Source organism: Streptomyces lichenis (genome assembly GCF_023218175.1).
GTDB lineage: Bacteria > Actinomycetota > Actinomycetes > Streptomycetales > Streptomycetaceae > Streptomyces > Streptomyces lichenis.
The window spans coordinates 110,947-168,399 of sequence record NZ_JALPTH010000017.1; the positions used below are offsets into that span (position 1 = coordinate 110,947).

Consider the following 57,453-nt stretch of genomic DNA (forward strand, 5'->3'; position numbering starts at 1 on the left):
GCGGGAGAGCTGCTGGTCGCGGACCGAGAAGGCGGCCTCGTCCAGGATCTGGGCGGTGTCCTTCTCGGTGACCGCGACCTCGCCCGGGTCGCCCTCGTACTCCTCGTCGGTGGTGCCGAGCAGCAGCATGTCCTCCCAGGGGAGGGCGAAGGTGATCCGGTACTTGTCGATCGGGGTGGCGAGCGCGGCCTTCCACGGGGAGGTCCGCTTCAGCACCAGGTGGGCGCCCTTGGAGAGCCGGATGGAGGGGGCCGCGTTGGGGTCCTCCATCTTGCGCAGGTGGTCCACCCAGGGGCCGGTGGCGTTGAGGACGAGGCGGGCGTCGACGCCGAACTCCGCGCCGTCCATCCGGTCCCGCAGCTCCGCGCCGGTGACCCGTCCGTTGGTGAACCGCAGCCCGGTCACCTCGGCGTGGTTGAGCACCACGGCCCCGGAGGCGACGGCGGCGCGGACCGTCATCAGCGCCATCCGGGCGTCGTTCATCTGGTCGTCGCCGTAGACCGCGACGGCCTTGAGGTTCTCGGTGCGCAGCTCGGGCACGTCCTGCGCGGCCTTGGCGGGGCTGAGCAGATGGCCGACGCCGTCGCCGAAGGCGGAGAGCGCCGAGTAGGCGAAGACGCCCGCGCCGAGCTTGGCGGCGCCGTGCGGGCCGCCCTTGTACACCGGGAGGTAGAAGGTGAGCGGGTTGGCCAGGTGCGGGGCGACCTGGCGGGAGACCGCCCGGCGCTCGAAGTGGTTCTCCGCCACCAGCTTCACCGCGCCGGTCTGCAGGTAGCGCAGACCGCCGTGGAGGAGCTTGGAGGAGGCGGAGGAGGTGGCGCCGGCGAAGTCGCCGGCGTCCACCAGGGCCACCCGCAGCCCGGACTGCGCGGCGTGCCAGGCGGTGGAGATGCCCAGGATGCCGCCGCCGATCACCAGGAGGTCGTACGTCGCCTTGTCGAGCTGCTCCCGGGTCTCGGCGCGACCGGGCAGCGAACCGGCGGCCGGGTGCGTCCCGTGCGAGGGGACGCTCTGCAGGGTGGTCATATCGCTAACTCCCGTTCCTACTTCTCTTCGTCGTCGAGCCAGCCCATGGAGCGCTCCACGGCCTTGAGCCAGCTCTTGTACTCGCGGTCCCGCTTGTCGGCGTCCATGCGGGGGGTCCACTCGGCGGCCCGGCGCCAGTTGGCGCGCAGGGCGTCGGTGTCCGGCCAGAAGCCGACGGCCAGGCCGGCGGCGTAGGCGGCGCCGAGGCAGGTGGTCTCGGCGACCATCGGGCGCACCACGGGTGCGTCCAGGACGTCCGAGAGGGTCTGCATCAGCAGGTTGTTGGAGGTCATGCCGCCGTCCACCTTCAGGGCGGACAGCTCGACGCCGGAGTCCTTGGTCATGGCGTCGGTGATCTCGCGGGTCTGCCAGGCGGTGGCCTCCAGCACGGCGCGCGCGATGTGCGCCTTGGTGACGTACCGGGTGAGTCCGGCGATCACCCCGCGGGCGTCGGAGCGCCAGTAGGGGGCGAACAGGCCGGAGAAGGCCGGGACGAAGTAGGCGCCGCCGTTGTCCTCGACGGAGGAGGCCAGGGTCTCGATCTCGGCGGCCGACTTGATCAGGCCCATCTGGTCGCGCATCCACTGCACCAGGGAGCCGGTGACCGCGATCGAGCCCTCCAGCGCGTACACCGGGTCCTGGTCGCCGATCTGGTAGCCGACCGTGGTCACCAGCCCGCTGTAGGAGTTGATGATCTTGTCGCCGGTGTTCAGCAGCATGAAGGTGCCGGTGCCGTACGTGGACTTGGCCTCGCCCTCGGCGAAACAGGTCTGGCCGAACAGGGCCGCCTGCTGGTCGCCGAGCGCGGAGGCGACCGGGACGCCGTCCAGCACGCCGCCCTTGACGGCCCCGTACACCTCGGCGGAGGAGCGGATCTCCGGCAGCATGGCGAGCGGGACGCCGATGGAGGAGGCGATCTTGTCGTCCCACTCCATGGTGTGCAGGTTCATCAGCATGGTGCGGGAGGCGTTGGTGACGTCGGTGATGTGCACGCCGCCGTCGGTGCCGCCGGTGAGGTTCCAGACGACCCAGGAGTCCATGGTGCCGAAGAGGATGTCGCCGCGTTCGGCGCGCTCGCGCAGCCCCTCGACGTTGTCGAGCAGCCAGCGGGCCTTGGGCCCGGCGAAGTAGGAGGCCAGCGGCAGGCCGGTCTCGCGGCGGAAGCGGTCCTGCCCGACGTTGCGGCCGAGCTCCTTGCAGAGCGCGTCGGTGCGGGTGTCCTGCCAGACGATGGCGTTGTGGACGGGCTCACCGGTGTTCTTGTCCCACAGCAGCGTGGTCTCGCGCTGGTTGGTGATGCCGATGGCCTTGACGTCGGCGGCGGTGATCCCCGCCTTGTCGATGGCGCCGGCCACGACCTCCTGGACGTTGGTCCAGATCTCGGCGGCGTCGTGCTCCACCCAGCCCGGCTTGGGGAAGATCTGCTCGTGCTCCTTCTGGTCGACGGCGACGATGCGCCCGTCGCGGTCGAAGACGATGCAGCGGGAGGAGGTGGTGCCCTGGTCGATGGCGGCGATGAAGGGGCCGGTGGTGTGTGTGTCGGTCACGATGGCTCCGGTGGTGAGGAGGAAGGACGGCTCGAAGTGCTCGGCGTTGCCCGGTGCGTACGCGTGGGTGTACGGGACGGGCCGCGGTCGTCGTTACGCGAACGCGAGGGAGTAGATACCCGCCGCGAGGGCGCCGCCCGCCAGGGGGCCGACGACCGGGATCCAGGCGTAGCCCCAGTCGGAGCCGCCCTTGTTCGGCAGCGGCAGCAGGGCGTGCACGATGCGCGGACCGAGGTCGCGGGCCGGGTTGATGGCGTAACCGGTGGGGCCGCCGAGCGAGAGGCCGATGGCGACCACGACCAGGGCGGTGATCAGCGCGCCCAGGGTGCCCAGGCCCTTGCCGCTGTCGTTGAGGCCCTGGGTGAGCACGGCCAGCACCAGCACCACGGTGCCGATGATCTCGGTGGCGAGGTTCTGCCAGGCGACCCGGACCTCCGGCCCGGTGGAGAAGATGCCGAGGACCGGGCCGGCGGGCTGCTTGGCGGTGCCGTCGTGCGGCCCCTCGACGGGCTCGTCCGCCAGGTCCCCGATGATCTCCCGGTCGGTGAGGTGCGCCCGGAACTGCCCGTAGTAGGCCACCCAGACCAGCGCGGCGCCGATCATCGCGCCCAGCAGCTGCCCGGCGAAGTACACCGGGACGTTCCCCCACTCGCCGTCCTTGGCGGCGATGCCGACGGTGACCGCCGGGTTGAGGTGGGCGCCGGAGAGCGGAGCCGAGGTGTAGACGGCGGTGAGCACCGCGAAGCCCCACCCGAAGGTGATCGCCAGCCAGCCCGCGCCGCGGGCCTTGGAGCTCTTGAGCGTGACGGCGGCGCAGACTCCGCCGCCGAGCAGGATGAGTATGGCGGTCCCTATGGTCTCGCCGATGAAGATGTCGGAGCTGGACACCCGCGACTCCTTTGTCCTTCGTCCAGGGGAAGGCGAACCCCGGGTCCCTCCGGTGGTCCGCGCCCTCGGCTGAGGGCGGTAACCGGCCTCCTGGCGTTGTCCCACTCTAACGCGTATTGCCGGTAGGTGTTCGACAATGCCGACCGATGAACGGCAGTTTTGCTCCCTCGTAAACGTGACGTCAAGGCTTCGACCAGCCGAAACCCGTTCGTTACCGATGATGCGCCGCCCGCGCCGGACCCGCCCGGTGCGGGGGCCTGGGGCACCGAGGTCCGCACCGCCGATGAGTTCCGTGACCGGAGGCGGTCCACCCTCCCGAAGGGCCCGCGCACCCGGCGGGCGGACGAGCGCGAGGAGCAAGGAGCACCCCATGACCAGCGCGACCCCGTTCACGATGGAGAAGATCCGCCCCTGCCTCTGGTACGACGGCGAGGCCGAGGCGGCGGTCGACTTCTACGTCTCGCTCTTCCCGGACTCGGAGGTCCAGAAGGTCACCCGCTACACCGAGGCGGGCCCCGGTGAGCCCGGCTCCGTCCTCACCATCGAGTTCGCCCTGGCCGGCCGGCAGTACACGGCCCTCAACGGCGGCCCGGAGTTCCGGTTCAACGAGGCGGTCTCGCTCTCGGTCGACTGCGGTACCCAGGAGGAGGTGGACGAGCTGTGGAACCGGTTCCTCGCGGGCGGCGGCGAGGAGAGCGTCTGCGGCTGGCTGAAGGACCGCTGGGGCCTGTCCTGGCAGATCGTCCCGACCCGCCTCGTCGAGCTCCTGGACGACCCCGACCCGGACCGCGTCGCCCGGGTCTTCCACGCCATGCTCAAGATGCGCAAGCTCGACGTGGCAACCCTGGAAGCGGCGTAACGGCGCGGGGCGCCGGGGAAGCGGGGGCGCGCGTCTGTGGGGGCGGGGCCGCGCCATATACGCCGGGGCCGTACCCGTACGCCTGTGCCCGTACCAGTGCGTCCGAGGCGCGGGCCCCATGCCCGTACGGGCGGGGGTGCGGGCGCGGGGTGCGCCTACGGGGTGCCGGGCCGCCTCGCGTACGCCTGTGCTTGCACGCCTTCGAGGGTGCGGGCCCCGGGTCCCGTACGGCGTCGAGGGCTCGGCCCCGTCGTGTACGGACGGCTGGCGGCGCGGCCGGGCCTCGGGCGGTACGCGCTGAGGTGCGGGCCCCGTGCCCGTACGCCGTGGGGCGCGGGCTCCGTGCCTGTACGCCTTCGGGGGTGCGGCCCCGGGTCCCGTACGGCGTCGGGGGTGCGGCCCCGGGTCCCGTACGGCGTCGGGGGCCCGGCCCGTCGCGTACGGCTGGCGGCGCGGCCGGGCCTCGGGCCGTACGCGCTGGGGTGCGGGCCCGGTGCCCGTACGCCGTGGGGCGCGCGCCCCGTTCCCGTACGGCTCCCAGGCTGCCGGCCTCGTGCCCGTACGGCGTCGGGGGCGCGGAACCCGGCCCCGTGCTCCCGCCGCCGCGAAGGCGGCCCCGGCGCTAGAACCGCCCCGCGCCCAGGTCCCGGGAGACCGCGCGGGCGCAGTCGCGCACCGCGGCGACCAGGCCGGAGCGGAGCTCGCCGCCCTCGCAGACCCGCTCCACCGCGCCGGTGATGGCGACCGCGCCCACCGGCATCCGGCGCCGGTCGTGGATGGGCGCGGCCACCGAGGCCACCCCGTCCCAGGTCTCCTCCACGTCGGCCGCCCAGCCGCGCGCCCGGATCAGGTCGAGCAGCTGCTCGAAGTCGGCCAGCGCGGTCACCGTGCGTGGGGTGAACGCCTCCCGCTCGACCTCCACCACCTCGCTGTGCGCCACCGGGTCGTACGCCGACAGCACCTTGCCCAGCGCGGTGGAGTGCAGCGGCTGCATGGCGCCCACCTCCAGCACCTGGCGGCTGTCGTCCGGCCGGAAGACGTGGTGCACCACCAGCACGCCCTGCTGGTGCAGCACCCCCAGGTGCACGCTCTCCCCGCTGGAGCGGGCCAGGTCGTCGGTCCACACCAGGGCCCGGGCGCGCAGCTCGTGCACGTCCAGATAGCTGTTGCCGAGCCGCAGCAGCTCGGCGCCGAGCTGGTAGCGCCCGGACGCGGGGTCCTGCTCCACGAACCCCTCCGCCTGGAGGGTGCGCAGGATGCCGTGGGCCGTGCCCTTGGCCAGCTCCAGCGAGGAGGCGATGTCGGACAGGCCGAGCCTGCGCTCCCCGCCCGCGAGCAGACGCAGCATCGCCGCCGCCCGTTCAAGCGACTGGATGTTCTTCGGCATCGCCCGGCCCTTCTTCTGCGGTTCGACAATGCTGAACAGTATCGGCCGTTGCCGACCACCGGCCACCTGCGAAGAGTCCCCTCCACGCCCGGTGCCCACACCCCGGCCGCCGACATGGGCGTCCAGTAGGTGAACTCGATGTCCATGGGGGCAGACGCATGGTTAGGCTGGCCCGGTGCGTCCACGGGCCCGCCGGAGACGCAAAGCCGACAGCCGTCGCACCCCAGGGAGTACCTTCCATGGCCTCGTTGCCGACCCCTTCCGCCGACAGCACTCAGGATTCCGACGCCAGGTCCCGCGCCGCCGCCCTCCGCGAGGCACTCGCCACCCGTGTCGTGGTGGCCGATGGTGCCATGGGCACCATGCTCCAGGCACAGGACCCCTCGATGGAGGACTTCCAGCAGCTGGAAGGCTGCAACGAGGTGCTGAACGTGACCCGGCCGGACATCGTGCGCTCGGTGCACGAGGAGTATTTCGCGGTCGGCGTGGACTGCGTGGAGACCAACACCTTCGGCGCCAACCACGCCGCCCTGGGGGAGTACGACATCCCCGAGCGGGTCTTCGAGCTCTCCGAGGCGGGCGCCCGTATCGCCCGGGAGACCGCCGACTCCTTCACCGCCAAGGACGGCCGCGGCCGCTGGGTGCTCGGCTCCATCGGCCCCGGCACCAAGCTGCCCACCCTGGGCCACGCCCCGTACACCGTGCTGCGCGACGCCTACCAGCAGAACGCCGAGGGCCTGGTCGCCGGCGGCGCGGACGCGCTGCTGGTGGAGACCACCCAGGACCTGCTGCAGACCAAGGCCGCCGTGCTCGGCGCCCGCCGAGGCCTGGAAGCCGCCGGGATCGACGTACCGCTGATCGTCTCCGTCACCGTGGAGACCACCGGCACCATGCTGCTCGGCTCCGAGATCGGCGCCGCGCTCACCGCGCTGGAGCCGCTGGGCATCGACATGATCGGCCTGAACTGCGCCACCGGCCCGGCCGAGATGAGCGAGCACCTGCGCTATCTGGCCCGCCACTCCCGTATCCCGATCTCCTGCATGCCCAACGCCGGCCTGCCGGTGCTCGGCAAGAACGGGGCGCACTACCCGCTGACCGCCCCCGAGCTGGCCGACGCCCAGGAGTCCTTCGTCCGCGAGTACGGCCTCTCGCTGGTCGGCGGCTGCTGCGGCACCACCCCCGAGCACCTGCGCCAGGTCGTGGAGCGGGTCCGCGACCTCACCCCGGCCGAGCGCACCCCGCGCCCCGAGCCCGGCGCCGCCTCCCTCTACCAGACCGTCCCCTTCCGCCAGGACACCTCCTACCTGGCCATCGGCGAGCGGACCAACGCCAACGGCTCCAAGAAGTTCCGCGAGGCCATGCTGGAGGCCCGCTGGGACGACTGCGTGGAGATGGCCCGCGACCAGATCCGCGAGGGCGCCCACATGCTCGACCTCTGCGTGGACTACGTCGGCCGGGACGGCGTCGCCGACATGGCCGAGCTGGCCGGCCGGTTCGCCACCGCCTCCACCCTGCCGATCGTGCTGGACTCCACCGAGGTCGACGTCATCCAGGCCGGCCTGGAGAAGCTCGGCGGCCGCGCGGTGATCAACTCGGTGAACTACGAGGACGGCGACGCGCCCGACTCCCGGTTCGCCAAGGTCACCCGGCTCGCCCAGGAGCACGGCGCCGCGCTGATCGCGCTCACCATCGACGAGAACGGCCAGGCCCGGACCGTCGAGGACAAGGTCGGCATCGCCGAGCGGCTGATCGAGGACCTCACCGGCAACTGGGGCATCCACGAGTCCGACATCCTGGTCGACTGCCTGACCTTCACCATCTGCACCGGCCAGGAGGAGTCCCGCAAGGACGGCATCGCCACCATCGAGGCGATCCGCGAGCTCAAGCGCCGCCACCCCGACGTGCAGACCACCCTCGGGCTGTCCAACATCTCCTTCGGCCTCAACCCGGCCGCCCGGATCCTGCTCAACTCCGTCTTCCTGGACGAGTGCGTCAAGGCCGGGCTGGACTCCGCCATCGTCCACGCCTCCAAGATCCTGCCCATCGCCCGCTTCGACGACGAGCAGGTCACCACCGCCCTCGACCTGATCCACGACAGGCGCGCCGAGGGCTACGACCCCCTCCAGAAACTGCTGGAGCTGTTCGAGGGCGTCGACACCAAGTCGATGAAGGCCGGAAAGGCCGAGGAACTGCTCGCCCTGCCGCTGGACGAGCGGCTGAAGCGGCGGATCATCGACGGCGAGCGCAACGGCCTGGAGGCCGACCTGGACGAGGCCCTCGCCGAGCGCCCGGCCCTCGACATCGTCAACGAGACCCTGCTCGACGGCATGAAGGTGGTCGGCGAGCTGTTCGGCTCGGGTCAGATGCAGTTGCCGTTCGTGCTCCAGTCCGCCGAGGTGATGAAGACCGCGGTCGCCTACCTCGAACCGCACATGGAGAAGTCCGACGACGAGGGCAAGGGCACCATCGTGCTGGCCACCGTCCGCGGCGACGTCCACGACATCGGCAAGAACCTCGTCGACATCATCCTCTCCAACAACGGCTACAACGTGGTCAACCTCGGCATCAAGCAGCCGGTCTCGGCCATCCTGGACGCCGCCGAGGAGCACCGCGCCGACGTCATCGGCATGTCCGGGCTGCTGGTGAAGTCCACGGTGATCATGAAGGAGAACCTGGAGGAGCTGAACCAGCGCGAGCTGGCCGCCCGCTACCCGGTGATCCTCGGCGGCGCCGCCCTCACCCGCGCCTATGTCGAGCAGGACCTGCACGAGATCTACCAGGGCGAGGTCCGCTATGCCCGGGACGCCTTCGAGGGCCTGCGGTTGATGGACGCCCTGATCGCCGTCAAGCGCGGAGTGCCCGGGGCGAGCCTGCCCGAGCTCAAGCAGCGCCGGGTCAAGGCCTCCGCCGCGGGCGGTGTGCTGGTGGAGGAGCGCGAGCCGGAGACCGGGGTGCGCTCCGACACCGCCACCGACAACCCGATCCCCGAGCCGCCGTTCTGGGGCACCCGGGTCGCCAAGGGCATCCCGCTGAAGGACTACGCCTCCTGGCTGGACGAGGGCGCGCTCTTCAAGGGCCAGTGGGGCCTGAAGCAGAACCGCGCCGGGGACGGCCCCTCCTACGAGGAACTGGTGGAGTCCGAGGGCCGGCCCCGGCTGCGCGGCTGGCTGGAGCGGCTGCACACCGAGAACCTGCTGGAGGCGGCCGTGATCCACGGCTACTTCCCCTGCGTCTCCAAGGGCGAGGATCTGATCCTGCTGGACGAGGCGGGCAACGAGCGCACCCGCTTCACCTTCCCCCGCCAGCGGCGCGGCCGCCGCCTCTGCCTGGCCGACTTCTTCCGCCCCGAGGAGTCCGGCGAGACCGACGTGGTCGGCCTCCAGGTCGTCACGGTCGGCTCGAAGATCGGCGAGGCCACGGCCGAGCTGTTCGCCGCCGACTCCTACCGGGACTACCTGGAGCTGCACGGCCTCTCCGTCCAGCTCGCCGAGGCGCTGGCCGAGTACTGGCACGCCCGGGTCCGCGCCGAGCTCGGCTTCGCCGGCGAGGACCCGGCGGACGTGGAGGACATGTTCGCCCTGAAGTACCGGGGCGCGCGCTTCTCGCTCGGCTACGGGGCCTGCCCCGACCTGGAGGACCGGGCCAAGATCGCCGACCTGCTCCAGCCGGAGCGGATCGGGGTCCACCTCTCCGAGGAGTTCCAGCTGCACCCCGAGCAGTCCACCGACGCCATCGTCATCCACCACCCCGAGGCCACGTACTTCAACGCCCGCTGAGCCTCGCGAGGGATGACGAGGGGCGTACGAACCGGACAGGACGTACACTGGTCGGTCCAGTACAGGCCGGTCGCTCTTCCCCGGGAGCCGTACCGGGGGGCCGCCCCGCGCGGCCCCCTCCGGGACAGGCGGCCGGCCTTCTCGTCCCCCGACCGACCCCCGATGGAGGTGTGCCGGATGACCAGCACGGTCCCCGTGTCCCTGACCCGTACGGCGGAGGGCTCCGCCCTCCAGGCGGTCTTCCTCGACATGGACGGCACGCTCGTCGACACCGAGGGCTTCTGGTGGGACGCGGAGGTCGAGGTCTTCGCCGAGCTCGGCCACGAGCTCGACGAGGCCTGGCGGGACGTGGTGGTCGGCGGCCCGATGAGCCGCAGTGCCGGATACCTCATCGAGGCCACCGGCGCCCGCATCACCCTGCCCGAGCTGTCCGTGCTGCTCAACGACCGCTTCGAGCGGCGCATCGCCCGCGGGGTGCCGATGATGCCGGGCGCCGAGCGCCTGCTGGCCGAGCTGGCCGCGCACCAGGTGCCCACTGCGCTGGTCTCCGCCTCGCACCGCCGGGTCATCGACACCGTGCTGCGCTCGGTCGGCCCCGACCGCTTCACCCTCACCGTGGCCGGCGACGAGGTGGCGCGCACCAAGCCCCACCCGGACCCCTATCTGCTGGCCGCCCGGGGCGTCGGCGCCGACCCGCTGCGCTGCGCCGTCATCGAGGACACCGCGACCGGGGTCGCCTCCGCCGAGGCGGCCGGCTGCCGGGTCGTCGCCGTCCCCTCCGTCGCCCCGATCGCCCCCGCCACCGGACGGGTCGTGGTGGGCTCGCTGGAGGAGGTCGACCTCGGCTTCCTCCGCTCCCTCATCACCAGCCTCAACTGACACCCCCCGCGGCACCCCCGGCCCCGTACACCTCCCTCGTACGGCCCGCAGCCGTACCCCCCGCACCCCCGCCCACCGGCACCGACCAGACGTCCCCCCGTGACCGCCCGTACCCGGCCCCTCCCCGCCCCCTTCCTCCCCCGCGTGAGTTTCGTCACCCAGCGTGTCGCGACCGGAAGGTGAAGAACGCCCCTCCTGCCCGTAAACGGCGCACGCGGCCCTCACCCATCTGTCCCGTTTGATCGTCTGATGCGCGAATCATTCCCCTGCATAGCAATCGAAGCCACCGCATCCCTCATCACTGTCCGGCGCCACCGCTCCCCGCCGGCGTCGAAGACCCGTGGCGTATCCCACTACTCTCTGCTCCAGGACTTCGCCGCAGACCTCCCCTCCCCGCACGGCCCACCAGGCCCGCGGGGGCACCGGAACGATCGCCTGTGCCCGGCCCCCGGCCGATCGCCCCGCCCCACCGGGCGGCGCGGCGAGGTGAGAACACCGCCGTACCGCGTGCCGGATGAGGAGAACGTCCCCCATGAACCGCAAGACCCTGGTGCTGCCGGCCGTACTCGGCCTGCTCGCCCCCGTGCTCGTCGCCTGCGGCAGCACCGGCAGCGCCTCGGGGGACGGCACCATCGTCGTCGGCACCACGGACCGCTTCACCGCGACGCGGGACGCCTCCGCCCCCTTCGACCCGGCGTTCGCCTACGACACCGGCGTGTGGAACGTGCTCCGCCAGACCGTCCAGACCCTGATGCATGTGCCGCGAGGCGGCGGCGTCCCGGTGCCCGAGGCCGCCTCCCAGTGCACCTTCACCGACCGGACCAGCGAGAGCTACCGCTGCACCCTCCGCTCCGACCTGGCCTTCTCGGACGGTACGCCGATCACCGCCGAGGACGTGAAGTTCTCCATCGAGCGGGCGCTGGCCATCGACTCCGACAACGGCGCGGCCGGGCTGCTCTCGGGCATCGACACCATCGAGACCAAGGGCGGGGACGAGGTCGTCTTCCAGCTCAAGGGCCCCGACGCCACCTTCCCGTACAAGCTCTCCACCCCCGTCGCCGGCATCCTCAGTAAGGACACCTACGACGGGAACAAGCTCCGCGACGGCTTCCAGGTCGACGGCTCCGGCCCGTACACCATGCGGCCCACGGTCAGCGGCGACCACGTCACCAAGGTCGTCTTCAGCAGGAACGACCACTACAAGGGCGACATCAAGCTCCGCAACGAGCGCGTCGAACTGCGCTCCTTCGACAGCGCCGAGGCCATGGGCGAGGCGCTGAAGGCCGGCGAGATCGACATGATGACCCGGACCATGTCCCCGGAGCAGATCAAGGACCTCACCGACAAGCCCGCCCAGGGCATCGAGATCACCGAGGTCCCCGGCCTGGAGATCCGCTACCTCGGCTTCAACACCAAGGCCGGCTCGGCGAAGGACAAGGCGGTGCGCCAGGCCATGGCCGCCGTGGTCGACCGCGGGCAGATCGCCGGCGGGGTGTACGGGTCCACCGCCACGCCGCTTTACTCGCTGATCCCGTCCTCCATCGCCACCCACACCAACTCCTTCCTCAACAAGTACGGCGAGCCCAGCCGCACCAAGGCGGGGGAGATCCTCAAGGACGCCGGGGTCACCGCACCGGTCAGCCTCACCCTGCACTACACCACCGACCACTACGGCTCCGGCACCAAGGCGGAGTTCGAGGCGCTGCGCGACCAGCTGAACGCCACCGGGCTGTTCCAGGCGCGCATCGAGGGCGCCAAGTGGTCGGAGTTCCGCCCCGCCCAGAAGCGCGGCGACTACCCGGTCTACGGGCTCGGCTGGTTCCCCGACTTCCCGGACCCGGACAACTACGTCGCCCCCTTCCTCGACGCCGACAACTTCCTCGGCACCTCCTACGTCAGCGACACGGCACGCGGCCGGCTCATCCCCGAGTCCCGGCGCGCCGCCGACCGCACCGCCGCCACCCCCGCCTTCGAGCAGATCCAGGACATCGTCGCCGACGACGTCCCCGTGCTGCCGCTGTGGCAGGGCAAGCAGTACGTCGCCGCCCGCGACGGGCTGACCGGCGTCGAGTGGGCGCTGAACACCTCCTCGGACCTCCAGCTCTGGGAGCTGGGCCGGGGCAACGCCTGACCCTGCTGTACCCGGCCGGGCACACGGGCCCGGCCGGATTCAAGATCAACAAGGCAAGGTTCCTGTGAAGGCACACAACAAGTGGCTGACCGCCCCGCTCGCCGCCGGCCTGGCCGCCGCCCTGCTGAGCGGCTGCGGCACCGAGGACGGCGGCGGCGCCGGCGGTGAAGGCTCCGTGGTCGTCGGCATGTCCGACAAGGTGCTGGCCACCGACCCGGCCGCCGGCTACGACCCCGGCTCCTGGCTGCTGTTCAACAACGTCTTCCAGTCCCTGCTGAGCTTCCCCAAGGGCACCTCCGTCCCGCAGCCCGAGGCCGCCGAGAAGTGCGGCTTCGAGGGCGGCAGCAAGGTGTACCGCTGCACCCTGCGCGACGGGCTCACCTTCAGCAACGGCAACAGCCTCACCGCGAAGGACGTCAAGTTCTCCTTCGAGCGCGCCCTGAAGATCGACGACACCAACGGCCCGGCCCCGCTGCTCTCGGCCATCGACACCATCGAGACCCCCGACGACAAGACCGTCGTCTTCCGCCTCAAGGTGCCGGACGCCACCTTCCCCAGCAAGATCGCCTCCGGCGCCGGCTCCATAGTCGACCACCGCTCCTACGCGGAGGGGAAGCTGCGCGGCGACAAGCAGGCCGTCGGCTCCGGCCCGTACAAGCTGGACTCCATCGACGACGCCCAGGCCGTCTTCTCGCCCAACCCGAACTACAAGGGCACCGCCGAGGTCAAGAACGCCGGCGTCACCCTGAAGTTCTACAACGGCGACCGCAAGGCCCTCGGCAAGGCGCTGGAGAAGAGCGAGGTGGACATCGCCTACCGTGGCCTCGCCGCCTCCGAGATCGCCGCCATGCAGGCCTCCACAGCCACCCCGGAGAAGGGCATCGAGGTCGTCGAGGGCTCCAGCGCCGAGGTCCAGCACCTGGTCTTCAACATGGGCGACCCCGTCGTCGGCAAGGCCGAGGTGCGCAAGGCCATCGCCTACCTGGTCGACCGCGACGCCCTCGTCCAGCACATCTACCGCTCCACCGCCACCCCGCTCTACTCGATCATCCCCGCGGGCATCGCCGGCCACAACACCGCCTTCGTCGACGCCTACGGCGCCCAGCCGCAGCCCGACAAGGCCAAGGCCGTCCTGGACTCCGCCGGCTACGGCCCCGCCAACAAGGTCAAGCTGACCCTCTGGTCCACCCCCAGCCGCTACGGCCCCTCCACCGACGAGGAGTTCCGGGCCATCGCCGACCAGCTCAACGAGAGCGGGCTGTTCGAGGCCGACGTGAAGTCGGTGGAGTTCGACCAGTACGAGAAGGACATCAAGGCCGGCAAGTACGGCGTCTACGTCAAGGGCTGGGTCCCCGACTACCCGGACCCGGACAACTTCACCCAGCCGTTCTTCGGCGAGGGCAACGTCCTCGACAACCGCTACCACAACAAGAAGATCAGCGAGACCCTGGTCCCGCGCACCTCCGCCACCGCCGAACGCACCGCCACCGAGGAGGACTTCGGCAAACTCCAGGACCTGGTCGCCGAAGAGGTCCCCATCCTCCCCCTCTGGCAGGGCAAGCAGTACGCCGTCGCCCGCGACGGCGTCACCGGCCTGGAATGGACCCTGGACGCCTCCACCGTCTTCCGCTTCTGGGAGATCAAGAAGGCCTGATCTTTGGTTAGGCGTTCTGACTTGCGGTTTCGCGGGTCATGTCGTCTACCTGTCCGCACCCGGTCCGCAGGCCGCCGAGCACGGCGTCCATGACGGCCCGGGTGCGGGTCTTCTTCCCCGGCACGGGGCGTGCGCCGTGCCCGGCGGCCATCGAGCATGATGCGGGGATGACCGACCAGGCTTTCCTCGCCGTTTCTCCGCACTCGGTACGGGCGTTCGATGAGGAGTACGTGCCCCTGCTCGTCGGCGGCCCGACGACAGCGGAACGCCACACGGTGGGACGCGCCGGAGTGGTCATGGGCCCGGGTGGCACGGTGATCGTCCTCGATGCGCATGCCGCCGGAGACAGGAGCGGCGTAGGGAATGCCGAGAGGGTCCGTCTGGTCGGGCCTGCCCCCGCGACGGTCACCGAGCGGCTGATGGGTACGGCCTGGGATGGGGGCCGGCATGTATCGCCGATCCATATCGCGGTCCGTACCGGAGACGAGGTCCTGTATCTGGGTACCGCGCACGTGAGCCGGGCCGGCGCTTCGGGCGGTGTGCTCAGCGACTGCGAACTGCTTCTCGACACGCCGTTGAGCAGGGACCTCCTCGACCGGGTGCGGCCGCGGTCGGCGTCGGCCGTCCTACCGGACCTGACCTGGCTTAGGGCCGTGAACGGCGACCGTGCGGCGGCGCTCGAACAGTTCCTCGACGGCTGGTATCCGGCCACGAGCGGCACCGAACGGCCTTCCTCCTCGGCACCACGCCTGCCGGAAAGCTTGCGGCAGCTGTACCGGATCGCGGTGCGGCGACCGGATGTGCTGGGCACGCAGAACAGGATCCTGCCCGAATCGGACCTGTTCACCGACCCGCCCGGAGAGACTCTGGTCTTCGGCGTAGAGAACCAGGGAGGGTTCTTCTGGTCGCTGCTGTGGACGACGGAGGACGCCGAGAGCGATCCGACCGTCTGGTTCCGTGAGTACGACGAGGAACCGGTCGCCGAACAGGAACCGCTCAGCGGCTTCCTGCTGCAGTTCTCCCTCTTCGAGGCCTCCCTGGGCGCCGACTATCTGGCCCTGCCCCGCAGGCTCGGCGCGGCACAGGTGGAGCTATTCACTCAAGCACTGCACCCGGTACCTCTGCGCCCCTTCTGGCCAGGGGCGCCCACCCACTTCTACGTGGCCCCCGGCCTCGTGGTCCATGTCAGCAGCGAGGACGGCGAAGAGTTCGACGTCTGGGCCGGCGCCACCCAACGCAGCGCTCTGGACCGGTGGGCGGACCTTCCTGTCGACTGGACGCGCTTCGACGGGTGACGGCCGCAAGATCAGCCTCACGACACACACCGTGCACACCCCGCACACTGTTCACATCAGATACGCCGTCCCCACCACGGACCCCGGAGACGAAGGGACGTGCCCCCATGTGCCGACCCGAGGGGCAGAGCGGCGCCCGTGTCGAGGCGCAGCGGCTGGACGACCTGGCGCGGCTGCGCCGGATCCGGGACCGGATCGACCGGGAGTACGCGCAGCCGCTGAACGTGGAGGCGCTGGCCCGGGGGGAGAACATCTCCGCCGGGCACCTCAGCCGGCAGTTCCGGGCCGCGTACGGGGAGTCGCCGTACGCGTACCTGATGACCCGGCGCATCGAGCGGGCGGCCGCGTTGCTGCGGCGGGGCGATCTGAGCGTCACCGAGGTGTGCTACGCCGTGGGCTGCGCGTCGCTGGGCACGTTCACCACCCGCTTCACCGAGCTGGTCGGCATGCCACCCGGGGCCTTCCGGCGCCGGGCGGCGGACGCGGGGGCCGAGAGCGTTGAGGCCGAAGGGCCGGTGATCACGCTGGAGGGGATGCCGGCCTGTGTGGCGAAGCAGGTGACCAGACCGGTCAGGAATCGAGAAGCCGGGGCGGGGGAGCAGCGCCTAGCGTGAGGAGCATGACCTCGTGCTTCGCCGGTACGAGCTGACGAAAGGAACCGCCATGCCGCGCACCAAGCCCTCCGCCGACAATCCCGACACGTCCGCCGAGGAGTACGGCGGGTTCACCGCCGAGGAGCGGGCCGCGATGAAGGAGCACGCCCAGGAGCAGAAGCAGGCGGCCAGGCGGCGCGGCACGAAGGCCGAGAAGGAGGCCGCGGCGGAACGGGACATGCTGGCCAAGATCGCCGAGCTGCAGGAGGAGGACCGGGTCCTCGCCGAGCGGATCCACGCCCTCGTCAAGGCCGCCGCCCCCACCCTGGCCGGCAAGCTCTGGTACGGGATGCCCGCCTACACCAAGAACGGCAAGGTCCTCTGCCACTTCCAGGCCGCGCAGAAGTTCGGCACCAGATACGCGACGCTCGGCTTCAGCGACGAGGCGGCGCTCGACGACGGCGCCCTGTGGCCGACCGCCTTCGCCCTGAGGGAGCTGACCCCGGAGGTGGAGGAGCGGATCACCGCCCTGGTGAAGAAGGCCGTCGGCTGAGGGCGGGCGGGAAGACCGCCGGGCGCGCCGGGCGGGCCGCGGGAGGACGGCTACTGGGCGCCGGGGCGCACCAGGCCGCTCTCGTAGGCGTAGACCGCGGCCTGGACGCGGTCGCGCAGGCTCAGCTTGGTCAGCACATGGCCGACATGGGTCTTCACCGTGGTCTCGCTGACGAACAGGTCCGCGGCGATCTCCGCGTTGGACAGGCCGCGGGCGACGAGCTTGAGGACCTCCACCTCGCGGTCGGTGAGGGTGTTCAGCGTGTCCGGGACCGGCTGCTCACCGGTGGGCAGGTGGTCGGCGTACTTGTCCAGCAGCCGGCGGGTGATGCTCGGGGCGAGCATCGCCTCACCGGCGGCCACCACCCGGATCGCCTGCACCAGCTCGCCGGCCGGGGCGTCCTTCAGCAGGAAGCCGCTGGCCCCGGCGCGCAGCGCCTCCACCACGTACTCGTCCAGGTCGAAGGTGGTCAGCACCAGCACCTTCGCCGGACCGTCCCGGCCGGGGCCGGTGATCTGGCGGGTGGCCTCCACACCGTCCATCCGCGGCATCCGGATGTCCATCAGCACCACGTCGGGCTGGAGCGCCCGGACCTGGTCGAGCGCCTGGAGACCGTCCCCGGCCTCGCCCACGACCGCGATGTCCTGCTCCGCCTCCAGGATCATCCGGAAGCCGGTGCGCAGCAGGGGCTGGTCGTCGACCAGCAGGACGCGGATGGTCACAGGTACTCCTTCACTCGGCTGACCTCGCCCATTCTGCCCTGGGGGCTGCGGGCCGCCGCATCGGCCCGAGGGAGGAGCCCCGAGCGGAGGAGCCCCGAGCAGAGGAGTCCCGAGGGGAGGAGCCCCGGGGAAGGAGACAGGATCAGCCGGAGCGCTGGGAGGGCAGCACCGGCAGCGGATAGACCGGGGGAGTGCCGCCGAACTCCGGGCAGTGCTCCTGGTGGTCGCACCAGCCGCACAGCTTCGTCGGCCGGGGCCGCCAGTCGCCGGTCGCGGTGGCGTGCGCGATGGCGTCCCACAGCGCCAGCAGCCTCCGCTCCACCCGCCGCAGGTCCGCCTCCACCGGGTCGTAGGTCAGCACCTCGCCGCTGCCCAGGTACACCAGCTGCAACCGGCGGGGGATCACCCCCTTCAGCCGCCAGACCACCAGCGCGTAGAAGGTCATCTGGAACAGCGCCCCGTCCCGGTACTCCGGGCGCGGGGCCTTGCCCGTCTTGTAGTCGACGATCCGCACCTCGCCGGTCGGCGCCACGTCCACCCGGTCGATCACCCCGCGCAGCCTCAGCCCCGAGTCGAGCTCCGCCTCCACGAACAGCTCCCGCTCGGCGGGCTCCAGCCGGGTCGGGTCCTCCAGCGTGAACCACCGCTCCACCAGCGCCTCGGCCTCGCCCAGCCAACGGGCCAGCCGCGCGCCCTCCGGGTCGCCGGCGAACAGCTCCGCCAGCTCCGGCCGCGCCTGGAGCAGCTTCGCCCACTGCCCGGGCAGCAGCTCCTTGGCCCGCGGAACGGTCCGCTCCGCGGCCGGGGCGTCGAACAGCCGCTCCAGCACCGCGTGCACCAGCGTGCCGCGGGTCGCCGCCTCGCTCGGCTTCTCCGGCAGCCGGTCGATCACCCGGAAGCGGTACAGCAGCGGGCACTGCATGAAGTCGTTCGCCCGGGAGGGAGAGAGGGACACCGGCGCCCGCGCCCCGGCAGGGACCGCCCCGCCGATGACCGGACCGCCGGTGACCACCCCGGCGGTGACCGGGGAGCCCGCGTCCGACCCACCGGTGGCCGGGGCGCCCGCGTCCGGCCCGCCGGTGACGCCCGCGTCCGGTCCGCTCGCATCCGGTCCGCCGGCCTCCGGACCGCCGCCGGCCGGACCGGCGGATGGCTCGGGCGCGGCCGGGGTGACCACCGCGACCGCCGAAACCCGGACCGGGTCCGGGGCCGAGACCGGGCCCGGGTCCGGCTCCAGGTCGTCCGGGGCCGCGGGGTGCGCCGGAGCGGCGGCGGTGCCGCCACCCTCCGGACCGTGCTCCGCCTCGGGCTCGCCCGGCTGCGGACGGGGACTCGTGCTCATGGTGAAGAACCCTACGGCCCGCCACTGACAGCCAGCGGCATACCATCGACGCCAGAACCCCCCACACTGCATGATCGTGGTGTGACGTCTCACACCGAAGGGACCTCGTGAACAAGGACGACGAGAGCGGCGGGCACCCCCGCCCGCGGTCCGACTCCACGGCGGAACACAACCCCGGTGACCAGCCCCAGGGCGGCGGGAAGCCGCGGCGGGCCGGGGAGGGCGGCGGCCTGCTGATGGGCCGCCCCTTCGGCGTGCCGGTCTACGTCGCCCCCAGCTGGTTCCTCGTCGCCGCCCTCATCACCTGGGTCTTCGGCGACCAGATCGAGCGCGTCCTGCCCGAACTGGGCAACCTCCGCTACCTCGTCTCCCTCTTCTTCGCGGTCGCCTTCTACGCCTCCGTGCTGGTCCACGAACTGGCCCACACCATCGCCGCGCTCCGCTTCAAGCTCCCGGTGCGCCGCATCCAGCTCCAGTTCTTCGGCGGCGTCTCCGAGATCGAGAAGGAGACCGAGACCCCCGGCCGCGAGTTCGTCCTCGCCTTCGTCGGCCCGCTGCTCTCCCTGGTCCTCGCCGGGGTCTTCTACGCCGCCCTCCACGCGGTCGAGCCCGGCACCGTCCCCGGGGTGCTGGTCGCCGGGCTGATGGTCTCCAACCTGATCGTCGCCGTGTTCAACCTGCTGCCCGGGCTGCCGCTGGACGGCGGCCGGATGCTGCGCGCCGTCGTCTGGAAGATCACCGGCAAGCCCATGAGCGGCACCATCGCCGCCGCCTGGATCGGCCGCGCCCTCGCCGTCGCCGTCCTGATCGGGCTGCCCCTCATCACCCACACCGGGATCCTCGGCAACGACAGCGGCGACATCGGCGGCATGGAGACCGTCACCGACGCCCTGCTCGCCGCCATCCTCGCCGCGATCATCTGGACCGGCGCCGGCAACAGCCTGCGGATGGCCCGGCTCCGCGAGCACCTGCCCGAGCTGCGCGCCCGCGCGCTGACCCGCCGCGCCGTCCCGGTCGCCGCCGACACCCCGCTCTCCGAAGGGCTGCGCCGCGCCAACGAGGCCGGCGCCCGCGCCCTCGTGGTGGTCGACGGCCAGGGCGAGCCCACCGCCATCGTCCGGGAGGCCGCCATCGTCGGCGTCCCCCAGCACCGCCGCCCCTGGGTCGCCGTCGGCGGCCTCGCCCAGGACCTCGCCGAGGGCATGCGCATCCCCGCCGAGCTCGCCGGCGAACCCCTCCTCGACCGGCTCCGCTCCCACCCCGCCACCGAGTACCTGGTGACCGAGGAGACCGGCGCGGTCTACGGGGTGCTGTCCACCGCCGACGTCGAGCGCGCCTTCGTCCAGGCGATGGCCCGCAAGTCCGACTGAGCGGTCGGCCGGAAACCGCCGGAGCACCGGCGCGGCAGTGGCCGGGCGCGGGCCGCGCGGCAGGGGGCCGGAGGCGGCCGGGAGGGGCCGTCCGCCCTTGATAAGCTGCCCGTATGTCCGAACCGACCGGTGCCGCCCGCCGTCGCGGGCCCTTCAAGGTCGGGGACCAGGTCCAGCTCACCGACCCCAAGGGACGCCACTACACGTTCACGCTCGAAGCCGGGAAGAACTTCCACACCCACAAGGGGTCCTTCCCGCATGACGAGCTGATCGGCGCCCCCGAGGGCAGTGTTGTCCGAACCACGGGAAACGTCGCCTACCTCGCGCTGCGCCCCCTGCTCCCCGACTACGTCCTGTCCATGCCCCGCGGCGCCGCCGTGGTCTACCCCAAGGACGCGGGGCAGATCCTGGCCTTCGCCGACATCTTCCCCGGCGCCCGCGTCGTGGAGGCCGGGGTGGGCTCGGGCTCGCTCAGCAGCTTCCTGCTGCGCGCCATCGGCGACCAGGGCATGCTCCACTCCTACGAGCGCCGCGAGGACTTCGCCGAGATCGCCAAGGGGAACGTCGAGCGCTACTTCGGCGGCCCCCACCCGGCCTGGCAGCTGACCGTCGGCGACCTCCAGGACAACCTCGTCGACACCGATGTGGACCGGGTCATCCTGGACATGCTCGCCCCCTGGGAGTGCCTGGAGGCCGTCTCCAAGGCCCTCGTCCCCGGCGGCATCGTCTGCTGCTACGTGGCCACCACCACCCAGCTCGCCCGGACCGTGGAGTCCATCCGCGAGATCGGCTGCTACGCCGAGCCGCAGCCCTGGGAGTCCATGATCCGCAACTGGCACGTGGAGGGCCTGGCGGTACGCCCGGACCACCGCATGATCGGCCACACCGGCTTCCTGGTCACCGCCCGCCGCCTCGCGGACGGCGTCGAGCCGCCGATGCGCCGCCGACGCCCGGCCAAGGGCGCCTACGGCGAGGACTACGAGGGCCCCAACAGCCAGCCCCGAGGCTGACCCGCCCTCCACAAGGCACCAAGCCACCCAGGCACCCAGCCGGCAACACCGCGACGCCGCCGCCGAGTTCCCCGACCACCGGGAGAACCCGGCGGCGGCGCCCTCATGTCCGGGCCGTCGCCGCCCGCGCCCTGCCGTCCCCGCCATGTCCGGCCGGCGGGCCCGTATGGCACGATGCTGGCCACCTCCCGACCTCCGCCACCCCCTCCGCCTCGCCCGGACCCCAGGAGCAGCCCGCGTGCCCAGCCCCGCCGCGCCCGCCCACACCCGTACCCGACCGTGGCAGTGGCTCGCCACCCTCGCGGCGACGGCCTCGGTGGTCGCCGGCGCCGCGCTGCTGGACACCGGGGCGGGCACCGCCACCGCCACCCCGCCGGCCCGTACCCCCGCACCGGCGGCCGCGCCGGCCCCGGGAGCGGCCTCGGTCCCGTACCCCCTGGACTGCGCCGGCGCCCCCACCACGGTGGTCCGCCGGGCCTCCGGCGACCTCGACGGCGACCGGCGGCCCGAGACGGTCGTCGAAGTCCGCTGCGCCGCGGGCTCCGGCACCCCGCCGAGCGGGCTGTACGTGCTGGCGGGCGACGGGAAGGGCGGCGCCCGGGTGGTGGCCACCCTGGTGGACCCGGCCGAGCGCCTCAGCCTGGGCGCCCTGGGCGCGGACGGCGGCGCGGTCACCGCCGTGCTGCTCGGCTACTCCTCCGCGGACGTGCCCCGGTGCTGCCCGGACACCCGGGAGACGGTCACCTGGCGCTGGCGGAACGGCGCCTTCCTCCGTACCGGGAAGGACACCGGGACTGCGAGCGGAGCCGGGACACCGGGGGCCATCCGAGGAGGGCCCACCCCTCCACGTACCCACCGGGCGTGACACCGGGTACGACGACGGCCCGCACCCGTGCACCACGGATACGGGCCGCAGGCCGTGGCGGAACCCGCCTCAGCGGGGCGCCGGGGCGGTCACTCCGCGTCAGGACCGTAGACCTCGACCCTGTCCGAAACGCGCCGTACATGGATGCAGTCGCCGGGACACTCCTTGGCGGAGTCCACCACGTCCTGGAGCAGCGGCAGCGGCACCGGAGTGGTCGCGCCGGCGTCCTGGAGCAGCTCGTCCCCGGCGCTCTTCACATACGCCAGACCGTCGATGTCCAGCTCGAAGACCTCAGGGGCGTACTGCGCGCAGATCCCGTCCCCGGTGCACAGGTCCTGGTCGATCCAGACCTCCAGCGCCTGGTCGGCGCCCTCGGTCCGAGCGTCCTGCTGCACGGTCATATCTCCCAGCTCCGTCGGTTAAGTCCGGCCACCCCCGCAGGGTGTTGGCCCACCCGACGATACAACCGACCGCTTTCGAACGCCGATGGGTGGGTATCCCCCTGGCAGTGAGGGGCAGCGCAAGGGTGAAGATCGGACACTCCCCCGGGTCTTTGTGATCTAGGGGTTTCAATCATCACCCACCCAGGTAGGGTCAGGAAGCGTCCAGCTCCCCTTGGAGGAGGTGAGGACCGTGGCAGCCCACGACGACGACATCAACCGCGGCATCCGGCCGGGGCGGGGGTCTGAAGACCCCGCCGGTCAGGTTGCCTACCTAGAGCAGGAGATCGCCGTCCTGCGACGCAAGCTCGCCGACTCTCCGCGCCACACGAGGATTCTCGAGGAGCGGATCGTCGAGCTGCAGACCAACCTGGCCGGCGTGTCCGCGCAGAACGAACGCCTGGCGAACACGCTCCGTGAGGCCCGCGACCAGATCGTGGCCCTCAAGGAGGAGGTCGACCGGCTGGCGCAGCCGCCCGCCGGCTTCGGCGTCTTCCTGACCGCGAACGAGGACGGCACCTGCGACATCTTCACCGGGGGGCGCAAGCTCCGGGTGAACGTGAGCCCCAGCGTCGACCTGGAGGGCCTGCGGCGCGGCCAGGAGGTCATGCTCAACGAGGCGCTCAACGTGGTCGAGGCCATGGAGTTCGAGCGGGCCGGGGACATCGTCACCCTCAAGGAGATCCTGGAGGACGGCGAGCGGGCCCTGGTGCTCGGGCACACCGACGAGGAGCGGGTGGTACGGCTCGCCGAGCCGCTGCTGGACACCACCATCCGCCCCGGAGACGCCCTGCTGCTGGAACCCCGCTCCGGCTACGTCTACGAGGTCATCCCCAAGAGCGAGGTCGAGGAGCTCGTCCTCGAAGAGGTCCCGGACGTCGACTACGACAAGATCGGCGGCCTGGGCAACCAGATCGAGCTGATCCGCGACGCGGTCGAGCTGCCCTACCTCTACCCCGACCTCTTCAAGGAGCACGAGCTGCGGCCGCCCAAGGGCATCCTGCTCTACGGCCCGCCCGGCTGCGGCAAGACACTGATCGCCAAGGCGGTCGCCAATTCGCTCGCCAAGAAGGTCGCCGAGGTCACCGGCCAGCCCGCGGGGAAGTCGTACTTCCTCAACATCAAGGGCCCCGAGCTGCTGAACAAGTACGTCGGCGAGACCGAGCGGCACATCCGCCTGGTCTTCCAGCGGGCCCGTGAGAAGGCCTCCGAGGGCACCCCCGTCATCGTCTTCTTCGACGAGATGGAGTCCCTCTTCCGCACCCGCGGCTCCGGTGTCAGCTCGGACGTGGAGAACACCATCGTCCCGCAGCTGCTCGCCGAGATCGACGGTGTCGAGGGCCTGGAGAACGTCATCGTCATCGGCGCCTCCAACCGCGAGGACATGATCGACCCTGCGATCCTGCGCCCCGGCCGCCTCGATGTGAAGATCAAGATCGAGCGTCCGGACGCCGAGGCCGCCAAGGACATCTTCGCCAAGTACCTGACCTCCTCCCTCCCGCTGCACGCGGACGACGTCTCGGAGCACAGCGACTCCAAGCCGGCCGCCGTCCACGCCATGATCCAGTCGGTCGTGGAGCAGATGTACGCCGAGTCCGAGGAGAACCGGTTCCTGGAGGTCACCTACGCCAACGGTGACAAGGAGGTCCTGTACTTCAAGGACTTCAACTCCGGCGCCATGATCCAGAACATCGTGGACCGGGCGAAGAAGATGGCCATCAAGGCCTTCCTCGACCACAACCAGAAGGGCCTTCGGGTCTCCCACCTCCTCCAGGCCTGCGTGGACGAGTTCAAGGAGAACGAGGACCTGCCCAACACCACCAACCCGGACGACTGGGCCCGCATCTCCGGAAAGAAGGGCGAGCGGATCGTCTACATCCGCACCCTCGTCACCGGAAAGCAGGGCGCCGACACCGGTCGCTCCATCGACACGGTCGCCAACACCGGCCAGTACCTGTAGCCAGTCGCCTTCCGGCTGCGGGTGCCCCCGACCAGCCCCGCCCCACCGGGCGGGGGGAGGGCATCCGCAGCCGGTTGGCGTCTACGGGCCCGGTCGGCCCCGGCAGCCGCCGGGACCGGCTCGGCAACCGTCGTGATCAAGCCGCGGCGACCCCGCCGCACCACCGCACAATGACGCAATCGATCTCCCCACCAGCGCAGAGGCGTTCTAGGCTCGTCCGTACCGCCGGGTCGCGCAGTGCGGGGACGGACACCGCACATCGCATCGGAGCACCCAGCGGTACTTGAGCGCCGTTCCCGGCAGGGGAGCGCCGCCGGGCAAGGAGGGCCGCATGACCGTACGGCGAGTAATGGGCATCGAGACGGAGTACGGGATCTCCGTCCCCGGCCACCCGAACGCCAATGCCATGCTCACCTCGTCCCAGATCGTCAACGCCTACGCGGCGGCGATGCACCGGGCGCGCCGCGCCCGCTGGGACTTCGAGGAGGAGAACCCGCTGCGGGACGCCCGCGGCTTCGACCTCGCCCGGGAGGCCGCCGACTCCAGCCAGCTCACCGACGAGGACATCGGCCTGGCCAACGTCATCCTCACCAACGGCGCCCGGCTCTACGTGGACCACGCCCACCCCGAGTACAGCTCGCCGGAGATCACCAACCCGCGCGACGCCGTGCTCTGGGACAAGGCCGGCGAGCGGATCATGGCCGAGGCCGCCGAACGGGCCGCCGCCCTGCCCGGCGCCCAGCCGATCCACCTGTACAAGAACAACACCGACAACAAGGGCGCGTCCTACGGCACGCACGAGAACTACCTGATGAAGCGGGAGACCCCGTTCTCGGACATCGTGCGCCACCTCACCCCGTTCTTCGTCTCCCGGCAGGTCGTCACCGGCGCCGGGCGGGTCGGCATCGGCCAGGACGGCCGCGAGCACGGCTTCCAGATCAGCCAGCGCGCCGACTACTTCGAGGTCGAGGTCGGCCTGGAGACCACCCTCAAGCGGCCCATCATCAACACCCGCGACGAACCGCACGCCGACGCCGAGAAGTACCGCCGCCTCCATGTGATCATCGGCGACGCCAACCTCTCGGAGATCTCCACCTACCTCAAGCTGGGCACCACCGCCCTGGTGCTGTCCATGATCGAGGACGGCTTCGTCACCGTCGACCTCGCCGTCGACCAGCCGGTACGCACCCTCCACCAGGTCTCCCACGACCCGTCCCTCCAGTACCTGATCACCCTGCGCAACGGCCGCACCCTCACCGCGGTGCAGCTCCAGATGGAGTACTGCGAGCTGGCCCGCAAGTACGTGGAGAACCGGTTCGGCGCCGACGCCGACGCGCAGACCCTGGACGTACTGGACCGCTGGGAGGACACCCTGCGGCGGCTGGAGACCGACCCGATGAGCCTCAGCAGCGAGCTGGACTGGGTCGCCAAGCGCGAGCTCATGGAGGGCTACCGGCGCCGGGACGACCTGGACTGGGACGCGGCCCGGCTGCACCTGGTCGACCTCCAGTACGCCGACGTACGCCCCGACAAGGGCCTGTACAACCGGCTGGCGGCCCGCGGGCGGATCAAACGGCTGCTCACCGAGGACGAGGTCGAGCGGGCCCGCACCCACCCTCCGGAGGACACCCGCGCCTACTTCCGCGGCCGCTGCCTGGAGCAGTACGCCGACGATGTCGCCGCTGCCTCCTGGGACTCGGTGATCTTCGACCTGCCGGGCCGGGACTCGCTCCAGCGGGTGCCCACCCTGGAACCGCTGCGCGGGACGAAGGAGCACGTCAAGGACCTGCTGGACCGGTGCCGCAGCGCCGAGGAGCTGGTCCGCGTACTCTCCGGCAACTGAGCCGGAGGCGTTTCCCGGCCGGCACCGGCCGGAGGGTGCAAACGGCCCCCCGGCCGGGAATCATGACCATGGCCCCCGGGCGCCGGGATCCTCGCCGAGGAAACCGGTCAAGGAAACCGGGGGCCGTTGTCGGACCCTCCTTGTAGGGTCTGATCTTGAAGGACCGAACCAAGCGGGCATACCGAGCGGGGTGAGGGATATGGCGACCAAGGACACCGGCGGCGGTCAGCAGAAGGCCACACGTTCCACCGAGGAGACCGAGGAGCAGACGCAGGACGCGCAGGCCTCCGAGGACCTCAAGGAGCGCCAGGAGAAGCTCTCCGACGACGTCGATTCCGTCCTGGACGAGATCGACGACGTCCTGGAGGAGAACGCCGAGGACTTCGTGCGCTCCTTCGTGCAGAAGGGCGGGCAGTAGCCCGCGGCGCAGGCCCGCCGCAAGCCCGTCCGCGCGGCCGGGCGCAGGCCCGTCCGCACGGGCGGGCGGCACCCGTCCCCGGTCCGCAGAGGCTGGTAGGCGCCCGTCCGCAGGGACTGGGCAGGCGCCTGTCCGCGGAAGCGGGTGGGCACATGCCCGCGGAAGCGGGTGGACGCCTGTCCGCAGGGGCCGGTGGGCGCCTGTCCGCAGGATTGGGTAGGCGCTTGTCCGCAGGAGCGGGTGGACGCCTGTCCTCATCTGCGCAGGCGGTATCCCGTCCGCGGAGGGGAGGGGCGCCCGTCCCGGAGGGCCGGAGTCGATCCGCCCCTCGGACGGGCGGCGGCCGCGCCCCCGCCGCCCTGCTGCCGGCGGTCAAAGCCGCCGGCACCAGGACGGATGAGCGGCAGCAGCACGGGTAAGGTCCCGTGCACAGCACGCATGATCGGCCCGACCGCCGCGGTGCGGCGGGCCGCCGCCTCTTTTTGGAAGGAAACGCGTGGAAGCCAACCCTCGTAGCACCGGGCGTCTGCCGGCGGCCTTCCTGACGCCCGGCTCCTCGTCCTTCATGGACTTCCTGTCCGACCACTCGCCGGAGCTGCTGCCCGGCAAGCGCACCCTGCCGCCGGTGCAGGGCGCCATCGAGGCCCCGCACGGCACGACGATCGTGGCCGCCTCCTTCCCCGGCGGCGTGGTGCTCGCCGGCGACCGGCGCGCCACCATGGGCAACATGATCGCCCAGCGCGACATCGAGAAGGTCTTCCCCGCCGACGAGTACTCCGCGGTCGGCATCGCCGGCACCGCCGGCCTCGCGGTGGAGATGGTCAAGCTCTTCCAGCTGGAGCTGGAGCACTTCGAGAAGGTCGAGGGCGTCCAGCTCTCCCTGGAGGGCAAGGCCAACCGCCTCTCCACCATGATCCGCGGCAACCTCGGCATGGCCATGCAGGGCCTGGCCGTCGTCCCGCTCTTCGCCGGCTACGACGTGGACCGCGACAAGGGCCGCATCTTCAGCTACGACGTCACCGGCGGCCGCTCCGAGGAGCAGCAGGGGTACGCGGCCACCGGATCCGGCTCCATCTTCGCCCGCGGCTCCCTGAAGAAGCTCTACCGCGAGGACCTCACCGAGGAGCAGGTGATCACCGCCGTCGTCCAGGCGCTCTACGACGCCGCCGACGACGACTCGGCCACCGGCGGCCCCGACGTGGCCCGCCGGATCTACCCCATCGTCACCGTGATCACCGAGGACGGCTTCCGCCGCCTCACCGACGCCGAGTCCTCCGAGATCGCCCGCTCCATCCTGGAGCGCCGCCTCGCCGAGCCGGACGGCCCGCGCGCCGCACTGCTGTGACGTTCCCGCAACCGCCACTGCGCGGTGCGCCCGCTCCCACGCCCCTGAAGAAAGGAACGGACAGCCGGTGACGACGCCGTTCTATGTCTCGCCCGCCCAGGCCATGCAGGACCGGGCGGAGTACGCCCGCAAGGGCATCGCCCGCGGCCGCAGCCTCTGCGTGCTGCAGTACGCCGACGGCATCGTCTTCGTCGGCGAGAACCCCTCCCGCGCCCTGCACAAGTTCAGCGAGATCTACGACCGGATCGGCTTCGCCGCGGCCGGCAAGTACAACGAGTACGAGAACCTCCGGATCGGCGGCGTCCGCTACGCCGACCTGCGCGGCTACACCTACGACCGGGACGACGTCACGGCGCGCGGCCTGGCCAACGTCTACGCCCAGACCCTGGGCACCATCTTCTCCAGCGCCGGCGAGAAGCCCTACGAGGTGGAGCTCGTCGTCGCCGAGGTCGGCACCTCCCCCGAGGGCGACCAGATCTACCGCCTCCCGCACGACGGCTCCATCGTCGACGAGCACGGTTCGGTCGCGGTCGGCGGCAACGCCGAACAGATCAGCAGCTTCCTCGACCAGCGCCACCGGGACGGCATGTCCCTCGCCGAGGCCCTGAAGCTGGCCGTGCAGGCGCTCTCCCGGGACACCAACGGGGGCGAGCGGGAGATCCCCGCCGAGCGCCTGGAGGTGGCCGTACTGGACCGCACCCGCCCCCAGCAGCGCAAGTTCAGGCGCATCGTCGGCCGCCAGCTCTCCCGCCTCCTGGACACCGACTCCGCCGCCACCGCCCCCACCGACGCCCCCTCCGACGAGGAGCCCGAGGACTAGCCCCCGGTCGGCAAGCGGCCGGAGGACCCACCTCCGGCCGACAAGGGGTCGGTGCGGCTTCCGCCCTCCATTCCGATCCACTCACTCGGCGCCCCCGGCCCGCGGCACCCCGCAGGCCGGGGGCGCGGAGAGTTACGGGGCTAGGGCGCGGGGCGTCACGGGGCCCGGACGCGGTGGTCCCAGGGGCCCCGCCAGGGGGCCGGGTCCCGGGTGGCGCGGACATGCGCGCCGACAGCGAGGTAGGGCGGAAGTGGCGACCTCTCGCCACTTCCGCCGAACCGGCACTTCCACCCACCTTCCACTCGTTGCCTGAGTAGGAAGGAGGCACCGAGGGCGAGACAAGGGCAAGGGGGCACGGACGCCGGCCGCAAAGAGCCCGTGAAAGAGCCCTCCGGAAAGAGCCCGAAAGGCCGCAAAGAGCCCTTGATGAGCCCTGCTGGAAAGAGCCCTTGAAGCCGGAAAGAGCCCTTGGGTCAGCCGCCGCCCGGGGCGGGGCCGGTGGAGCCGCGGGGGACCAGGGTGATGGGGAGGTCGGCGGCGGCGGGCTGGTCCCCGGCCAGTACGGCGAGCAGGGCCTCCATGCCGCGCGCGCCCACCTGCTCGGCGGGCAGGGCGACCGTGGTCAGCTCGGGCTCGACGGCCGAGGCCAGCGCCAGGTCGTCGAAGCCGGCGACGGAGACGTCCTCGGGGACGCGCAGCCCGAGCCGCCGCACCGCCTTGCAGGCGCCCGCGGCCATGATGTCGTCGTCGCAGACCACGGCCGTGGGGCGCGGGCCCGGGGCGGAGAGGGCGCGCTCGGCGGCCTCCAGCGCGGCCGTGACGTTCAGCGGGGCGGAGGCGGTGCGCAGCGAGACGCCGGGGGCGCCGTCCAGCCGGGCGGCCAGCGCCCGGGCGCGCTCCACGAAGGTCCAGGAGGGGACCGCCGAGGAGAGGTGCAGGAAGCGGCGGTGGCCCAGGTCCAGCAGGTGGTCGGCGATCTGGCGCACCCCGTCGGCGATGGCCAGGTTCACGCAGGCCGCCGCGTCCGGGTCGGCCGGGTCGCTGTCCAGCATCACCAGCGGCAGATCGGTGCCCCGGATCATCCGCAGCGCCGCGGCCGCCATCGAGGAGGCGATCACCCCGTCCAGCGAGGCCCGGGCCGAGTCGAACGGGTCGCGGGCCGGGCCGATGCCCTCGGGGGAGGGGTAGAGGACGACGCCGAAGTCATGGCGTTCGGCGACCGCGGCCGCACCGGTGTAGACCCGGGCGAAGAACTCGTTGGTCAGCGCCGGGACCACCAGCAGGGCGGTGCGGGTGCGCCCGAGGCGCAGGCTGCGGGCGGCCTGGTTGGGCCGGTAGCCGAGCTCGGCGGCGGCCGCCCGTACCAGCTCGGCGGTGCGCTCGGAGACCCGTCCGCGCCACTTCTCCCCCAGCACCAGCGAGACCGTGGCCTGGGACACCCCGGCGGCCCGGGCGACGTCCCGGCTGGTCGGCTGCGAGGAGGAGCGGGAGGCCGGGGGGCGGGAGGAAGCCGGGGGGCGGGAGGAGGAGCGAGGCTTGGGGGCGGCTCCGGGTTCGGTCGGGGGACGGTCCGCGGGGGAGGGGGACTGCGCCGGTGGCGGGGACAGAGGGGCCGAGGCCGGGGGCGGTTGCGTCGCCGGAGGAGGCTCCTCGGCTGGGGTGGGCCGCTCGGTTGAGGGGGGCTGCTCGGCCGGTGTCGCCTGAGCCGCCGACGGTGAGCCTGGGGGCTGGTGCGGCGGTGAGGCCTGTGCCGCTGATGGTGAGGCCGAAGGTGGCTGTGCCGCCGATGGTGAGGCCGAAGGGGGCTGTGACGCTGACGGCGAGGCCGGGGGCTGCTGCGCCGTGGGGGAGTTCGCGGGGGGTGGCTGGTCCGCCGGGGGGTGGTGCACGCACGCCTCCGCGCTGTGGGTCGGTGGATCGGTCGCGGGGCCCGGCCGGGGCCGTTCGGGCGAGGCCGGAACAGGCCCCGGAATGGACCGCGGGGATGCCGACATGGTACGTATGGTGGAGGAGTTATACGTAAAACCCCGCCGAACGGCTGGGGGAGAGGGGTGGCGAATGGGCGGCGCGGCGGGCGGGTACGCCGAACTTCTGAGGGCACCGCACGCGCTGCGCCTGCTGGTGGGCACCCTGGTCGGCCGGCTGCCCAACGGCACCGGGCCGATCGCGATCATGGTGTTCACCCGGGCCGAGGGCGGCAGCTACACCCTGGCCGCCGGGCTGTCCGCGGTCTACGGGCTGGGGAACGCGATCGGGCAGCCGCTGCTGGGGCGCGCCGTCGACCTGTACGGCCAGCCGCGGGTGCAGTTCCCCGCCGCGCTGCTGTCCGCGCTGGGGATGACGCTGCTGGTGGCGGTGGGCACCGATCCGCTGCCGCCGGCCTATGCGGCGGTCGCCGTGGCCGGACTGTTCACCCCGCCGCTGGAGGGCGGGCTGCGGGCGCTGTGGCCGAGCGTGCTGGGCAAGCCGGACCAGGTCCACCGGGCGTACGCGCTGGACGCGGTCGCCCAGGAGGTCATGTTCACCGTCGGCCCGCTGCTGATCACCCTGCTGGTCGCGCTCTGGTCGCCGGCCGCCGCCCTGCTGGTGGTCAACGCCCTGGGAGTGCTCGGCGCGCTCTCCGTGGTGGTTTCCGGGCCCTCCCGCAACTGGCGCAGCGCGCCGCGCGAGGCGCACTGGCTGGGCGCGCTGCGCTCGCCGGGGCTGCTCGCCCTGCTCGGGTCGTTCTTCTTCGTGGGGCTGGCCCTGGGCTCGATCACGGTCGCCGGCTACGCGTACGCCGAGGAGGTGGGCCGGGAGGCCGTGTACGGGTGGCTGATGGCGGCGCTGGGGCTGGGCGCCCTGGTGGGCGGGACGCTGTACGGGGCGCGCCAGTGGGCCGGCCCGGCCGAGCGGCGGCTGCGGGTGCTGGTGGGACTGCTCGCGGTCTGCTACCTGCCGCTGATGCTCACCCCGGGCACCGCCGCGATGACCGCGCTGGCCGCGCTCTCCGGGGTGTTCCTGGCGCCGGTGCTGGCCTGCGCCTTCGTGGTGGTGGACCGGCAGGCCCCGCGCGGCACGGTCACCGAGGCGTTCTCCTGGCTGGTCACCACCTTCGGGGTGGGCGCGGCCGGCGGCTCGGCCGTCGCCGGGCCGATGGTCGAGTGGTCCGGCACCACCGCCGGGTTCGCCGTCGCGGGCGCCGGCGGGTTCGCCGCGCTGCTGGTGCTGCTGGCGACCGTCCGGGTCCTGGCGGCACCGCCGCCCTCGGCCGCCGTTGTGGCCGCTTCTGAGGCGAGCGGTGCGGAAAATGATCGAATCGAGGGCGCCGAAGCCGGTTTCAGCGAACCGCATCAGGCGTAATGTCTAGTCATGGACCGCCGCATTTTCGGGCTGGAGAACGAGTACGGCGTCACGTGCACGTTCAGGGGACAGCGCCGACTGTCTCCTGACGAAGTGGCGCGCTACCTCTTCCGCCGTGTCGTGTCATGGGGCCGCAGCAGCAACGTCTTCCTGCGCAACGGCGCCCGCCTCTATCTGGACGTCGGCTCGCATCCGGAATACGCCACCCCCGAATGCGACAACGTGACCGAGCTCGTCACCCACGACAAGGCCGGTGAGCGCATCCTCGAGGGGCTGCTCGTCGACGCCGAGCGCCGCCTGCACGAGGAGGGCATCGCGGGCGACGTCTACCTCTTCAAGAACAACACCGACTCGGCCGGCAACTCCTACGGCTGCCACGAGAACTACCTCGTCGCCCGGCACGGCGAGTTCTCCCGCCTCGCGGACATCCTCATCCCGTTCCTGGTCACCCGGCAGCTGCTGTGCGGCGCCGGCAAGGTGCTCCAGACCCCGCGCGGCGCCGTCTACTGCGTCAGCCAGCGCGCCGAGCACATCTGGGAGGGCGTCAGCTCCGCCACCACCCGCTCCCGGCCCATCATCAACACCCGCGACGAACCGCACGCCGACGCCGAGCGCTACCGCCGGCTGCACGTCATCGTCGGCGACTCCAACATGTCCGAGACGACCATGCTGCTCAAGGTCGGCGCCACCGACCTGGTGCTGCGCATGATCGAGGCGGGCACGGTCATGCGCGACCTCACCCTGGAGAACCCGATCCGGGCCATCCGCGAGGTCAGCCACGACATCACCGGCCGCCGCAAGGTCCGCCTGGCCAGCGGGCGCGAGGCCTCCGCGCTGGAGGTGCAGCGCGAGTACTACGAGAAGGCCGCGGACTTCGTCGACCGGCGCGGCATCCGCACCGGCACCGTCGCCCAGGTCCTGGAGCTGTGGGGCCGCACCCTCGACGCCATCGAGGAGGAGGACCTCGACCGGATCGGCACCGAGATCGACTGGGTCATGAAGTACAAGCTGCTGGAGCGCTACCGCGCCAAGCACAACATGACCATGTCGAACCCGAGGGTCGCGCAGATAGACCTCGCCTACCACGACATCCACCGCCGCCGGGGCCTGTACTACCTGCTGGAGAAGAAGGGCCAGGCCGCCCGGATCTGCAACGACCTGAAGATCTTCGAGGGCAAGTCGGTGCCCCCGCAGACCACCCGGGCCCGGCTGCGCGGCGACTTCATCCGCCGCGCCCAGGAGCAGCGCCGGGACTTCACCGTCGACTGGGTCCACCTCAAGCTCAACGACCAGGCCCAGCGCACCGTGCTGTGCAAGGACCCCTTCCGGTCGGTGGACGACCGGGTGGAGAAGCTGATCGCCGGCATGTGAGGACGGCGAGCGACGGAGGCGGAGAGCAGGAGGGCCGCTCGGGGAGTCCCCGGGCGGCCCTCCCGCCATGTGCGGCCCCGGCGGAAACGGGCCCCGGCGGGGGCAGTCGGGCCGGTGGACCGCACACCGGGCAGGGGGAGTAAGTACAGTTGCGCGACATCCCTCGTCCACTCGACCCCACAGATTACGAGGCATCCCGTGCGACGTCGCTCACTGCTCCTCGCCGCCCCCGCCGGCCTGCTCGCCCTCGCCGGCTGCGGCGACGGTTCGTCCGACAAGGCCGAGACCGGGGACAGCAGCCCTTCCTCGCCCGCGCCCCAGGACTCGGCGAAGACGGTGGACGGTCCGCTGCCCGCCATCACCGCCGGCACCGCGTTCGGTGAGAAGCCCACCGTCGCCAAGGGGCCGGGCAAGCCGTCGGCGGACCTCGCGGTCAAGACGGTCGTGGAGGGCAGCGGACCGCGGGTCGCCAAGGGCGACGTCCTCCAGTTCGACTACCTCGGCCAGATCTGGGACAGCGCCAAGGTGTTCGACAACTCCTACGACCGCGGCGTGCCGCTCACCATGGCCATCGGCGTCGGCCAGCTCATCCCCGGCTGGGACCAGGCACTGCCCGGCAAGCGGGTCGGCAGCCGAGTGGAGCTGGCCATTCCGCCGGCCCTCGGCTACGGCACCCAGGGCAACGCGCAGGCCGGCATCAAGGGCACCGACACCCTGGTCTTCGTGGTCGACATCCGCGACACCTTCAGCGGCAAGAGCTCCGCCAAGGGCAAGGCGGTGCCCCAGGACGACGCGGCGCTGCCCAAGGTCGGCACCGACACCGACGGCAAGGCGCCCTCCATCGAGGTGCCCAAGGGCGCCGCGCCCAAGAAGCTGGTCGCCGAGTACATCCTGGAGGGCGACGGCGAGGCGGTGAAGCCGACCGACAAGCTGCTGCTCCAGTACAAGGGCGTGCTGTGGGACGGCGGCAAGGAGTTCGACTCCAGCTACAAGAGCGGTGAGCTGGCCCAGTTCCCGCTGGCCAACCTCATCAAGGGCTGGCAGCAGGGCCTGGCCGGCAAGAAGGTCGGCAGCCGCGTGATGCTCGTCGTGCCGCCGGAGCTGGGCTACGGCGACAAGGCGTCAGGGGACATCCCGGCCAACTCCACGCTCGTCTTCTCCCTCGACATCCTCGCCAAGCTGTAGGACGGGTACGCGAGGATGTAAGACTGTGCCGGTTTGACCGATCAGCACACCGGTACAAGCGATCAGTACACCCGTACACCAGCCAAGGAGCACGTTTCCGTGAGCATCGAGAAGCCCGAGGTCGACTTCCCCGGCGGCGAGCCGCCGAAGGACCTGGAGATCAAGGACATCTGGGAGGGCGACGGCCGGGAGGCCAAGGCCGGGGACACGGTCAAGGTCCACTACGTGGGCGTGGCCTTCTCCACCGGTGAGGAGTTCGACTCCTCCTGGAACCGCGGCACCCCGCTGCAGTTCCAGCTCGGCATCGGCCAGGTCATCCAGGGCTGGGACAAGGGCGTCCAGGGCATGAAGGTCGGCGGCCGCCGCCAGCTGATCATCCCCGCGCACCTCGCCTACGGCGACCGCGGCGCCGGCGGCCGGATCGCCCCGGGCGAGACGCTGATCTTCGTCTGCGACCTGGTCGACGTCTGACCGGTCCCGGACGCGGGGGCGACCCTTCCCCGTACGTCGGTGAACAGCCCCCGCCGTCCGCACGCCCGTGCGGACGGCGGGGGCTGTTTCGAGCGGCGGTGGCCGGGCCGGGGCCGTATCCGGCCGGAAACCTCCGGTACGCGGGCCCGGGCCGCCCAGCCCCGGCCCTCGGCTTTCACCCGAACACCCCGGGGCGGTACGTTGAGCGGGAAACATGACTCCGGGTGTCCGGCCCTCGGGTGGCCGGTCCCGGGCGGCTCCGGGGAACCGACACGCTCCGCGGACCCGGCAGGCTCAGCGGAACCAACAGAAGAGGTGCGGGGCGTCGATGGCGATTGCCAAGGCCGAGCGGCTGATGAACCTGGCGCTGTGCCTGCTCGGCACCCGGCGCCCGCTCAGCAAGCGTGAGCTGCGCGGCTCGATCGAGGCCTATCTGGAGGCCGGGTCCGACGACTCCTTCAACCGCATGTTCGAGCGGGACAAGGACGATCTACGGGAACTGGGCCTGGTCATCGAGACCGTGGAGAGCCTCGACGGCGACACCGGCTACCTCGCCCGCCGCGACTCCAACCGGCTGCCCCCCGTACAGCTCGACGCCGAGGAGGCCGCCGCGCTCGGGCTCGCCGCCAAGGTCTGGCAGCAGGCCCGGCTGGCCGGCGCCGCCAGCGGTGCCCTGCAGAAGCTGCGCGCCGCCGGGATGCCCGAGGCACAGGACGCCTACGACCTGCCGCACAGCGCCCTCGAACCCCGTATCCCGGTCCACGAGGCGGCCTTCGAACCGCTGATGCTGGCCTGCCGCGACCGGCGGCCCGTCGCCTTCGAGTACCGCAAGGGCAACGCCGCCCAGGCCGAGACCCGGCACGTCGAACCGTGGACCCTGGAGTGCTGGCGCGGCCACTGGTACCTGGCCGGCTGGGACCGCGACCGGGGCGCCGAGCGGGTCTTCCGGCTCTCCCGGATCACCGGCCGGGTCCGCTCCCGGGCCGGCGCCTTCACCGCCCCCGTACCCGACGCCTCCACCGTCCGGGAGACCGTGGAGAGCTGGGCGGGCGAGACCGCCACCCGCTCCGCGTACATCCGGCTGCGCACCGGCTGCGGCTACCCGCTGCGCGCCCGCGCCCTCGCCGTGACCGAGCTCGGCGACGGCTGGGACGAGCTGGAGATCCCGTACGGGCACGGCCTGGACGCCTGGCTCGTCGAGTTCGGCCCGGACGTCGTCGTCCTGGAACCGGCCGACCTGCGGGCCGACGTGGTGGACCGGCTGCGCGCCGTGGCCAAGGACTGACCGGCCGAGGGCTGACGGCCGACGGCGGACCGGGGACTGACCGGCCGAGGGCGGATCAGGGACGACGGCCGGGACCGACCGGCCGAGGACGGACCGGCGACCGACCGGCCGACAACGGGCCGGCGGGGACCGGCCGGCCGGGGACTGACTGACTGAAGGACTGAGAAGGGGACGACGGAGGCGACCATGGCCGCGAACGCGATCGACCAGACCCGGCGGATGCTCTCCCTGGTGACCTATCTGCGCGAGCGCCCCGGCGCGCACGTCGCCGACGTCGCCCGGGCCTTCGGCATCACCGAGGACGAGCTCATCTCCGACCTGGACGTGCTGCCCATGTGCGGCACCAGCTTCCGCGGCGGCGACCTGCTCGACATCGACACCGACGGCGACCGGATCTGGTGGCACAACCCGGACGACGTGGCCGCCCCGCTGCGGCTAGCCGCCGACGAGGCCACCGCCCTGCTGGTCGCCGCCCGGGCCGTCGCCACCCTGCCCGGGCTGCGCGAGGGCGACCGGGAGGCGCTGCTGCGCGCCACCGCCAAGCTGGAGGCCGCGGCCGGCGAGGCGGCCGGCGCCAGCTCCCGGCTCTCGGTCACCTTCGAGTCCGAGGGCGGGGTCTTCGCCGACGTCGACCGGGCCATCTCCGAGCGGCGCCGGCTCTGGCTGCGCTATTACTCGCCCGCCCGCGACGAGCTCACCGAGCGGGAGGTGGACCCGATCCGGCTGTTCGCCGTCGGCCACACCTATATGGAGGCCTGGTGCCGGCGTACCGAGGCCCGGCGCACCTTCCGGCTCGACCGGGTCGCCGAGATCCGTCTGCTCGACGAGCCCTCCGAGCCGCCCGAGATCGAGCTGCGGGACCTCTCCGAGAACCTGGTCCAGCCCTCCGCCGACGACCCCGAGGTGGTGGTGGAGGTCGGTACCGGCGGCCGCTGGGTCGCCGAGTACTACCCGCACGACAGTGCCGAGGAGCTGCCGGACGGCGGGCTGCGGATCACCCTGCGCACCCCCGACCCGGCCTCGCTGCGCCGGCTCGCGCTCCGGCTCGGCGCCGAGGGCCGTATCGTCTCCCCGCCCGAGCTGGCCGGCAGCGCCCGCCGGGCGGCCGCCGAGGCCCTGGCCGCGTACGAGGACGACCGCCGCTGACCCGCGGCCGGGAAACGTCCGGGAAACGGGGAGGAAGCGGCCGGGAGACGGGCGGGAAACGGCCGGGAGACGGGCGGAGGAGAGGAAAGCATGCTGATGACGAGTGCGGCCGGATCGGTACGGGCCGCTGGACCGGTGCTGTTCAAGGCCGCGTGCCCGGCGTGCCGGGCCCGCTTCGAGCTCTCCGCCGGATCGCTGCGCCTGGTCATCGGCGCCAGCGCCCGTACAACCTTCTACTCCTTCACCTGCCCCGAGTGCGCCAGCGCGGTGCGCAAGCCGGCCGGTGAGCGCATCGTGGAGCTGCTCACCGGCGGCGGGGTGCGCACCCTGCGCCTGCACACCTGACTCCCTGGGCCCGGCTCCGCGTTCCCGGCCGCCGTCCGCAGCGGTCCGGCGCCCCCGTTAGGCTCTGCCCATGTTCTGGCCCATGCTCGCCATCGCCCTGGGATTCGCCGGCATCGCCGTGCTCGGGGTCCTCGGTATCCGTGTGTTCGTCGAGGCCGAGCGGCTCGGCCGGCAGGTGGAGGCGGGCAGCCGGCGGATCAGCCGCGCCGCCGAGGAACTGGAACGGGCGGCGGCGGACGCGGCACGGACCGGGGACGCCCTGCGGTAGCGGCGGTTCCACTTCCCGGGACGAGCCCTCCGGGAGTCCTGCGGGAGTCTTCCGGGAGTGCGGCGGGACGCGCCCTCCCCGGGTGCGGCGGGCCGGAGTACGCTGCTGGTTGACCGGCTGATCGGCCTGGTGGTCCCGGCAGGCGCGCGGTACGCGGCGGAACGCGTAGTACGCACAGGGATTGCCCGGTGTTTACCCATCCGCGTTACGATCGCTGGCGGCCGTGGTTCGGACAGCCATCCGATCGTCGGCCGACCGACCGCCCCACGCCGCCTCGGTGAGAAGGTAGACACGCTTATGTTCCATCAGATCGGTGCCACCGAGATCGTCCTGATCCTGCTCGTGGTCGTGCTCCTCTTCGGTGCCAAGAAGCTGCCCGAGATGGCCCGCTCGCTGGGCAAGTCGGCGCGCATCCTCAAGAGCGAGGCGAAGGCGATGAAGTCGGAGGGCGGCCAGCAGAGCGCCCCCGCCGACCCGCCGGCCGACCAGGTCGGCCACCGCACGATCAAGGCCTCGCCCGGCGACACCACCTCGGCCCGCCCGGTCGCCGAGCCGTCGGACACCACCCAGCGCTGACCTGGGCCGGGAACAGAGCCCGGCCCGACGCACGAGATGAGGACGTGGGTTGCTCAAGCCTGCCCGCACGAAGAGGGAGAAGGATCCCGAGGGGCGGATGCCGCTCGCGGAGCACCTGCGCGAGCTGCGCAACCGGCTGGCCAAGGCCGTGCTGGCGATCGCGATCACTTCCACGGTGGCCGCCTTCTTCAGCCAGCAGCTCATGGAGTTCCTGGCGTCACCGGTGAGGACCTGCACCCCGGGCAGCTCCATTCAGGAGAACACTGGCGGCCGGTGCGTCATCCTCGCCTACCAGAGCGTGCTCTCGCCCTTCACCTCCACGGTCAAGGTGGTGCTGCTCGCCGGTCTGGTCGCGGCCACCCCGGTCTGGTTCTACCAGCTGTGGGCCTTCGTCGCGCCCGGACTGCACCGGCACGAGAAGCGGTACGCCTACTACTTCGTGAGCGCGGCCGTCCCGCTGTTCCTGGCCGGCGCCGTCCTCGCGTACACCGTGATGCCGATGAGCATCGGCGTGCTGATCAGCATCACTCCCGATGTGGCCTCCAACTTCCTCTCCCTTGACGACCTGCTGGACTTCGCCACCCGGATGGTGCTGGTCTTCGGCCTCGCCTTCGAGCTGCCGCTGCTGCTGATCATGCTCAATGTCACCGGCCTGGTCACCGCCAAGCGGATGGCCGGCTGGTGGCGCGGCGTGGTGATGGGCATCTTCGTCTTCGGCGCGGTCGCCACCCCCTCCACCGACCCGCTGGGCATGCTGGCGCTGTCGGTGCCGATCATCGCGCTGTACTTCCTCGCGGTCGGCGTGGCCTTCCTCAACGACCGCCGCCGGCGCAAGGCCGACCCGGACGCCGAGCTGTCCGACGACGAGGCCGCCCCGCTCGACCTCACCCCCGAGCCGGTGCCGGCCGTCGGCCGGATCCCCGCCCCGTCCGCGCTGCCGGAGCAGGCGGACGGCGACCGGGCCGCCCAGCGCCAGCTGGGCGCCGGCTACGACGACGTGACCTGAAGCACGCGCAGACCCTGACGGGGCCGCGGGAGCGCACGGGCGGTGCGCACCCGCGGCCCCGCGGCGTATGTCCGTGTCCCCGGCCTCCCGCACCGGTGGTCGCTTAATGATCGGCTGAGTGTCGGTGGCGGCGGGTAGTCTCGAAGACAAGATGACAGAAGAACTCTCACCCGCGGAGGCGTACGCGGCGGCCAAGCTGCGCGCCGCGGAGCAGCGCACGGCACTCGCCCCCTTCCGCGAGCTGTACGACTTCGGCCTGGACCCGTTCCAGATCGAGGCCTGCCAGGCCCTGGAGGCCGGCAAGGGCGTCCTCGTCGCGGCGCCCACCGGCTCGGGCAAGACCATCGTCGGTGAGTTCGCCGTGCACCTCGCCCTGGAGCAGGGCCGCAAGTGCTTCTACACCACGCCGATCAAGGCGCTGTCCAACCAGAAGTACGCCGACCTGGTCAAGCGGTACGGCCCCGGCAGGGTCGGCCTGCTCACCGGCGACAACAGCGTCAACGCGGACGCGCCGGTGGTCGTGATGACCACCGAGGTGCTGCGCAACATGCTCTACGCCGGCTCGCAGGCGCTCAGCGGCCTGGGGTACGTGGTGATGGACGAGGTCCACTACCTCTCCGACCGGTTCCGCGGTGCCGTCTGGGAGGAAGTGATCATCCACCTCCCCGAGTCGGTGACCCTGGTCTCGCTCTCCGCCACGGTGTCCAACGCCGAGGAGTTCGGCGACTGGCTGGACACCGTGCGCGGGGACACCGAGGTGATCGTCTCCGAGAGCCGCCCGGTGCCGCTGTGGCAGCACGTGCTGGCCGGCCGCCGGGTCTACGACCTCTTCGAGGAGGAGACCGACCACGGCGGCCGCGGTTCGGCCCGCCGCGAGGTCAACCCCGATCTGGTGCGGCTCGCCCGGATGGAGAACACCCGGCCGCTCACCCGCGGCCGCCGGGGCCGGGAGGCCGACCGGGAGCGGGAGCGCCGCCAGCGCTCGCGGATCTGGACGCCGGGCCGCCCCGAGGTCATCGAGCGGCTGGACGCGGACGGGCTGCTGCCCGCCATCACCTTCATCTTCAGCCGGGCCGGCTGCGAGGCCGCCGTGCAGCAATGCCTCCACGCCGGGCTGCGGCTCAACGACGAGGAGGGCCGCCGCCGGGTCCGCGAGATCGTGGAGGAGCGCACCGCCTCCATCCCCCGCGGCGACCTGCACGTCCTCGGCTACTACGAGTGGCTGGAGGCCCTGGAGCGCGGTATCGCCGCCCACCACGCGGGCATGCTGCCGACCTTCAAGGAGGTCGTGGAGGAGCTGTTCGTCCGCGGCCTGGTCAAGGCGGTCTTCGCCACCGAGACGCTCGCGCTCGGCATCAACATGCCCGCCCGCACCGTGGTGCTGGAGAAGCTCGTCAAGTGGAACGGCGAGCAGCACGCCGACATCACCCCCGGCGAGTACACCCAGCTCACCGGCCGGGCCGGCCGGCGCGGCATCGACGTCGAGGGCCACGCGGTGGTCCTCTGGCAGCGCGGCATGGACCCGGCGCACCTCGCCGGGCTCGCCGGCACCCGCACCTATCCGCTGCGCTCCAGCTTCAAGCCCTCGTACAACATGGCGGTCAACCTGGTCGACCAGTTCGGCCGGCACCGCTCCCGGGAGCTGCTGGAGACCTCCTTCGCCCAGTTCCAGGCGGACCGCTCGGTCGTCGGCATCTCCCGCCAGGTCCAGCGCAACGAAGAGGGCCTGGACGGCTACCGCGAGGGCATGACCTGCCACCTGGGGGACTTCGAGGAGTACGCGCGGCTGCGCCGCGACCTCAAGGACCGGGAGAACGAGCTGGCCAAGCAGGGGGCGACGCAGCGCCGGGCGGCCGCCGCGACCGCCCTGGAGCGGCTCAAGCCGGGTGACGTGATCCACGTGCCCACCGGCAAGTTCGCCGGGCTGGCCCTGGTCCTCGACCCGGGCGTCCCGGCCGGGCGGACCAACGGCCACCGGGGCTTCGACTACCACGACGGCCCGCGCCCGCTGGTGCTCACCGCCGAGCGGCAGGTCAAGCGGCTCGCCGCGATCGACTTCCCGGTGCCGGTGGAGCCGCTGGAGCGGATGCGGATCCCCAAGTCGTTCAACCCGCGCTCCCCGCAGTCCCGCCGGGACCTCGCCTCCGCGCTGCGCACCAAGGCCGGGCACATAGCGCCCGAGCGGCACCGCAAGCAGCGCTCCGGCGCCGCCGACGACCGCGAGATCAACCGGCTGCGGGCCGAGCTGCGGGCCCACCCCTGCCATGGCTGCTCGGACCGGGAGGACCACGCCCGCTGGGCCGAGCGCTACCACCGCCTCCAGCGCGACACCCGCCAGCTGGAGCGGCGGATCGAGGGCCGCACCAACACCATCGCCCGCACCTTCGACCGGATCGTCGCCCTGCTCACCGAGCTGGACTATCTGCGCGGGGACGAGGTCACCGAGCACGGCAAGCGGCTCGCCCGGCTCTACGGCGAGCTGGACCTGCTGGCCAGCGAGTGCCTGCGGGCCGGGGTCTGGGAGGGGCTGAAACCGGCCGAGCTGGCGGCCTGCGTCTCCGCCCTGGTGTACGAGTCGCGGCAGGCCGACGACGCGGTGGCGCCCAAGGTGCCGTCCGGCGGTGCCAAGGCGGCGCTCGGCGAGATGGTGCGCATCTGGGGCCGGCTGGACGGGCTGGAGGAGGACTTCCGCATCCACCAGGCCGAGGGCGTAGGCCAGCGCGAACCGGACCTCGGCTTCGCCTGGGCCGCCTACGAGTGGGCCTCCGGTAAGGAGCTGGACGAGGTGCTGCGGGAGGCGGAGATGCCCGCCGGCGACTTCGTCCGCTGGTGCAAGCAGGTCATCGACGTGCTCGGCCAGATTGCCGCGGCCGCGCCGAGCCAGGACAGCACCGTCGGCAAGAACGCCCGCAAGGCGGTCGAGGCGACCCTGCGCGGGGTGGTGGCGTACAGCTCGGTGAGCTGAGCCGCCCACCTGCGGGGGTGCGCGCCGACGAGAGGCACGCGGCCCCGCCCGGGAGTCCCGGGCGGGGCCGTCGCGTGAGCGCGAGGGTGGCGCCGGGCGGCGGGCCCCGTGGGCAAGCCCGGCCCCGGCGGGCCTGGCGCAGGCCCAGCCCCGTGCGGGGGCAGGCCGGCCGCGCGTAGGTCGGACGGTGTCCCCCGGCAGGCGCGGCCTACCCCGCCACGTAAGGCGTACGGCGGCCCTGGGGCTGGCCCGCTGCCGCCGCGTACGGCGAGCGAGGCCGTGGCCTACGCAAGGCGGGCCCGGCTTGCCCCGGCCGCGTACGGCGAACGGGGCCTCGGGCGCGCCCCCGCCCCCGCTGCGTACGGGCGTACGGCGGCCCCCGGGGCAGGCCCGCCACACCTCACCCCGTGCGCGGCCAGAGCAGTCTCCGTCCCACCGCGTACGTGCGCGCCGCCCACCAGGCCCGCCGCACCCGAGCGCGGACGCGCGTCCAAGCATTCCCCGCACCCCACCGCGTACGCGCGCAAGGGCCGCCCCCCCCGTACACGCTCCAGGGCCCCCGCCCCCCCCCCCGCGTACGCGAACGGCGGCCGGTTCCCGTCCAGTGGGGGCCGGCCGCCGGGGCGGGGGTGTCAGGCGGCTGCCGGGTCGGTCTCCTGCTCGCGCTCGACCTGCTCGTTCCAGGCGCGCTTGACCTCGCGCCAGGCCTCGTCGGTCTGGCCGAGCCGCCAGTAGCCCGAGATGGACAGGCGGTCGCGGTCGATGCCGCGCTCCAGGCGCAGATGGCGGCGCAGCTCCTTGACGAACGCGGCCTCGCCGTGGACGAAGGCGTGCACGGCGCCCGCCGGGAAGTCCAGGGCCGTGACCGCCTCCACCAGGGCGTCGCCCACCGGGCGCCCCGCGCGGTGCAGCCAGCGCACCTCCACACCCGCCGGGGCGGCGATCTTCTGCTCCTCGGCCGGGCCCTCGATCTCCACCAGCGCGTGCACCACCGCGCCCTCGGGCATCCGCTCCAGCGAGGCGGCGATCGCGGGCAGGGCGCTCTCGTCGCCGACCAGCAGATGCCAGTCCGCGGCCGGGTCGGGGGTGTAGCCGCCACCCGGGCCCAGCAGGTACATCACGGCGCCGGGCTCGGCCCGGGCCGCCCACGGGCCGGCCAGGCCCTCGTCGCCGTGCACCACGAAGTCGATGGCCAGCTCACGCTGCGCCGGGTCCCAGGACCGCACCGTGTAGGTGCGGTTGGCGGGCCACTGGTGGCGCGGGAACTCCTCGCGGACGCGGCCCATGTCGAAGGGCTCCGGGTACGCCACGCCGTCGATCGGGAAGAGCAGCTTCACATAGCTGTCCGTGGAGCCGTCGGTCCCGAACGCGGCCAGTCCCTCGCCGCCGAGGACGACCCGCACCATGTGCGGGGTGATGCGTTCGGTGCGCACCACCCGGCCCTCGTGGACCGTCGGTGCCTTACGGGCAGGCTGTTCCGCCACGGTGATCTCCCCGCTCTGGGTGTCGCATGATGGGTCGGCATGGTGGGTCAGGGGTGTCGCGGCGCGCTGGTCTGGGCGCTCGCCGACTGACCGCACGCTAGTTAGGTATGCCTAAGTTAGCATGCGGGGCGGGGAGGCCGGCCGGTGGCTCAGGCGGCCAGCACCGCCAGCAGCCGCTCCAGTGAGCCGCCCAGGCCCCAGCGGGCCGCCAGCCGCTCCAGCTCCGCCGGGTCCTTCGGACCGCGCGGGAGGGCGGGGTCGAAGGCGGGCAGCGGGACGTCCCCGGCCACCCGTACGACCTTCGGCGCCACCGCCACGTACTCCCGGGACTCGTCCAGCCGCCGCCGCTGCGCCGGGGTGAGCCTGGAGCGGGGGTCGTCCACCGCGGCCATGATCCCGGCCACGTCCCCGTACTCCGCCAGCAGCTTGGCCGCCGTCTTCTCGCCGATCCCCGGCACCCCCGGCAGCCCGTCGCTCGGGTCGCCGCGCAGCAGCGCCAGATCCGCGTACCCCGGCCCGTCCACCGCGTACTTCTGCCGCAGCCACGCCTCGTCCGTCAGCTGGAGGGTGCCGACCCCCTTCAGCGGATAGAGCACCCGTACCCCCCGGGCGTCGTCCACCAGCTGGTAGAGGTCCCGGTCGCCGGTGACGATGTCCACCGGGCCGTCCGCCCGGCCCGCCAGAGTGCCGATCACATCGTCCGCCTCGTACCCGGCGACCCCGACCCGGGCCACGCCCAGCGCGTCCAGCACCGCCTCGATCACCGGGACCTGCGGGGAGAGGGTGTCCGGCACCTGCTCCTCGTCCGGCCCGCTCGGCGTCTCCTCGGCGACCCGGTGCGCCTTGTACGAGGGGATCAGCTCCACCCGCCAGGCCGGCCGCCAGTCCGCGTCCATGCAGGCCACCAGCGCCTCCGGCCGATGGTCCTGGACGAGGCGGGCGATGAAGTCCAGCAGCCCGCGCACCGCGTTCACCGGAGAGCCGTCCGGGGCGCGCACGGAGTCCGGGACGCCGAAGTAGGCGCGGAAGTACAGCGAGGCGGTGTCGAGCAGCATCAGTCGGCGGGGCGCGTCTGCGGTCATGCTCCCGATCATGCCGTACCCCGCCGACAGCGCCCGCCGGCGACCGGGGACGTGAACCGGATCACCTTTCCGTTTGCCCCGCGCGCACCGGGGCAGGCACGGCTCCGGAGCGGATCCTGTCCAGGTTTCCGCTGGTACGTACAGCTGGTCATGTTTCTGTGCAGCACCTTCGCGAACACCCGCTCCACGGTCTGCCGAGCGGGGGCGACGGACCGTCACGCTCCGACCCGAGAGGTGTATGTGTCCAGGCTCCAGGCCGACGGTCTGTACAAAGTGTTCGGCAGGGCACCCGACGAGGCGGTACGCCGGCTCGCGGCGGGCGCCGACCGCGGCGAACTGCGCGCCGACGGGACCACGGCCGCGGTGATCGACGCCTCCTTCACCGTCGACCCCGGCCAGATCTTCGTGGTGATGGGCCTGTCCGGCTCGGGCAAGTCCACCCTGCTGCGCATGCTCAACGGCCTGCTGGAGCCGACCGCCGGACGGGTCCTCTTCGACGGCCGCGACCTCACCTCGCTGCCCGCCCGCGAACTGCGCCAGGTCCGCGCCACGAAGATCAGCATGGTCTTCCAGCACTTCGCGCTCTTCCCGCACCGCAGCGTGCTGGAGAACGCCGCCTACGGCCTGGAGGTCCAGGGGGTGCCGCGCGCCGAACGCGAGAAGCGGGCCGTCGAGGCGCTGGAGCTGTGCGGGCTCGGCGGCTGGGCCGCCTCCTGGCCGGACGAGCTGTCCGGCGGCATGCAGCAGCGCGTCGGCCTGGCCCGCGCGCTCGCCACCGACGCCGACCTGCTGCTGATGGACGAGTCCTTCAGCGCCCTGGACCCGCTGATCCGCCGGGACATGCAGGACCAGCTGCTGGAACTGCAGAAGCGGCTGAAGAAGACCATCGTCTTCATCACCCACGACCTCAACGAGGCCATGCGCCTCGGCGACCGGATCGCCGTGATGCGGGACGGCCGGATCGTCCAGCTCGGCTCCGCCGAGGACATCCTGCTGCGCCCCGAGGGCGAGTACGTCGCCTCCTTCATCCAGGACGTGGACCGCTCCCGGGTGCTCACCGCCGCCGCCGTGATGACCGAGCCGGAGCGGGACGGCGAGGGGGAGTGCGACTGCCCCTCGGTCAGCCCGGACACACCGGTCGCGGAGGTGTGCGCGGTCAGCGCCCGCGTACCGCATCCCGTCGCCGTACGGGACGCGGACGGCAACGTCGCCGGGACCGTGCCGCGCGAGCGGCTGGTGGCCTTCATCGGCGGGCAGGAGCCGGACGACGCCCGGCCGGTGCCCTGCGCCTGGGCCGCCTCGGCCTCCGCGAAGGAGGCCGCGCATGCCTAGGCTCGCCCTCGGCGAGTGGGTCGACAGCGCCGTCGACTGGCTCCAGTCCCATCTGTCCTGGCTGTTCGACGCCATCAGCTCGGTCGTCACCGGGATGTACGACGGCATCAGCGCCGCCCTCACCGCGCCCGAACCGCTGCTCTTCGCCGGCATCCTCGCCGTACTCGCCTGGTGGCTGCGCGGGCTGCTCGCCGGGGTGCTGGCCTTCGCCGGCCTCGCCCTGGTCGACTCCATCGAGCTGTGGGAGGACGCCATGTCCACCCTCAGCCTGGTGCTGGTCGCCACCGTGGTCACCCTGGCCGTCGCCGTACCGCTCGGCATCTGGGCGTCCCGCTCCAAGACCGTCAGCGCGGTGACCAAGCCGGTGCTGGACTTCATGCAGACCATGCCGGCGATGGTCTACCTCATCCCCGGGATCATCTTCTTCGGCGTGGGTGTGGTGCCCGGCATCATCGCCACCATCATCTTCGCCCTGCCGCCCGGCGTGCGGATGACCGAACTCGGCATCCGCCAGGTCGACGGCGACCTGGTCGAGGCCGCCGAGGCCTTCGGCACCAGCCCGCGCGACACCCTGCTGCGGGTGCAGCTGCCGCTCGCCCTGCCCACGATCATGGCCGGCGTCAACCAGGTGATCATGCTCGGTCTGTCCATGGTGGTCATCGCCGGCATGGTCGGCGGCGGCGGCCTCGGCGGCGCCGTCTACCGCGCCATCGGCAACGTCGACATCGGCCTCGGCTTCGAGGCGGGCGTCTCCATCGTCATCCTCGCCATGTACCTGGACCGGATCACCGGCGGACTGGGCCGCCAGGTCTCCCCGCTCGGCCGCCGCGCCGCCGCCAAGGCCCGCGCCGCCGCCGGCGGGCTGAAGGTCTGGCACCACCGGCCCCGGCCGGTCGTCGCCGTCGCCGGGGTGCTGGTCCTCGCCCTGGTCGCCGGAGGGCTCAGCCTCTTCGGCGGCGCCGGCAAGGACGCCACCGCGGCCGGCGGCGACATCGGGCAGGGCAGGAAGGTCACCCTCGGCTACATCCCCTGGGACGAGGGCATCGCCTCCACCTTCCTCTGGAAGGAGCTGCTGGAGCGCCGCGGCTTCGAGGTCGACGCCCAGCAGTACGAGGCCGGGGCGCTGTACACCGGGATGGCGAACGGCCAGATCGACGTCCAGACCGACTCCTGGCTGCCCACCACCCACGCCACCTACTGGAAGAAGTACCAGGACAGGCTGGAGGACCTCGGCTCCTGGTACGGCCCCACCTCGCTGGAGCTGAGCGTCCCCTCGTACGTCAAGGGCGTCGACTCGCTGGCCGACCTCAAGGGCCAGGCCGGGCGGTTCAAGGGCCGGATCGTCGGCATCGAGCCCAGCGCCGGCGAGATGGGCCTGCTCAAGGACAAGGTGCTGAAGGAGTACGGCCTGGACGGCGAGTACCAGGTCGTCGACGGCTCCACGCCCGGCATGCTCGCCGAGCTGAAGCGCGCGTACGCCAAGAAGGAGCCCATCGTCACCACCCTCTGGTCACCCCATTGGGCGTACTCCTCCTACGATCTAAAGAAGCTCAAGGACCCGAAGGGCGCCTGGGGCAAGGGCGACGGGGTGCACACCCTGGCCCGCAAGGGCTTCGCCCAGGACAACCCCGAGGTCGCGAAGTGGCTCAAGGGCTTCAGGATGAGCGAGCAGCAGCTCACCGACCTGGAGGCCACCATCCAGCAGACCGGCAAGGGCAAGGAGCAGCAGGCCGTCCGCACCTGGCTGGATGAGCACAAGGACCTCGCCGAGAAATGGGCCCCGGCCCCCGGCGGCGCCTCCGCGGCCTCCCGCAACGCCGACGGCGAGGACGAGCGCACCCGCCCGCTGAACGTCGCCTGGTTCCCCTGGGAGGAGGACATCGCCGCCACGTACTTGTGGAAGGCGGTCCTTGAGCGGCGCGGCTACCGCATGAACCTCCAGCAGTTCGAGGTCGGCCCGATGTACGCGGCGCTCTCCCGCGGCCAGATCGACGTCCAGTTCGACGGCTGGCTGCCCACCACCCAGAAGCGGTACTGGGACGCGTACGGGGACAAGCTCGCCGACCTCGGCTCCTGGTACGGCCCCACCTCCCTGGAGATCGCCGTCCCCGACTACGTCAAGGACGTCCACTCGCTCGCCGACCTCCAGGGGAAGGCCGATCGGTTCAAGGGCCGGATCGTCGGCATCGAACCCGGCACCGAGACCATGAACATCCTCAAGGAGAAGGTGCTGCCCGGCTACGGCCTGGACGGCGAGTACGAGGTCGTGGACAGCTCCACCCCCGGCATGCTCGCCGAGCTGAAGCGCGCGTACGCCAGGAAGGAGCCCATCGCGGTCATGCTGTGGACCCCGCACTGGGCCTACGACGAGTACGGGCTGACCAAGCTGAAGGACCCGAAGAAGGCCTTCGGCGGCGGCGACCGGCTGCACACCGTCGCCTCCAAGGAGTTCCCCCGCCGGTACCCGCAGCTGACGAAGTGGTTCAAGGACTTCACGCTGACCGAGAAGCAGCTCTCCGGCCTGGAGAACGAGATCCAGCGGCGCGGCAGCGGCCACGAGGAGGAGGCCGTGAAGGCCTGGATGGACCGCAATCCAGGGATCGTGGACACCATGGCCCCGCTGTAGTTTCCGTCTTAGCCCCCTCGGGCCCCCGCCGGAGATGCGATCGTCCGGCGGGGGCCTCCGGTTTCCGCCGGGGCCGGTGGCCGAGCGGCCGGCGGGGGCCTGGCGGGTTCCGCCGGGGCCGGTACCGCGGAGATGCGATCGTCCGGCGGGGGCCTCCGGTTTCCTCCGGTGCCGGTGGCCGGGCAGCGGCTCATTTCCGACCCCGCGCCTCCGCTTTCCCACCCGTTGCGCTACTCGGGCGTACCGCCGCTGCGTAAGGTGGTCGCAGAGGGAGGGAGACCCCGACATGGACGAGAAGGAAACGCTCCGGGTGGGCGCCGCCGTCCGCAGACGGCGCAGAGCGCTCGCGCTCACCCTCTCCGCGGTCGCCGAGCGCAGCGGGCTGTCCGTGCCGTTCCTGAGCCAGGTGGAGAACGAGCGCGCCCGGCCCAGCATGCGCTCGCTCCAGCGGGTCGCCGCCGCGCTGGACACCACCACCGTCGAACTGCTCGACGCCGCCGACTCGGCCCGTACCGTCGGCGTCGTCCGGGCCACCGAGGACGCCGGACTGCCCGGCGCCCGGCCCCTGGTCCGCGGCGAGCACCAGATGCACGCCGAGGAGTTCACCGGCGACCACGACAGCGGCCGCGAGCTGGTGTTGCGCAACGACGCCATGCTCTACGTCGCCGACGGCAGCGCCCAGGTGGAGGCCGAAGGCCGCGCCTACCGGCTGGAGCGCGGCGACACCCTCTACCTCTCCGGCGGCGTACGCCACCGCTGGCGGGCCGGCGACCCCGGCACCCGGGTCCTCGTCATCGCGGTCACCGAGCACCTCGACCCGGCCGGCTGATGCCGGGCGCCCGCCCCCGGGTGGTCTCCCTGGTCCCCTCCCTCACCGAGGCGGTCGCCGCCAGCGCCCCCGGGCTGCTGGTCGGCGCCACCGACTGGTGCACCCACCCGCCCGGCCTCGCCGCCGCCCGGATCGGCGGCACCAAGAACCCGGACACCGCCGCCGTCACCGCGCTCCGCCCCGACCTGGTCATCGCCAACGAGGAGGAGAACCGCGCGCCCGACCTGGACGTCCTGCGCGCCGCCGGGCTGACGGTGCTGGTCACCGAGGTCCGCACGCTCGACCAGGCGTTCACCGAACTGGACCGGGTGCTCACCGCCTGCGGGCTCACCTCCCGGCCGCGCTGGCTGGACGAGGCCGAGGCCGCCTGGGCCGCTCAGCCCCCGCCGCCCGCCCCCCGTACGGCCGTCGTCCCCGTCTGGCGGCGCCCTTGGATGGTGCTCGGCCGGGACACCTTCGCCGGCGACGTGCTGGCCCGCCTCGGCGTCGTCAACCTCTACGCGGACCACGCCGACCGCTACCCGCGCGTCCCGCTCGACGAGCTGCGCGCCGCCGGCGCCGACCTGGTGGTGCTCCCCGACGAGCCGTACCGCTTCACCGCCGACGACGGCCCGGAGGCCTTCGCCCCGCTGCCCGCCGCGCTGGTCGACGGGCGGATGCTCACCTGGTACGGGCCCTCGCTGGCCGAGGCACCGAGGGCGCTGGGAGCGGCGCTGGCGGAGGCGGGGCGGTAGCGAGGCCTTCGGTTCCCCGTCCACCGCCTGGTCCAGGTCTTCCGGCCGCGCTGTCGGAGGCGCGGTGCATGATAGGGCGCATGACGAGCAACGGGGGACGACACGAGGAGCCGACCAGCTACGGGCTCCAGCCGCCGGCGCCCGGCCCGGCACCCGCCCAGCCGGCCCACCCGGGCCCCGCCGGGTCCGCCGAGCCGGTTGCGGGGGCGCCTTCGGGGCCGCCTTCAGAGCCACGTTCGGAGCCGCGTTCAGGGCCGCTTCCGGGGCCGCGTGAACCATCGGCTTCCGGCACCGGCGGCGGTACGGGTGCGGGGGCGGCCACCGGGCCGGTCTCCGGTACGGGGGCGGGTTCGGCGCCTGGTTCCGGTGCGGGGGCGGGCTCCGGCGCGGGTACGGGGACGGGGCCGGGCTCCGGTGCTGGTACGGGATCGGGGCCGGGCTCCGGCGTTGGTACGGGGTCGGGGCCGGGCTCTGGCGCTGGTGCGGGCGCGGCCGGTGACGAGTCCGGGATGGCCGGCGCCGTGGCGGCCGCTGCCGCCGGGGTGCGCACGGTCGGCCCGGACGCGGGCGCGGGGCGGTTGGTGGGCGGCCGCTACCGGCTGCTGGAGCGCCTCGGTGCCGGAGGCATGGGCACCGTCTGGCGGGCCCGCGACGAGGCCGTGGACCGCGATGTGGCGATCAAGGAGCCGCGGGTCCCGGAGCACTTCAGCCCGCACGAGCGGCGTACCGCCTCTCTGCGGATGCAGCGCGAGGCCCGGGCCGCCGCCCGGATCGACCACCCCTCGGTGGTGGCCATCCACGACGTGGTAACCGAGGGCGACAGCCCCTGGATCGTGATGGAGCTGGTGCGCGGCCGCTCGCTCGCCGAGACGCTGGAGGAGGGCACCCTCGCCCCGCGCGAGGCGGCCCGGGTCGGCGCCGCGGTGCTCGGCGCGCTGGCCGCGGCCCACGAGGCGGGCGTACTGCACCGCGATGTGAAGCCCGGCAACGTGATGCTCGGCCGCCATGAGCGGGTGGTCCTCACCGACTTCGGTATCGCCAAGGTGGAGGGGGAGGAGAAGCTCACCGAGACCGGCGGCTTCGTCGGCTCCCCGGAGTACATCGCCCCGGAGCGGGTGCTCGGCCGCGGCTCCGGCCCGGAGTCGGACCTTTGGTCCCTGGGGGTGATGCTGTACCAGGCGGTGGAGGGTGTCTCTCCGTTCCGCCGGCAGACCACCCCCTCCACCCTCCAGGCGATCCTGCTGGCCGAGCTCCCGCCGCCGCGGCACGCTGCCGGGCTGGTCCCGGTGATCACCGGGCTGCTCCGCAAGGAGCCGGAGGCCCGGCTCACCGCGCAGTCCGCGCTGCCGCTGCTGCGGTCCGCCGCCGAGCCGCAGCCGGTGCCCAGCCCACCGGACCACGCCCCCACCGCGGCGGTGCCAGGTGCCACCGGCATCACCGGCACCCCCGGCATCCCCGGCGGACCGGACGGCCCCGGTCGGGGGAGCGCGGGGCGCGGCAACCGCCGCACCCGGCTCGCCCTGGCCGGCGGGGCCGCCGCCCTGGTGCTGGCGCTGGTGGTCACCCTGTTCCTCCAGTTCCGCGGGGAGGACGTCCCGGAAGGCTGGAAGCGGTACGAGGAGTACCGGATGGGGGTGGCCGTGGCGGCGCCCGCCGACTGGGGGATCGCCACCCGCGACGACCTGGACAACTCCGACGGCCCCTACCTCGGCACCCGCTACACCTCACCCAAGGGCGATCTGTCGATCCTGGTGGACCGGCAGGCCAACGCCACCGAGACGGCCCGGGCCACCGCCGACCGCTGGAAGCAGGAGTACGAGAAGGCCACCCCGCCGACCGGCGGTACCAAGGCGGTCGGCTCGGTGGAGAGCACCACCGAGCAGGGGCGGGACGCCGCGCTGCTCACCCTGGCGTACAACCGCGACGAGGACGGCGCGCCCCGGCGGCTGGAGAAGACCCTGCTGGTGGTCACCGCCCAGCAGCACCGGCTGTCCATCCAGGTGAACGTCCCCGCGGGGAAGTCCGCCGAGACCACCGCATCCGAGCTGCTGGCGAAGGCCCGTTCGCTCTACCGCATCGACGACGCCCCCGAGCGGCCCCTGCCCTCCGCGACACCGTAGGCCGTGCGTCCAGGGCCGGCGGCTGCCGGGGGCGGGGCGAGCGTCAGCCCCTCCCGGCGGTGGCCGCCCCGGCCACAGGCGTCCGGTACGGGCGGCCGGCCTCGGCCCTGGGGGGTCGGGCCGGGCGCGGCTCTCCCGGGGGCGGTCGGAGCAGGGAGCCGGTGGCCAGGCCGTGCCCGGTGCGGACGGCCACCGTGCACCAGGCGGCCACCAGGAACACGTACAGCGCCACGGCGAGCCAGTGCAGCGCGCCGATCCCGGTGTGCCGCGCCAGTCCGGCCGCCCCGGTCACGCAGGTGCCCACCGGGAAGGTGAAGGCCCACCAGGTCATCGAGAAGCCCATGCCATGCCGCCGGGCACGCACCACCAGGGCACCGGCCAGGGCCAGCCACAGCAGGGCGAAGCCCAGCACCGGCACCCCGTACAGCACGGCCAGAACCGGTGCGTACGGGACACCCGGGACCGCGTCCGCGAAGGCGCCGGCCGCCGTGACCGACTGGCCGAGCGGGCCGAGGACCAGGAACAGCACCGGGGTGAGCGCGGCCGGCGGCGGCCCGTCCGCCAGCAGCCGGCCGACGACCAGCGGCAGCAGCGCGAGCGTCGCCAGCAGGCTCAGCCCGAACATCCCGTGGCAGGCCGTCAGCAGCGCCCGCTGCCACGGATCGGCGGGCAGGTGCGCGACCAGCGGCGGACCGAGGGCCGCCGAGACCATCGGCGGCACCACCGCGAGCAGCCACACCGGCGAGGCGGCGGCGGGCCGGCGGGCCACCACCATCAGATACGGGACCGCCACGGCGACCGCGAGCCCGAGCAGCGTCCCGGCCGTGTACAGCACCGCGTCAAGGATGACCGCCGCCAGCAGCCCGATCCACTCCCGGCCCGCCGTGAGCGCGGCGCCGCCGACCGCGAGCGGGGCCATCGCCGCACAACCGTGGAACGGCGCCGTGGACGGGTCCCGCAACTGGGCGAGGGCCCGGTCACGATGGCGCGCCCAGTGCATCGCGCGGGCCGCCACCAGGGCGGCCAGCATCAGCAGCGACAGCGCCCAGACCGCGGCCAGCGCCGTGGGCAGTCCCGGCACCGGCAGCCGCAGCGCCGCCCCGGCGCCCGCCACCATCGCCGTCCCCATGACCGCGGCGTACCAGTTGGGACCGAGATACCGGACCCCAGCCAGGCGAACGCGGCCGGGAGACGGCAGAGGACCGCCAAGCAGGCGAGTGCGGCCGGGATACGGCAGAAGGCCGCCGAGGTACGGCACAGGGCGGCGACTCGGCACGGAGACCGGGACGGGGGAGCGGCTCATGACCACCACCATGTCCTTCTCCCACGTCCCCCACCAGGGACAACGACCCTATGACCTCATAAACTGACCTTATGAGCCCGAGTCCGACCCGGAGTCTGTCGCATCGCGTTCCCGACCTCGGCGCGCTCGAACTCCTGCTCGCGGTCGCCCGGCACGGCAGTCTCGGCCGGGCCGCCCGCGAGGTGGGCATCACCCAGCCCGCCGCGAGCAGCCGTATCCGCTCCATGGAGCGCCTGCTCGGGGTCGCCCTGGTCGACCGCTCCCCGCGCGGCTCCCGTCTCACCGACGCCGGGGCGCTGGTCACCGACTGGGCCCGACGGGTGGTGGAGGCGGCGGAGGCCTTCGACGCGGGGGCCCAGGCGCTGCGCGACCGCCGGGACTCGCGGCTGCGGGTGGCGGCCTCCATGACCATCGCCGAGTACCTGCTGCCCGGCTGGCTGATCGCCCTGCGCGCGGCCCGCCCGGGGACGGCGGTCTCCCTCCAGGCCGGCAACTCCGCGGCCGTCGCCGAACTGCTGCTCGCTGGCGAGGCCGACCTCGGCTATGTGGAGGGTCTGGCCGTGCCCGAGGGCCTGGACGGGGCGGTCGTCGCCCGGGACCGGCTGGTGGTGGTCGCTGCCGCCGCCCACCCCTGGGCCCGGCGCCGCCGCCCGATAGCCCCCGCCGAGCTGGCCTCCGCCGCGCTGGTGCTGCGCGAGTACGGTTCCGGCACCCGCCAGGTCCTCGACGCGGCCCTCGCCGACCACGGCGGCCTGGCCGAGCCGCTGCTGGAGCTGGCCTCCACCACCGCCGTGAAGGCCGCGGCGGTGACCGGCGCCGGCCCGGCCGTGCTCAGCGAACTGGCCGTCACCGAGGAACTGGCCTCCCGCCGCCTGGTGGAGGTCCCGGTCGCCGACGTCTCCCTCACCCGCGCTCTCCGCGCCGTCTGGCCCACCGGCCCCCTCCCCGCCGGCCCCGCCCGCGACCTGCTCTCCCTGGCCGGAGGAAGCGCCTCCTGAGCCGACCCTCCCGTCGCCGCCCGTTACCGACCGTCCGCTGCGCACCGGCTGCCGAATGCTCCAGCTGTCAACCGAGGGTTGACGCTCTCTGACTGTCAACCTAAGGTTGCCTCATGGAGACGAATCCGACGAACCCTCTTCCCCTGAACCCGCCCATCCGGCTGGACGAGCTGATCGAGACGATCAAAAAGGTCCACCCCGACGCCGCGCTGGAGCAGTTGACGGACGCGGTGCTGGCCGCGGAGCACCTCGGCGAGCTGGCGGACCACCTGATCGGGCACTTCGTGGACCAGGCCCGGCGCTCCGGGGCCTCCTGGACCGACATCGGCAAGAGCATGGGCGTCACCCGCCAGGCGGCCCAGAAGCGCTTCGTGCCGAAGGAGCCGGGCGGCGGCGAACTCGACCCGAACCAGGGGTTCGCCCGCTTCACCCCCCGGGCCCGCAACGTGGTGGCGGCGTCCCAGAACGAGGCCCGGGAGGCGGGCAACACCGAGATCGGCACCGCCCACCTGCTCCTCGGCCTGCTCGCCGAGCCCGAGGGCCTGGCGGCGAAGGCCCTGGTGGCCCAGGGCGCGACGGCGGACGCGGTACGGGAGGCCGCGTCCGCCGTACTGCCCGCGGCCGCCACCGAACCGCCCGAGCTGGTCCCGTTCGACGCGGGAGCCAAGAAGGTGCTGGAGCTGACCTTCCGGGAGGCGCTGCGCCTGGGCCACAACTACGTCGGCACCGAGCACATCCTGCTGGCCCTGCTGGAGTTCGAGCACGGGGGTGGGCTACTCGGCGGCCTCGGTGTGACCAAGGCCGCCAGCGAGGCCGACATCACGGCGGCACTGGCGAAGATCACCGGCGAGAAGTAGGCCGGGGGTGCGGCGAACGCGGGGAAGTAGGCCGGGGGTGCGGCGAACGCGGGGAGGTAGGCCGAGGGCGGCGGGGGTCGCGGCAAAGTGAGTGTCGGGACCGCCGGGAAGTAGGCCGGGGGTGCGGGGATGTCGGCGGGGGAGTAGGCCGAGGGGGGCCGGGAGTTCGGTGGCCGGTGGTTGGTGGCCGGTGCGCGGGTCGTCCCGCCTGGCACCTGCCTCCGCTTGGGCGGCCTCGCCCCCAACCTGCTTCTGCCCAGGGCCGGCCCGCCCTGCCTGTCTCTGCCGGGGCCGGCTCATCCTCGCCCGCTCCTGCCAGGGTCGCCCCGCCTGACGTCCGTCTTCGGCTGGGCCGCTCCGCTCCCGCTTGCTTCTGCCCGGTCGGCCCGCCCTGCCCGCCCTGTCCTGCCTCGTCTCTGCCGGGGCCCCGCCTCCCGATCGGTCGCCGCTTTGGTCGCGCCGCCGGGCTCCTTTCCTCACGCTATCGGGCCGTCGACCTTCCTTCGCTCGGGTGGCCGGGCCCGCTTCCTTCCCTTTGTACGCGCCACGCCCGCCCGCCCCCTTCCTTTTTGGGCAACGAGTCGGTGGGGTGCCGGAGTGCCCGGTTGGCGAGAGTTCGCCATTGCGGTGTTCGGTCCGGCTGCTGCCGGGGTTCCTTCTGGGGAACGGACCGGAAGGCGGCGGGGTGCCGGGTTGGCGAGGGCTCGCCACAGCGGTGCCCGGTGTAGGGAGGGGGTCAGGGGCTGGTGGCGGCGGCTACCAGTCCTTCCATGACGCGGAGGTCGTGGCCCATCTCCGGGTGCCACTGGACGCCCAGGGTCCAGGCGGGGCCTTCCGCTTCCAGGGCCTCCACGGTGCCGTCGGCGGCGTGGGCGCAGGCGGTGAGGCCCTGGCCGAGGCGGTCGACGGCCTGGTGGTGGTAGGAGGGGACGGCGGCGGTCTCGGGGGTGAGGGTGGACAGCAGGGTGCCCGGTACGGGCTTGACCTCGTGGTGGGTGAAGGTGCCCGGGCCGCCGGTGTGGCCGTCCAGGTGCTGGACCAGGGTGCCGCCCAGGTGGATGTTGAGCAGCTGCATGCCCCGGCAGATGCCGAGCAGGGGGGTGGCGGTGGAGAGGGCAGCCTCGATCAGGGCGAGTTCCCAGGCGTCCCGTTCGCGGGCCGGCGGGCCCGTACGGGGGTCGGGCTCCGCGCCGTAGTGAACCGGCTCCACATCGGCGCCACCCGCCACCACCAGGGCGTCCAGCCGGGAAACCACCTCGCCGGCCGCCTCCGGCGCGTCCGGTGGCAGCAGCACCGCCGTACCGCCCGCCGCCTGCACCAGCCGGGGATAGCCGGCCGGCAGCAGGGCGGCGGGCAGCTGCCATACGCCCCAGGCGGCCGGCTCCAGGTAAGTGGTCACCGTCAA

The 57,453-nt window shown here is 72.6% G+C and carries 46 protein-coding genes (1 of these 46 only partly in view); 34 read left to right on the forward strand and 12 right to left on the reverse strand.

Features of this window, described 5'->3' with window-relative positions; translation table 11 throughout:
- The 3 genes from M1O15_RS18495 to M1O15_RS18505 form a co-directional block, all read right to left on the reverse strand.
- Positions 1-1,026, reverse strand: the 5' portion of a protein-coding gene (locus M1O15_RS18495; protein ID WP_248635040.1) for a glycerol-3-phosphate dehydrogenase/oxidase. Its footprint begins 585 nt before the window's first position; the window shows 1,026 of its 1,611 coding nt (coding positions 1-1,026); it begins with the start codon at positions 1,024-1,026; its stop codon lies off the left edge, out of view.
- Positions 1,027-1,043: 17 nt separating this feature from the next.
- On the reverse strand, positions 1,044-2,573 hold the full coding sequence (glpK, locus tag M1O15_RS18500; protein ID WP_248635041.1) for a glycerol kinase GlpK: 1,530 nt from the start codon (positions 2,571-2,573) through the stop codon (positions 1,044-1,046).
- Positions 2,574-2,666: 93 nt separating this feature from the next.
- Positions 2,667-3,461 (reverse strand): MIP/aquaporin family protein, encoded by a 795-nt coding sequence (locus M1O15_RS18505; RefSeq protein WP_248635042.1) that lies wholly within the window; start codon positions 3,459-3,461, stop codon positions 2,667-2,669.
- A 394-nt stretch (positions 3,462-3,855) separates the two neighbouring features.
- Here M1O15_RS18505 and M1O15_RS18510 point away from each other — a divergent pair, with 394 nt between their 5' ends.
- Entirely contained in the window at positions 3,856-4,320 is a 465-nt protein-coding gene (locus M1O15_RS18510; protein WP_248635090.1) for a VOC family protein, read from the forward strand.
- Between the two features lie 622 nt (positions 4,321-4,942).
- Here M1O15_RS18510 and M1O15_RS18515 read toward each other — a convergent pair.
- The gene (locus M1O15_RS18515) at positions 4,943-5,707 is read right to left on the reverse strand and encodes an IclR family transcriptional regulator (RefSeq protein WP_248635043.1); all 765 of its coding nucleotides are present in this window, start codon (positions 5,705-5,707) and stop codon (positions 4,943-4,945) included.
- A gap of 239 nt (positions 5,708-5,946) precedes the next feature.
- Between M1O15_RS18515 and metH the strand changes: the two genes are divergently transcribed.
- From metH to M1O15_RS18550, 7 genes are all read left to right on the forward strand, one after another.
- Positions 5,947-9,483, forward strand: a complete 3,537-nt coding sequence (metH, locus tag M1O15_RS18520; RefSeq protein WP_248635044.1) for a methionine synthase — start codon at positions 5,947-5,949, stop codon at positions 9,481-9,483.
- 177 nt (positions 9,484-9,660) lie between these two features.
- Positions 9,661-10,362 (forward strand): HAD family hydrolase, encoded by a 702-nt coding sequence (locus tag M1O15_RS18525; protein ID WP_248635045.1) that lies wholly within the window; start codon positions 9,661-9,663, stop codon positions 10,360-10,362.
- Positions 10,363-10,894: 532 nt separating this feature from the next.
- Positions 10,895-12,493: an ABC transporter substrate-binding protein gene (locus tag M1O15_RS18530; protein ID WP_248635046.1), complete on the forward strand. Its 1,599-nt coding sequence runs from the start codon at positions 10,895-10,897 to the stop codon at positions 12,491-12,493.
- A gap of 64 nt (positions 12,494-12,557) precedes the next feature.
- Positions 12,558-14,147, forward strand: a complete 1,590-nt coding sequence (locus tag M1O15_RS18535; protein WP_248635047.1) for an ABC transporter substrate-binding protein — start codon at positions 12,558-12,560, stop codon at positions 14,145-14,147.
- A 167-nt stretch (positions 14,148-14,314) separates the two neighbouring features.
- The gene (locus M1O15_RS18540; protein WP_248635048.1) at positions 14,315-15,442 is read left to right on the forward strand and encodes a hypothetical protein; all 1,128 of its coding nucleotides are present in this window, start codon (positions 14,315-14,317) and stop codon (positions 15,440-15,442) included.
- 107 nt (positions 15,443-15,549) lie between these two features.
- Positions 15,550-16,056: a helix-turn-helix transcriptional regulator gene (locus M1O15_RS18545; protein ID WP_248635049.1), complete on the forward strand. Its 507-nt coding sequence runs from the start codon at positions 15,550-15,552 to the stop codon at positions 16,054-16,056.
- A 49-nt stretch (positions 16,057-16,105) separates the two neighbouring features.
- Positions 16,106-16,588 carry an iron chaperone gene (locus tag M1O15_RS18550; RefSeq protein WP_248635050.1) on the forward strand — a complete coding sequence of 161 codons (483 nt, stop codon included), beginning with the start codon at positions 16,106-16,108 and terminating at the stop codon, positions 16,586-16,588.
- Positions 16,589-16,638: 50 nt separating this feature from the next.
- Here the strand turns inward: M1O15_RS18550 and M1O15_RS18555 are convergent, their stop codons facing one another.
- Together M1O15_RS18555 and M1O15_RS18560 are read right to left on the reverse strand one after the other, a co-directional pair.
- Complete coding sequence (locus tag M1O15_RS18555) at positions 16,639-17,310, reverse strand: response regulator (protein ID WP_248635051.1); 672 nt, start codon at positions 17,308-17,310, stop codon at positions 16,639-16,641.
- Positions 17,311-17,452: 142 nt separating this feature from the next.
- A complete protein-coding gene (locus M1O15_RS18560; RefSeq protein WP_308282364.1) occupies positions 17,453-18,322 on the reverse strand; it encodes a RecB family exonuclease in 870 nt (289 codons plus the stop codon).
- Positions 18,323-18,759: 437 nt separating this feature from the next.
- On the opposite strand from M1O15_RS18560, the gene M1O15_RS18565 reads away from it, so the two are divergent.
- The 3 genes from M1O15_RS18565 to M1O15_RS18575 all read left to right on the forward strand — a co-directional run bounded on the left by M1O15_RS18565 (position 18,760) and on the right by M1O15_RS18575 (position 21,897).
- Positions 18,760-20,022, forward strand: coding sequence for a site-2 protease family protein (locus M1O15_RS18565; protein WP_248635052.1), 1,263 nt, complete (start codon positions 18,760-18,762; stop codon positions 20,020-20,022).
- 113 nt (positions 20,023-20,135) lie between these two features.
- Positions 20,136-21,032, forward strand: a complete 897-nt coding sequence (locus M1O15_RS18570; protein ID WP_248635053.1) for a tRNA (adenine-N1)-methyltransferase — start codon at positions 20,136-20,138, stop codon at positions 21,030-21,032.
- A gap of 238 nt (positions 21,033-21,270) precedes the next feature.
- Complete coding sequence (locus tag M1O15_RS18575; RefSeq protein WP_248635054.1) at positions 21,271-21,897, forward strand: hypothetical protein; 627 nt, start codon at positions 21,271-21,273, stop codon at positions 21,895-21,897.
- A gap of 89 nt (positions 21,898-21,986) precedes the next feature.
- Here M1O15_RS18575 and M1O15_RS18580 read toward each other — a convergent pair whose 3' ends face one another.
- The gene (locus tag M1O15_RS18580; protein WP_248635055.1) at positions 21,987-22,298 is read right to left on the reverse strand and encodes a ferredoxin; all 312 of its coding nucleotides are present in this window, start codon (positions 22,296-22,298) and stop codon (positions 21,987-21,989) included.
- Between the two features lie 232 nt (positions 22,299-22,530).
- Between M1O15_RS18580 and arc the strand changes: the two genes are divergently transcribed.
- The 5 genes from arc to prcA all read left to right on the forward strand — a co-directional run bounded on the left by arc (position 22,531) and on the right by prcA (position 28,723).
- Complete coding sequence (gene arc / locus M1O15_RS18585) at positions 22,531-24,297, forward strand: proteasome ATPase (RefSeq protein WP_248635056.1); 1,767 nt, start codon at positions 22,531-22,533, stop codon at positions 24,295-24,297.
- Between the two features lie 331 nt (positions 24,298-24,628).
- The gene (dop, locus tag M1O15_RS18590; protein WP_248635057.1) at positions 24,629-26,140 is read left to right on the forward strand and encodes a depupylase/deamidase Dop; all 1,512 of its coding nucleotides are present in this window, start codon (positions 24,629-24,631) and stop codon (positions 26,138-26,140) included.
- Between the two features lie 199 nt (positions 26,141-26,339).
- The gene (locus M1O15_RS18595) at positions 26,340-26,558 is read left to right on the forward strand and encodes a ubiquitin-like protein Pup (protein WP_127911314.1); all 219 of its coding nucleotides are present in this window, start codon (positions 26,340-26,342) and stop codon (positions 26,556-26,558) included.
- Positions 26,559-27,054: 496 nt separating this feature from the next.
- Positions 27,055-27,903, forward strand: coding sequence for a proteasome subunit beta (prcB, locus tag M1O15_RS18600; RefSeq protein WP_248635058.1), 849 nt, complete (start codon positions 27,055-27,057; stop codon positions 27,901-27,903).
- A gap of 67 nt (positions 27,904-27,970) precedes the next feature.
- Positions 27,971-28,723, forward strand: coding sequence for a proteasome subunit alpha (gene prcA / locus M1O15_RS18605; RefSeq protein WP_248635059.1), 753 nt, complete (start codon positions 27,971-27,973; stop codon positions 28,721-28,723).
- 473 nt (positions 28,724-29,196) lie between these two features.
- On the opposite strand, the gene M1O15_RS18610 is transcribed toward prcA, so the two are convergent.
- On the reverse strand, positions 29,197-30,162 hold the full coding sequence (locus M1O15_RS18610) for a LacI family DNA-binding transcriptional regulator (protein ID WP_248635060.1): 966 nt from the start codon (positions 30,160-30,162) through the stop codon (positions 29,197-29,199).
- Positions 30,163-30,781: 619 nt separating this feature from the next.
- Here M1O15_RS18610 and M1O15_RS18615 point away from each other — a divergent pair.
- The 11 genes from M1O15_RS18615 (at position 30,782) to M1O15_RS18665 (ending at position 42,683) form a co-directional block, all read left to right on the forward strand.
- Entirely contained in the window at positions 30,782-32,065 is a 1,284-nt protein-coding gene (locus M1O15_RS18615; protein WP_248635061.1) for an MFS transporter, read from the forward strand.
- Positions 32,066-32,074: 9 nt separating this feature from the next.
- Positions 32,075-33,436 (forward strand): Pup--protein ligase, encoded by a 1,362-nt coding sequence (gene pafA, locus M1O15_RS18620; protein ID WP_248635062.1) that lies wholly within the window; start codon positions 32,075-32,077, stop codon positions 33,434-33,436.
- Between the two features lie 198 nt (positions 33,437-33,634).
- Positions 33,635-34,621, forward strand: coding sequence for an FKBP-type peptidyl-prolyl cis-trans isomerase (locus M1O15_RS18625; protein WP_248635063.1), 987 nt, complete (start codon positions 33,635-33,637; stop codon positions 34,619-34,621).
- Positions 34,622-34,720: 99 nt separating this feature from the next.
- Positions 34,721-35,092 carry an FKBP-type peptidyl-prolyl cis-trans isomerase gene (locus M1O15_RS18630; RefSeq protein ID WP_248635064.1) on the forward strand — a complete coding sequence of 124 codons (372 nt, stop codon included), beginning with the start codon at positions 34,721-34,723 and terminating at the stop codon, positions 35,090-35,092.
- A 328-nt stretch (positions 35,093-35,420) separates the two neighbouring features.
- On the forward strand, positions 35,421-36,377 hold the full coding sequence (locus M1O15_RS18635; protein WP_248635065.1) for a helix-turn-helix transcriptional regulator: 957 nt from the start codon (positions 35,421-35,423) through the stop codon (positions 36,375-36,377).
- A gap of 186 nt (positions 36,378-36,563) precedes the next feature.
- The gene (locus M1O15_RS18640) at positions 36,564-37,523 is read left to right on the forward strand and encodes a helix-turn-helix transcriptional regulator (RefSeq protein WP_248635066.1); all 960 of its coding nucleotides are present in this window, start codon (positions 36,564-36,566) and stop codon (positions 37,521-37,523) included.
- Between the two features lie 90 nt (positions 37,524-37,613).
- Entirely contained in the window at positions 37,614-37,868 is a 255-nt protein-coding gene (locus tag M1O15_RS18645; protein ID WP_248635067.1) for a hypothetical protein, read from the forward strand.
- A gap of 70 nt (positions 37,869-37,938) precedes the next feature.
- Positions 37,939-38,136, forward strand: coding sequence for a hypothetical protein (locus M1O15_RS18650; protein WP_248635068.1), 198 nt, complete (start codon positions 37,939-37,941; stop codon positions 38,134-38,136).
- A gap of 297 nt (positions 38,137-38,433) precedes the next feature.
- Positions 38,434-38,712 carry a Sec-independent protein translocase subunit TatA gene (tatA, locus tag M1O15_RS18655; protein WP_248635069.1) on the forward strand — a complete coding sequence of 93 codons (279 nt, stop codon included), beginning with the start codon at positions 38,434-38,436 and terminating at the stop codon, positions 38,710-38,712.
- A gap of 97 nt (positions 38,713-38,809) precedes the next feature.
- Positions 38,810-39,718: a twin-arginine translocase subunit TatC gene (gene tatC / locus M1O15_RS18660; RefSeq protein WP_248635070.1), complete on the forward strand. Its 909-nt coding sequence runs from the start codon at positions 38,810-38,812 to the stop codon at positions 39,716-39,718.
- Between the two features lie 151 nt (positions 39,719-39,869).
- Complete coding sequence (locus M1O15_RS18665) at positions 39,870-42,683, forward strand: DEAD/DEAH box helicase (protein ID WP_248635071.1); 2,814 nt, start codon at positions 39,870-39,872, stop codon at positions 42,681-42,683.
- 632 nt (positions 42,684-43,315) lie between these two features.
- On the opposite strand, the gene M1O15_RS18670 is transcribed toward M1O15_RS18665, so the two are convergent.
- On the reverse strand, positions 43,316-44,167 hold the full coding sequence (locus tag M1O15_RS18670) for a siderophore-interacting protein (protein WP_248635072.1): 852 nt from the start codon (positions 44,165-44,167) through the stop codon (positions 43,316-43,318).
- A 149-nt stretch (positions 44,168-44,316) separates the two neighbouring features.
- Entirely contained in the window at positions 44,317-45,222 is a 906-nt protein-coding gene (locus tag M1O15_RS18675) for a 5'-3' exonuclease (RefSeq protein WP_248635092.1), read from the reverse strand.
- Positions 45,223-45,489: 267 nt separating this feature from the next.
- Here M1O15_RS18675 and M1O15_RS18680 point away from each other — a divergent pair, with 267 nt between their 5' ends.
- The 5 genes from M1O15_RS18680 (at position 45,490) to M1O15_RS18700 (ending at position 52,890) form a co-directional block, all read left to right on the forward strand.
- Positions 45,490-46,581, forward strand: coding sequence for a quaternary amine ABC transporter ATP-binding protein (locus tag M1O15_RS18680; RefSeq protein WP_248635073.1), 1,092 nt, complete (start codon positions 45,490-45,492; stop codon positions 46,579-46,581).
- A complete protein-coding gene (locus M1O15_RS18685) occupies positions 46,574-49,207 on the forward strand; it encodes an ABC transporter permease/substrate binding protein (RefSeq protein ID WP_248635074.1) in 2,634 nt (877 codons plus the stop codon). The genes M1O15_RS18680 and M1O15_RS18685 overlap by 8 nt, the downstream gene beginning before the upstream one ends.
- A gap of 286 nt (positions 49,208-49,493) precedes the next feature.
- The gene (locus tag M1O15_RS18690) at positions 49,494-50,036 is read left to right on the forward strand and encodes a helix-turn-helix domain-containing protein (protein WP_248635075.1); all 543 of its coding nucleotides are present in this window, start codon (positions 49,494-49,496) and stop codon (positions 50,034-50,036) included.
- The gene (locus M1O15_RS18695; RefSeq protein WP_248635076.1) at positions 50,036-50,770 is read left to right on the forward strand and encodes a helical backbone metal receptor; all 735 of its coding nucleotides are present in this window, start codon (positions 50,036-50,038) and stop codon (positions 50,768-50,770) included. Before M1O15_RS18690 ends, M1O15_RS18695 begins: the two co-directional genes overlap by 1 nt.
- Before the next feature lie 509 nt (positions 50,771-51,279).
- Positions 51,280-52,890, forward strand: a complete 1,611-nt coding sequence (locus M1O15_RS18700) for a serine/threonine-protein kinase (protein WP_248635077.1) — start codon at positions 51,280-51,282, stop codon at positions 52,888-52,890.
- Positions 52,891-52,933: 43 nt separating this feature from the next.
- On the opposite strand, the gene M1O15_RS18705 is transcribed toward M1O15_RS18700, so the two are convergent.
- On the reverse strand, positions 52,934-54,193 hold the full coding sequence (locus M1O15_RS18705; RefSeq protein ID WP_372499503.1) for a TDT family transporter: 1,260 nt from the start codon (positions 54,191-54,193) through the stop codon (positions 52,934-52,936).
- A gap of 71 nt (positions 54,194-54,264) precedes the next feature.
- Here M1O15_RS18705 and M1O15_RS18710 point away from each other — a divergent pair, with 71 nt between their 5' ends.
- Both M1O15_RS18710 and M1O15_RS18715 read left to right on the forward strand, forming a co-directional pair.
- The gene (locus M1O15_RS18710) at positions 54,265-55,191 is read left to right on the forward strand and encodes a LysR family transcriptional regulator (protein ID WP_248635078.1); all 927 of its coding nucleotides are present in this window, start codon (positions 54,265-54,267) and stop codon (positions 55,189-55,191) included.
- Between the two features lie 113 nt (positions 55,192-55,304).
- Positions 55,305-56,048, forward strand: a complete 744-nt coding sequence (locus M1O15_RS18715; RefSeq protein WP_248635079.1) for a Clp protease N-terminal domain-containing protein — start codon at positions 55,305-55,307, stop codon at positions 56,046-56,048.
- Positions 56,049-56,784: 736 nt separating this feature from the next.
- On the opposite strand, the gene M1O15_RS18720 is transcribed toward M1O15_RS18715, so the two are convergent.
- Positions 56,785-57,453: a gamma-glutamyl-gamma-aminobutyrate hydrolase family protein gene (locus M1O15_RS18720; protein ID WP_372499504.1), complete on the reverse strand. Its 669-nt coding sequence runs from the start codon at positions 57,451-57,453 to the stop codon at positions 56,785-56,787.

Excerpts from the sequence above, each read along its gene's own strand:
- M1O15_RS18510 (WP_248635090.1), top strand. The coding sequence starts at position 3,856 with ATGGAGAAGATCCGCCCCTGCCTCTGGTACGACGGCGAGGCCGAGGCG.
- M1O15_RS18515 (WP_248635043.1), bottom strand. The coding sequence starts at position 5,707 with ATGCCGAAGAACATCCAGTCGCTTGAACGGGCGGCGGCGATGCTGCGT.
- metH (WP_248635044.1), top strand. The coding sequence starts at position 5,947 with ATGGCCTCGTTGCCGACCCCTTCCGCCGACAGCACTCAGGATTCCGAC.
- M1O15_RS18525 (WP_248635045.1), top strand. The coding sequence starts at position 9,661 with ATGACCAGCACGGTCCCCGTGTCCCTGACCCGTACGGCGGAGGGCTCC.
- M1O15_RS18530 (WP_248635046.1), top strand. The coding sequence starts at position 10,895 with ATGAACCGCAAGACCCTGGTGCTGCCGGCCGTACTCGGCCTGCTCGCC.
- M1O15_RS18540 (WP_248635048.1), top strand. The coding sequence starts at position 14,315 with ATGACCGACCAGGCTTTCCTCGCCGTTTCTCCGCACTCGGTACGGGCG.
- M1O15_RS18545 (WP_248635049.1), top strand. The coding sequence starts at position 15,550 with ATGTGCCGACCCGAGGGGCAGAGCGGCGCCCGTGTCGAGGCGCAGCGG.
- M1O15_RS18550 (WP_248635050.1), top strand. The coding sequence starts at position 16,106 with ATGCCGCGCACCAAGCCCTCCGCCGACAATCCCGACACGTCCGCCGAG.
- M1O15_RS18570 (WP_248635053.1), top strand. The coding sequence starts at position 20,136 with ATGTCCGAACCGACCGGTGCCGCCCGCCGTCGCGGGCCCTTCAAGGTC.
- M1O15_RS18580 (WP_248635055.1), bottom strand. The coding sequence starts at position 22,298 with ATGACCGTGCAGCAGGACGCTCGGACCGAGGGCGCCGACCAGGCGCTG.
- dop (WP_248635057.1), top strand. The coding sequence starts at position 24,629 with ATGACCGTACGGCGAGTAATGGGCATCGAGACGGAGTACGGGATCTCC.
- M1O15_RS18595 (WP_127911314.1), top strand. The coding sequence starts at position 26,340 with ATGGCGACCAAGGACACCGGCGGCGGTCAGCAGAAGGCCACACGTTCC.
- M1O15_RS18615 (WP_248635061.1), top strand. The coding sequence starts at position 30,782 with ATGGGCGGCGCGGCGGGCGGGTACGCCGAACTTCTGAGGGCACCGCAC.
- pafA (WP_248635062.1), top strand. The coding sequence starts at position 32,075 with ATGGACCGCCGCATTTTCGGGCTGGAGAACGAGTACGGCGTCACGTGC.
- M1O15_RS18635 (WP_248635065.1), top strand. The coding sequence starts at position 35,421 with ATGGCGATTGCCAAGGCCGAGCGGCTGATGAACCTGGCGCTGTGCCTG.
- M1O15_RS18640 (WP_248635066.1), top strand. The coding sequence starts at position 36,564 with ATGGCCGCGAACGCGATCGACCAGACCCGGCGGATGCTCTCCCTGGTG.
- M1O15_RS18645 (WP_248635067.1), top strand. The coding sequence starts at position 37,614 with ATGCTGATGACGAGTGCGGCCGGATCGGTACGGGCCGCTGGACCGGTG.
- M1O15_RS18650 (WP_248635068.1), top strand. The coding sequence starts at position 37,939 with ATGTTCTGGCCCATGCTCGCCATCGCCCTGGGATTCGCCGGCATCGCC.
- tatA (WP_248635069.1), top strand. The coding sequence starts at position 38,434 with ATGTTCCATCAGATCGGTGCCACCGAGATCGTCCTGATCCTGCTCGTG.
- tatC (WP_248635070.1), top strand. The coding sequence starts at position 38,810 with ATGCCGCTCGCGGAGCACCTGCGCGAGCTGCGCAACCGGCTGGCCAAG.
- M1O15_RS18665 (WP_248635071.1), top strand. The coding sequence starts at position 39,870 with ATGACAGAAGAACTCTCACCCGCGGAGGCGTACGCGGCGGCCAAGCTG.
- M1O15_RS18675 (WP_248635092.1), bottom strand. The coding sequence starts at position 45,222 with ATGCTGCTCGACACCGCCTCGCTGTACTTCCGCGCCTACTTCGGCGTC.
- M1O15_RS18685 (WP_248635074.1), top strand. The coding sequence starts at position 46,574 with ATGCCTAGGCTCGCCCTCGGCGAGTGGGTCGACAGCGCCGTCGACTGG.
- M1O15_RS18690 (WP_248635075.1), top strand. The coding sequence starts at position 49,494 with ATGGACGAGAAGGAAACGCTCCGGGTGGGCGCCGCCGTCCGCAGACGG.
- M1O15_RS18695 (WP_248635076.1), top strand. The coding sequence starts at position 50,036 with ATGCCGGGCGCCCGCCCCCGGGTGGTCTCCCTGGTCCCCTCCCTCACC.
- M1O15_RS18700 (WP_248635077.1), top strand. The coding sequence starts at position 51,280 with ATGGCCGGCGCCGTGGCGGCCGCTGCCGCCGGGGTGCGCACGGTCGGC.
- M1O15_RS18705 (WP_372499503.1), bottom strand. The coding sequence starts at position 54,193 with ATGAGCCGCTCCCCCGTCCCGGTCTCCGTGCCGAGTCGCCGCCCTGTG.
- M1O15_RS18710 (WP_248635078.1), top strand. The coding sequence starts at position 54,265 with ATGAGCCCGAGTCCGACCCGGAGTCTGTCGCATCGCGTTCCCGACCTC.
- M1O15_RS18715 (WP_248635079.1), top strand. The coding sequence starts at position 55,305 with ATGGAGACGAATCCGACGAACCCTCTTCCCCTGAACCCGCCCATCCGG.